This window comes from Bradyrhizobium sp. WSM4873 (genome assembly GCF_055811355.1).
Genome location: NZ_JBVVPS010000007.1, coordinates 1 through 55,946, shown reverse-complemented (window position 1 = coordinate 55,946; position 55,946 = coordinate 1). Strand labels below are relative to the sequence as shown.

Below are 55,946 nucleotides of genomic sequence, written 5' to 3'. Positions count from 1 at the left end.
TTCTCCCTGCGTTGCTGCTATCCCTTGTAGCCCATCAGCAGGCGGGGCAGCCACAGCGAGAAGGCGGGGACGTAGGTCACGAACATCAGAGCTGCGATCAGGGCGGCGTAGAACGGCAGGATGGTGCGCATCACCGCGCCCACCGAGATGCCGCCGATGGCGCAGCCTACGAACTGCGTGGTCCCGACCGGCGGGGTGTTCAGCCCGAGCGCGCAGTTGATCAGCATCAGCATCCCGAACTGCACCGGATCCATGCCCGCCTTCATCGCGATCGGCAGGAAGATGGGCGTGCAGATCAGAATGGTCGCCGCCATGTCCATGAACGTGCCCAGCACGAAAAGGATGACGTTGATGAGCAGGAAGATGACCCAGGGCTGCGTCGAGACCCTGCTCATCATCTCGCCGGCGAAGTCGGCCACCTCGTAAAGCCCCATCAGATACTGGAACATGGTGGAGACGCCGATCAGCAGCAGCACCACGCCCGTCGTCTTCACCGCCTTGGCAGCAGCGCGCAGGAAATTCGGCAAGGTCATGGTGCGATAGATGAAGAACGTCAGCAAGATCGTATAGGTGACCGCGACGGCCGCGGATTCGGTGGCCGTGAAGACGCCGGACAGGATGCCCGCCAGGATGATGCCGACGATCAGAAGGCCGGGCAGAGCGGCCGCGAACGAACGGAAAACCGCGGGCCAGCCCGGGAACTTGCCGGCCGGATAGCCGCGCTTCACCGCGACCGCGTAAGCGGCGACCAGCATGCACACCATCAGCACCAGCGCCGGCAGGAGGCCGGCGGCGATCAGCGCGCCGATCGAGACCTTGCCGCCGGCGGCGAGCGCATAGATGATCATGTTGTGACTGGTCGGCATCAGTGCTCCGACCAGCGAAGCATGGGTTGTGACGTTGACGGCGTAGTCGGTGTCGAACCCTTCTTTCTTCATCATGGGGATCATCACGGCCCCCATCGCCGACACGTCGGCCACGGGCGAGCCGGACACGCCGCCGAACAGCGTGCAGGCGACCACGTTCGACATACCGAGCCCCCCGCGGATGTGTCCGACGAGATTCTTGGCGAGCTGCACGATCTTGTCGGCGACGCCGCCATGCAGCATCAGCTCACCGCTGAAGACGAAGAACGGGATGGCGAGGAAGGAGAAGATGTTCATCCCCGACATCATCTGCTGGAAGATGACGGCGACCGGCAGGCCTTCGTAGAGGATGGTGCAAATCGCCGAGAGGCCGATCGCGAAGGCGACCGGTACGCCGAGGACCAGGAAGCCGAAAAAAGTGGCGCCGAGAATGATCAGTTCCATGAGGGGACGACCTCTTCGCCGCGCAGGAGAGCGATGATGTGCTCGATGGAAAAGGAGACGATCAGGACACCGGCGGCGATCAGCGGTACGTATCGGATGACTTCGGGCAGCCCGAGATTCGGGATCTTCACGGTTCCGACCGACGCTCCGAGGATCCAGCCGTTATAGGCCATCGCGACGCCGAACCCGGCGACCAGGACGTGGATGACAAGTTCTATTTTCTCTCGTGCGTGATCCGGCAGCATCACCAGCAAACTGTCCATGCCGATATGTCCGGCATCGCGCACGCCGACAGCCGCGCCGATCAGCGTGACATACAGGATCAGAACCAACGCAAGGTTCTCCGTCCAGGTGGGGCTGGAATTGAGCACGTAGCGTCCGAACACCTGGTAGAAGACGATCGTGACGATGACGAGCAGCCCGGTCACCGACAGATACATCCCTAGCCGAGCGACAGGAGCATTGATCCGGGACAGCAAGCCGGTGGACGGGCGTCCGGCTACGTCCAGTTCGTGGTCTGCGACGTGAGGATCTGTCATCCAAGTCTCCTTGCAAGTCTCCTTGCGCGCCTCCAACGCGTCGGTCCGGCGTCGCCAGTCGGTGCGCCGGACCGACGCTATGGTCTTACTTCGTGTCCTGGATACGCTTGACGAGGCTCTTCAGCTTCTCGTCACCCGCGAACTTGTCGTACACCGGCTTCATCGCGTCGACGAACTCCGCCTTGTTGGCGATCGTCACGACCTGAACGCCGGCCGCTTCGACGGTCTTGCGGGACGCCTGCTCGCGCTCGTCCCAGAGCTTGCGCATGACGGGCACCGATTCCTTGGCCGCCTTGCGGACCATCGCCTGGTCTTCCTTGCTCAGCGTGTCCCAGACCGTCTTCGACATCACGAGAACTTCGGGCGCCAGGGAGTGCTCGGTGACGTTGTAGAACTTGGCGGCCTCGAAGTGGCGCGAGGACTCGTAAGACGGCCAGTTGTTCTCGGCAGCGTCCACCAGACCGGTCTTGAGAGCGGTATAGACCTCGCCATACGGCATCGGCGTCGGATTGGCCCCGAGGCTCTGGATCATGCCGACCCACAGGTCGGATTGCTGGACGCGAATTTTCAGACCCTTGACGTCCGCGAGCGACTTGATCGGTGCCTTGACGGTGTAGATGGACCGGGCGCCGCTGTCGTAATAGGCGAGGCCGATCAGGCCTGCGGGCGCCATGGCCGCCAGGATCTCGTCGCCGATCGGCCCGTCAAGAACGGTGCGCATGTGCTGCGTGTCCCGGAAGATGAAGGGCAGGCACAACGCGATGGTTTCCGGCACGAAGTTGTTCAAGGGCGATGCGTTGATCCGCATCATGTCGAGTGCGCCGATCTTGAGCTGCTCGATGGTGTCCTTCTCGGAGCCCAGCGCACCATTGGGGAACACCTTGACGCCAAGCTTGCCGCCGCTCGCCGCTGCGAGCTGCTTACCCATGAACTTGACGGCCTCGACGGTCGGATAATCGGCGGGATGGATGTCGGCGGAACGGAAATCGCGTGCGGTCGCCAAGGGGGCTGAGACCGCCAGCAGAGCGGCTGCGATGACGCCGGTAAGTATCTTCATCTGAGCTTCCTCCTGAGTTGATTATGTCGTTGGGCAGATGCTGCGGGCCGCCTTGGGTCGCTCCACTTCCGGTGTGAAGTCAAGCGCCATTGTCGTCCCTAGGGCGCGCGGCATTCTCTGTCCAAGCTAAATCCGGCATCGATCAATGCTAGAGTTGCATCGATGGATCAAGCCGGCTTTGGGCAGACAACCGGCCCATCGTCCAGTTTTTCCGAAATCATCTGGTCGTCTGGCGCGCGAAGCGTTCATGGGCGTTGCTTGACGACGCCGGTGCGGCCCCCTCAAGATGCTGCGAAACAAAACGACCATCCCGAGGAATGCCCATGCCGCGGAAGCTGATCGACATCTCCGTGCCGCTCAGAAACGACGTGACGGCCGATCCGCCGGGCAATCACCCGGCGATCCAGTACATCGATCACCAGCAGGGTCTGCCGCGGATGCTGCAGTTCTTCGAGGGCCTCACGGCACAGGACCTGCCGGACGGCCAAGGCTGGGCCGTCGAGCAGGTCTCGCTGTCGACCCATAACGGCACGCATCTCGATGCGCCCTGGCACTTCCATCCGACCATGAATCGCGGCGAGCGGTCATGGACGATCGACGAGGTACCGCTGGAATGGTGCTTTCAGCCCGGCGTGAAGCTCGACTTCCGGCATCTCCCCGACGGTTACGTGGCGAGCGCCGACGACGTCGAGAAGGAGTTGAGCCGGATCGGGCATGCGCTGTCGCCGCTGGAGATCGTCGTCGTCAACACCGGCGCCGGCGCCAGGTTCGGCCAAGCCGATTATGTCAGCTCAGGCTGCGGCATGGGCTATGAGGCCACCATGTATCTGCTCGAACGCGGCGTGCGGCTGACCGGCACCGACGGCTGGAGCTGGGACGCGCCGTTCGTCCACACCGCGAAGAAATATGCCGAAACGAAAGATGCCGGCCTGATCTGGGAAGGCCACAAGGCGGGACGGCACATCGGCTATTGTCATCTCGAGAAGCTGCATAATCTCGACCAGCTGCCTTCGACCGGGTTCACGGTCTCGTGCTTTCCGGTGAAGATCGAGCGGGCCTCCGCGGGCTGGACCCGCGCCGTCGCGATCATCGACAGCTAGCTGTCGAGCCCGCTCTCGGCGAGTTCGCGCAAGGCATCCATGTCGAGCACGACGATGGCGCCGTGCTCGAGGCGAACCCAGTTGCGGCCCGCCCAGGCGCGCAATTGCTTGTTGATGCTCTCGCGCGTCATCCCCACCATCTCGCTGATCTCCTGCTGCGTGATGGCGAGCGTGCCGCTGCCGGAGTCGAACTTGCGCTCTTCGGTGAGGCCGAGCAGCGCGCTCGCGAGCCGGCCCGGCAGATTTTGCAGGATCACCTGCTCGACCTGCTGGCTGGTCCAGCGCAGGCGCGCGCAGAGCAGCTCGATGAACTTCATTGCGAGCGCCGGCTGGCTCTTCACGAACGGCAGGAAGTCCCGGCGATCGATGATGTAGAGCTCGCAATTGGTGTTGGCGGTCGCATCGGCCGACCTCGGGGCGCCGTCGAGCACCGCGATTTCGCCGAAGATCTCTCCGGGACCGATCAGATTGAGAATGGCGTTGCGGCCGTCGGGCGACGAAGAGGAAATCTTCACCGTCCCTGTGATCACCGCGAACAGATTGTTGCCGGGATCGCCCTTGGCAGCGATCGTCGCGCCGCGCTTCACCGTCGTGTGCTTGGCGTAACGGCAGAGCTGATCCAGCGCCTCCGGCTCCAGATCCGCAAAGATCGGGTGCTTGCGCAGGACCGATAATTTATTCCCCGCCGCTTGTCGGGGGTCGTCGCCGGTCTTGTCCTGAGGCACGCCACTGGGCTCCTAAGACTGCGAGGCACTGGGGTCCCTGCGTAGTCAGTGTAGCCCAGTTTTTCAACCGGAAAGCATGCTCTCGATTTGAGGCAAACGCGGCGAAAATGCCGCGGTCAGGTGCGAAGCCGGCAGCCGCAGGATGAGCCAATGCGTCCCGGTCGATGCAGAGTTGCAAGCGCCGCACGCCGCCTTGCGTTGAGGCGCTGCCAACCGTGCCAAGTTCGGACGGCATAGCCCGCGCCGCGGGCGCCGCAAAATGCGATCGTGATTCTCAGGAGCTAGGACGCTTGACGTCTGACTTGAGCCGGCCTGGACTGGTTTGCCGGTCTGCCCAGACCAGTGCCCCGGCGAATGTGACAAAGATTGCCACGACAAAGATGCTCATAAGCAACGCGTCAGCCGGCATGATGCCCTCCCCTGTGGTTTCAGGCATTATCTGAGGCACGCGGCCGAACGCATTGATCCCGATCAAAATCGAGCCGCGCTGCGTCGGAATCAGGCTGCGGCCAGGGCCTCGACCTTCGCCGCGTCCAGCAGGCTGATCCCGCCATGAATGATCTCGATCACGCCGTGGCGCTCCAGCTTGGTGAAGGTGCGGCTGACGGTCTCGATGGTCAGGCCGAGGTAGTCGGCGATGTCCTGGCGGCTCATTGGAAGCGGAACCGTGTCCGACGCCCCCTTCAGCGAGACCAGCCGCTCGCGCCAGCCGAGCAGAAAGGCCGCAACCTTTTCGTCCGCCGAACGGCGGCCGAGCAGGACCATGTGGTCCCGGGCCTGGTTCAGCTCGCGAATTGCCAGTTCATTGATCCGCCTGAGGAGGTGCAGCCGCTCTTCGATGAAACGGCCGAAGGGTGCCTTAGCGAACTGGCATACGGTCACCGCGCCGATCGCATCGGCCGAAAAATTGTGCCTGCCCGAAATATTCATCCCCAGGAAATCGCCGGGCAAGGCAAAGCCCACGATCTGGCGGCGGCCGTCGGTCAGCAGCTTGTACAGCCGCATGACGCCCTCAACGAGATTGTAGAACGAGGTCGTGATGTCCTCCTCGGAGAACACAGTCTCGCCTGAGGAAAAATGGACGCGCCGGCCGAGATGCTCGAATTCCCGAAGCTCGACCGCATCCAGCGACGAACAAACCGCCGATGCGCGGACAGCGCAATCGCTGCAGAGCTGCCAGTTCGGCTCAATCGTGACTACGGGCTTCATCGACCGCTCCAAGCGCCGGGTGCCCATCAGGCCCATTCCGTCGCGCGGCTGCATTTTACTGCACTGCGCCAAAGCCGGTTGACCCAGATCAATTTTGGAGGGAATCCCCGCCCTATTCTTCTCCCAGACTTAATCGGGGCCACTCTACATGCTGCAAGGAACGCTGCGTCACGGGTTGATCGGGTTGCTTCTGATGACGCCTGCCCTGGCTGCCCCGACCGCCGAACAACGCGGCAAGGCCTTTGCGCGAGCCAATTGCGCGCGCTGCCACGCGATCGACCGTGCGTCGAACAGTCCGCTCAAGATCGCACCGCCGCTGCGGGCCCTGCACCAGCGCTATCCCATCGAGAGCCTTGGGGAGGCGCTGGCCGAGGGCATCAACACCGGCCACGCCGACATGCCGGCCTTCGAGCTCAGTCCGGACCAGATCCACGATCTCCTGTCCTACCTCAAGACCCTGGAATAGCCGCCCTCACACCGCCTGCACGGTCCAGCCGATCAGCTCCTTCGCGATGCGCGTGAAGGCCGTATCGAAGGCCGCGACCGCCGCGGCCGGTTCGACCTTGTCGAGCTTTTCGCTGGTCTCGATGAGACGCGAGGCGACCACCTTGCCGTTCTTGTCGACGATCCGTGCCGACAGGCCGATCTCGACCCGTGTCTCTCCCTCGGTGGCGATGCGGAAGCGCCTGATGTCGATCAGCAGCTGATAGTCCGCCTGCCCGATATCGGCCGTGCGCAACGGCGCATGGGCAATGTCGTAGTTCTCGAAACTGTCGATCAGCCGCGCCTGCACCAGTTTGGGAATGCTGTCAGCCCAGAGGAAGTCCGCAAAGCCCGGATTATCGCCCCCAGGCGCGAACAGCATGCGCTGGGTCTGGAGCATGGCGACCGCTGTCGGCTCGGGAATGGCCAGCGACGCCGCGAGCGTCTTGGTCGCAGGACCGAGGTTCTGCGGCGTGCGCAGGTCATAGGTGACTTTCTGCGCCGGCGTTCCGCCGCCGGTCATCTTCTCCAGGCCCGCCAAAATGCCGTCGATCTTGCCGGTGTTGCGCGCCAGCCCATCCGAGAAGGTCTTGAGATTGGCAATGGTGTCCTTCAGCGGGCCCGAATTGTCCTCCAGCACCGTGTCGACCCGCCGCAGTGCATCCCGCGCGGCCTGCATCATGCTCTGGCCCGCACCGGCCTCGGCAATCAAGGTCGGGGGCTCGCCGGATTTGGCGACGATGATGCCCCCCTCCAACGTCACCACCGGCACGCCGGTCAGCCCCTGGAAATCGAGCCCGACCCTGCTGTCGGCGCGCACCGGCGTGGTCGAAGCAACCGATATCGTCGCATTGACGAAGCGTGGATTGTCCGGCGCAAGCCCGAGTTGGGTGACCTCGCCGACGCGGATGCCGTTGAACAGTACGCCGGCGCCGACCAGGAGACCGGGCACCGGGCCCTGGAATTGCACGTGATAGCTCGTGCGCGGCCCCATGCCGCCGGTGTTGTTCAGCCAGTAGACGAAGCCGAACACCGCAAGGACCGCGGCCAGGACGAAACTGCCGATCAGCACGTAGGGAGCGCGGGTTTCCATGTCTCATCTCATCTCGTGTTGCAGCATCTGCGAGCGCTTGCCATGGAAATAGGCGCGCACCCAGGGATGCTCGGATTGCAGCAGTTCGCGCATTGGACCGATCGCCACGATCTTGCCGTCGGCAAGAGCGGCGACCCGATCGCAGACCGTTGTCAGGCTCGCCAGATCATGGGTGACCATGAACACGGTGAAGCCGAGGGTCTTTTGCAGGGTCGCGATCAGCGCGTCGAAATCACCCGCCGCGATCGGATCGAGGCCCGAGGTCGGCTCGTCCAGGAACAGGATCGGCGGATCGAGCGCGAGCGCGCGCGCCAGCGCGACGCGCTTGGTCATGCCGCCGGATAGCTCCGCCGGATATTTATCGGCGTCCTGCGCCCGCAGCCCGACCATTTCGAGCTTGGCGATCGCGATCTCGTCCATCAGCTCCTGCGACAGGACGAGATTTTCACGGAGCGGAAACTGGATGTTCTGCCGGACCGTCAGCGAGGAGAAAAGTGCGCCCTGCTGGAACAGAATCCCCCATGTCGTGGCCGCGCCTTCGGTGCGGCCGCCGATTGGCCGTCCCGTAACCTCGATGGTCCCGCCTTGGCGCGGGATGAGGCCGATGATGGTTCGCATCAGCACCGACTTGCCGCCACCTGACGCCCCCACGAGCCCGAGGATCTCACCCCGGCGCACGTCGAGCGTCAGATGATCGAGCACGGTCTGACGGCCGAAGCCGACCACGAGGTCGCGGACGCGGATCGCGAACTGTTCTTGCGATTCGCCCATGATCACATCCCGATCGAGGCGAAGAAGATCGCGAACAGGCCGTCGAGCACGATCACCAGGAAGATCGACTTGACCACCGAAATCGTGGTCTGTCGTCCCAGCGACTCGGCGCTGCCCTTCACGCGCAAGCCCTCGCTGCAGGCGACTATTCCGATCACCAGCGCCATGAACGGCGCCTTCAGGATGCCCACCTCGAAATGGGCGACCGAGATCGCATCGTGCAGTCGCGCGACATAGATCGCCGGCGCCATGCCGCCGTAGAACTGCGCGACCAGGCCGCCGCCATAGAGTGCGGCGATCGATCCGATGAAGGCAAGGATCGGCAGCGCGATGACCAGGGCCGCAACCCGCGGCAGGATCAGGACGTGGACGGGATCGAGGCCCATGGTCGAAAGCGCGTCGATCTCCTCGCGCATCTTCATCGAGCCGAGCTCGGCGGTGTAGGCGCTTCCCGAGCGGCCGGCGACCATGATGGCGACGATCAGCACGCCCAGCTCGCGCAGCACCAGGATGCCGACCATGTCGACGGTGTAGGACTCCGCGCCGAACCTGCGGAAATGGAAAAATCCCTGCTGGGCGATGATGGCGCCGATCAGGAAGGTGATCAGCATGACGATGGGGATGGCCTGCCAGCCGATGCGGTAGAGCTGATAGATCAGCGATGTCAGTCGCAGCGAGCGCGGCCGGCGCAGCACGCCGATCAGGGCCATGAACAGCGCGCCCAGCATTTGAAGAAAGATCGTGATGTCTTCGCGCGCGCCGACCGTGGACTTGCCGAGATCGTTCAGCCTGAGCAGAACAGGGTTGGGTGCGGGCGCCGGCGCCGGGGTGTGGCGGTTGACCTGACGCACCTCGTCCATCAGGCCACTGAAATGGTCGGCGACACCGATAAACTCGGCCGATCGACCGGATGATGAAGCCCTGCGCGACAGCTTTTCCAGGACCCAGGCGCCGAGCGTGTCAAGCGCGCTGACGCCTGACATGTCCAGCGTCACGGCTCTGGATCGATCGACATCCGCCCCGACCGATCGGGACAATGTCTCCAGCATCGACACGTTCGCGGCAATCCACGGCCCTTCCGGGCACAATTTCAGCTCTTCGCCGGAGGGCGTTGCCAGCAACAGCGGTTCGGAATTCACGCTTCCACCTCATCGGGACAACCGGGTCCCCATTCAGCCGGTCATTCTAGGCCGGCATGTGGCAGCCGGTTTGACCTGTCTCAAGACCACGACGCGTCTGCCTCCTTGACGCAAATCAAGAGCGCTCGCGCCGGCGGGTCCTAGGTTTGATTCCATTAAAGGGGAAATCAGATCCATGTTCGACAGCGACAGGATGAGCGAAGAACTGCGCACGCTGAAGGTCGACGTCACACGCTTGCTGAGCACGGCCGGCGAGGAGATGTTCGACAGTTCGAAAGACCGTGCGGAGGCACTTGCCGATCAGATCAAGGCCGAGCTCGGCGAGACCGTCGATGAGGAGCAGGAGCAGCTTCAGGGCCTCATTGCGGACCGCCCGATCACATCACTTGCCTCGGCCTTCGCGCTCGGCGTGGTCGTCGGATTCATGCTGCGGAGGCACTAGGTGAACACGGAAAATGTCGTCAAACATCTGCGTGTGCTCTGGCGTACAGACAGGATCATCGCGGATATCAGGCTGCGCCACCTGCTGATCGGCCTCGGCCTGCGCGCCTTTGCGGCCCTGATCGCCGCGTTCGGCCTCCTGATGCTGGAGTTGTCCGCCTATTTCGCACTGGTGCAGATCTGGACTGCCATTGGCGCGGCCGCCATCCTCGGCGCCGTCAATTTTGCCATCGCAGCCATTCTCTTTGTGATTGCCGGCCGACCGCCTTCGGGCCGCGACATCGAACTCGCCAACGAGATTCACGGCGCATCCATCGAAGCTCTTCAGCTCGAGGCACGCACATTCCAGGCCCAGGTGTCGGGCGCCGTGCATCGTCCGCTCAGCACGATCTTGCCCGTGCTGGTGCCGCTGATTGCGGTCCTGGTCAAGACTTTGCGGAGAACGGCCAAGGACTCCGCCGCGGCCAATTCGGCCGAAGCGCGCTCCTGACGGTAGCGCTCAGAGTTTCAGCCTGACGTCGCAAATGTCCGGTTCAGTGGGATCCGGCTTCACCTCGAAGCCGAGCTGCCGGCACATTTCGAGCATGGTGGTGTTCTCCCTGAGAACATCACCTGAGATCGCTTTGAGCCCCTCGGCTCTCGCGTAATCGATGATCAGCTGCATCAGGGCCCATCCCAGACCCTTCCCCTTGAGATCGGACCGCAGCAGGATCGCATATTCGCCGCTCTCGTAGATCGAGTCCGAATGGAGGCGGACCACGCCGACCATCTCACCGGTCGCCTCGTCGAATGCGATAAATGCCATCGCCCGCGCATAGTCGAGCTGGGTCAGGCGCGCGATGAACTCGTGGGTGAACTCCTTCATCGGCGCGAAGAAGCGCAGACGAAGGTCGTGCGACGTGACATGACGCAGGAATGCGTGGATGGTCGGCTCGTCCTCCGGACGCAGGGGCCGCGCGAAGATCCGCCAGCCCTCCTTGAGCTTGAGGCGGCGCTCCCATTGCGACGGATAGGCCCGAACGGCGAAGTTGGCGGCGCCGGAGCCGGCAAACTTCCGTTGCGGCGGCCCGACCGCGACGCGAGCGTCGACCGCGGTCACGCCGGTTTCATCCGCCAGCAGCGGATTGATGTCGAATTCGCGGATCTCGGGAATGTCGGCGGCCATCTGCGCCAGCTTGACCAGGACCATGGCGACGGCGTCGGGCTTCACTGCCGGCACGTCCCGGTAAGCGCGAAGCAGCCGGGACACGCGCGTGCGGTCGATCAGGTCGCGGGCCAGTTGCAGATCGAGCGGCGGCAGCGCGAGCGCCTTGTCGTTGATGATCTCGACCGCGGTCCCGCCGCGGCCGAACACGACGACGGTGCCGAAGGTGGGATCGTCGGCGAGGCCCAGGATCAACTCGCGCGCCTTCGCCTTGACGATCATCGCCTGCACGATGACGCCCTCGATGCGGGCCTGCGGACGCAGCTTGCTTGCCCGGGCGAGAATGTCGATGGCGGCGGCGCGCACCGCGTCGGGCGTGGTCAGATTGAGCACGACGCCACCGACATCGGATTTATGGACGATGTCGCGGGACATGATTTTCAGCACGACCGTGGCGCCTTGCGCGAAGATTTCTTCCGCGTAGGCCACCGCCTGCTCGACATCGGCCGCAGCGTAAGTGGGCACCATCGCGATATCGTACGCTTCGAGCAGGTGCTTGATCTCGACGGGTTCGAGCCATTGGCGACCGTCTGCGAGGGCAGCAGCTACGATCTGCTTCGCAGCACGTGCGTCCGGCACGAAAGTCTCGGGCATTGCGGGTGGAACCTGGCTCAGCTCCTCCACGACTTCGCGATGCCTCACGAGGTACATGAAGCCGCGCACGGCGTCATCCTCGGTCGGATAGTTCGGGATGCCTGCGCCGGATAGTGTTTCGATGATGTTCTGGTCTGCCCCAATCCAGGCGGCAAGCACCGGCTTGGCCCAACTGCGGTGCTTTTCGCGATATGCCTTGACGCGTTCGGTCACCATCGTTGCGATATCGGCAGCCGAGGCGATCGCGGTCTGCACGTTGAGGACGAGGACCGCGTCGTTGTCAGTGTCGGCGAGCAGCACCTCCAGCGCCGCCGCATAGCGCGACGCATCGGCGTCGCCCACGATGTCGACGGGGTTTGCACCGGACCAGGTCGGCGGCAGCGCGTCATCGAGTTTCTTGCGGGCGTCCGCCGAGATGGTCGCCGGAATGCCGCCGAGCTCGACCAACCGGTCAATAGCGAGGACACCGATGCCGCCGCCATTGGTCAGGATGGCGAGGCGCTTTCCCGCCGGCGACTCGACGCGGCCGAGCGTCTCGGCGCAATCGAACAGCTCGCGCAGATCGGAGACCCGCAGGACGCCCGCGCGGCGGAACGCCGCGTCATAGACGGCGTCGGCGCCCGCGAGTGCCCCGGTATGGGTGGCAGCCGCCCTCGCGCCCTGCGCCATTCGGCCGGACTTCACCACGACAACGGGCTTCACACGCGCCGCGGCACGCGCGGCCGACATGAACTTGCGCGCGTCCTTGATGGCCTCGATATAAAGCAGGATCGCGCGGGTCTTGTGATCCATCGCGAAATAGTCGAGCAGATCGGCAATATCGACGTCGATTTGATCGCCGATCGAGACGATGCCGGAGAAGCCGACGCCGCGCTGCGCGGCCCAATCGACCATGCCGGCCGCGATCGCGCCCGATTGCGAGATCAGCGCGAGATTCCCCGGCCCCGGCATGTGTGCGGCAAAACTCGCATTGAGGCTCACGCCGGGCATCATGATGCCCAGGCAGTTCGGCCCGATCAGCCGCATGCCGTATTTGCGGGCCGCAGTGATGGCGGCCTCGTGGAGGGAGCCCGGTCCATGGCCGAGCCCGGCCGAGACGATCAGAGCGCCCGCCGAGCCGCGCCGCCCGGCTTGATCGACAATGCCGGGAACCGCGCGCGCCGGCGCGGTGATGACCACAAGCTCGGGCACGAACGGCAATTGATCGAGGTTGCCCACGGCCGCGACGCCGCCGATCTCGGCATGGCGCGGATTGACGAGGCCGAACTGTCCCGTGAATCCAGCCTTGCGGATGTTCTCCAGAACGGCGCGTCCAACGGAGACCGGGCGGGCGCTCGCACCGACGAGCGCGACCGAACGCGGCGACAGCAGGTTCTTCAGACGATAAGTTGACATGAAAGCAAATGCGCCCGGTCGGTGGCGGTTCCGATGGTTGACGATCAGGCCGATAAACTGGCCACCCGCCTAGTACGAGAGCATAACCCAGCACGGTGGCTCGCCAATGACGGTCTTTGTCACACCGCCCCAAACGATCTCGTTCAGGCGCGAATGATGGTAGGCGCCCATCACGATCGCATCGATGGCATGGGAAATCGCCGAGCTTCCGAGCACTTTGCCAATCGAACTGCCGTTGCCCATCGCGGTTTCGAACGAGGCGTAGACCCCGTGTTCCCTCAAGTGATCGACCAGAGCCGTCCCGGATTGCACGATCGCCTCGGACTTGTCGTCCGCCACGGTCACCACGCGGACTAGGGCTGCTGCCTGAAGGATAGGCAGCGCGTCGCCGACCGCACGCGCCGCACGCGCTGAGTGATCCCAGGCGATCATGACGTTCTCGAATTCCGGTCGCAGTTCGTTCACATGCTGCTCCGGGCAGAGCAGCACCGGACGCCCGGATTCGAACAGCAGCGTCTCGATGATGTGCTCGGTTCGGCTGTCGTGCGGCTTCACGGGGACTAGGGTGAGATCGCTGAAGCGCCCATGCTCGGCCAGGACTGACGCGATCTGGTCTGCCGGCACCTTGGCCGACCGGCTTTGAGCCCGGATGCCGGTGCGGGAGGTTGCACGGGTAAACGCATCCAGGAGGTGCTGACTGTCGCCCGCCGCAAGCGCCCCGTTTGCCTCGGCCGCATCGGGGAGCAGCACCTTCGGCCGCACGAAAACATCCTCTTCGAGTGCCAGCGCGGTGATCCTGGCGCCGAGGTCGGCGGCAACGGCCACGCATTTCTCGATTGCAGCAAGGGCCGGGCCGCGTGGCTGGCCAACGAGCGGCAGAAAGACGTCCTTGATCGGCATCGGGATTCTCCTTGGCCACCAGAATAGGTCGGCTTTGGTCGGGACGCTTGATCCTCGTCAAGCCCGGGAACTCCGATCGGTCGGAGGGAGACAGGCGTTGACCGAAGTCAAGGACTGGCCGCGATCTGCTTCTATGGATTACCCTGATCACGGGGGGAGCCGCCTCCGAACGCATCTGGACGTACCAGCTGGAATGACAGGCGATTCTGCGACCCAGGACCGGATCTTTGCGGCGCTCACCAATTCCGCTGGGCATCCGAACGTGAGGCGGATCGATACGCACGCAGCTTCGGTCTTCCTCGAAGGCAGACGCGCTTTGAAAATCAAGCGCGCCGTGAAATTTCCGTTCCTCGATTATTCGACGCTCGAGAAGCGCAGGACGGCGTGCGAGGAGGAGATCAGGATCAACCGGCCGCTGGCGCCGCAGATCTATCACCGCGTCGTCGCGATCACGGAAGAGGCCGATGGATCGGTGAAGGTCGACGGAAGCGGCCGGCCGATCGAGTATGCGGTCGAGATGTTGCGCTTCGACGAAAGCCGGACGCTCGATCATCTGGCCAAGGCCGGAGCGCTGGATGACACTTTTGCCTCGGCTGTCGCCGACGCGATCGCGGCTTCGCATGCGCAGGCTGTTCGCGCCGACGGATATGCATGGGTTTCCTCCATTCCCGGCCTGATCGATGGCAACAGCAATGGCCTGCGGACTGGCAATCATTTCGAAGGCGAAGAGATCGCGCAGCTCGGCAGGGACTCGCTCGCAATGTTCCTCCGCCTCCGGCCTTTGCTCGAAGAGCGCGGCCGTCAAGGCTTCGTGCGCCGCTGCCATGGCGACCTGCATCTTGCGAACATCGTGTCGATCGACGAGCAGCCGGTGCTGTTCGACGCCATCGAGTTCGACGCCCAAATCGCAACCACCGACGTGCTCTACGATCTCGCATTCACGTTGATGGACCTGTTGCACCACGATCAACCGCGCGCGGCCAATATCGTGCTGAACCGCTATCTCGCCGCGACTTCGGTCGAAAATCTCGACGCGCTCTCCGCACTACCGCTGTTCATGTCCATGCGGGCGGCAATCCGTGCCCAGGTCGCGCTGGCTCGGTTAAAGCCGCCGCATTCCGATGATTCCGGCATTCTCGACGGGGCACGGCGCTATTTTGGCCTCGCCCGTGCGCTGATCCAGCCGCCCGCGCCCCGGCTGATAGCAGCCGGCGGATTGTCAGGCACAGGAAAGACGATTTTGGCACGCGCGCTCGCGCCGGAGGTTGCGCCGCAGCCGGGCGCCGTCGTGCTGCGCAGCGACCTCGTCCGCAAGCAGATGTTCGGGGTCGAGGACACGTACCGGCTGCCGGCATCCGCATACACGCCGGAGGTCACGGCCCGGGTTTACGACATGTTGGCTCAGCACGCCGGGCGGGTGCTGGCGCAAGGCCATTCAGCGGTCATCGACGGCGTGTTCGCCCGCGAGAACGAACGAGACGCGGTCGCCGCACTGGCGCGCGAGCGCAACGTGCCGCTAAGCGGCCTATTTCTGGTTGCGGATCTCGCGACCCGGCAGGCGCGGATCGGAGGCCGCCGGGGCGACGCATCCGACGCCACGCAAGAGGTTGCCGCGCTGCAAGAGCACTATAATATCGGCCATGTCGATTGGGCGACCATCGATGCATCCGGGACGCAAGAGCAGACGCTCCAGAACTGCCGGGACGCGATCGCCGAGAGTAAGTAAGGCAATCTGCAAATGGCGCGACCCAGCACAAGTTCGACGGCCGCGCACGTCAGGCCTGCGGCCAGGCGCAATGTCTTGCCCGGCCGCCTCAGCCTTGGCATGGTCTGCGACACGGCCTTCCGGATCATTGCCCGCCGTCACCTCGACGCCGTTCTCGCCCAGCACGACGGCACCTGCCGCGGCGATCCCGAGGCGCTGCACCAGATCCGGATTGCACTGACGCATCTGCGCACCACCATCCGCTTCTTCTCGCCGATGGTCGATGACGCCGTTCGGCCGGAGGTCTGGAACGAACTTAAATGGCTGAACAGCCAGCTCGGCATGGTACGGGACCTCGACGTGGCGATCGAGCGGGTCATCGCCGAGAGCGGAGGCGAGTTGACCGTCATTGCCGAGCTCCAGCACTGGGACGAGAAGCGCGCCGAGAGCCATCGCCTGCTGGCGCGCGCGCTGCAATCCGCGCGATATCGCCGTCTCGTCGAGCAGACGTCAGCCTGGATCGAGAGAGGACCCTGGTCGACCCGGCGCAGCAAGGAAGCCATCAGGCTGCGCCGCCGCACGCTCGCCGACCACGCAACAGCGAAACTCACGGAATGGGAAACGACGCTGCTTAAGAAAGCGCGCAAGCTCCGCAAGCTCGATGTCGAGAAACGGCACAAGCTGCGGCTTCTCAACAAGCGGCTGACCTATTCGATCGAGTCGCTGGAGGACCTGTTCGCCGATGAGTCCCTGACGAAGCAGAAGTCGATCCTCAAGCAATTGCGCAAGGCGCAAAAGTCCCTCGGGCGATTGAACGACGATGCGCGAGGGCAAACTCTGGCAGCGTCATTGAACGCGGCCGTCCCCGAGGCGGGCATTCGCTTCCTCAACCGCAAGCGCGAAAAGAAACTGTTGCGGACCGCCTCGGACGCCTACCGGAAACTGGACAAGGCCAAGCCGTTCCGCTCCGCCGACCTTGCGCCGAATGCGGAGCCTGACGATTAGGTGTGGACGTAGTCTCCCGGCGCGTCGGGCAGGCTGTCGAGATCTGCGCCTCCGATCTGCGGCGGATCGCAGGGCGCCCCGGAGCGTGCGGCCAACCATTCGACCCATTCCGGCCACCACGACCCCTCGACCTGCGGTGCCAACTTCAGCCATTCGTCCGGGCCGACATAGCGCGCATCGGCGGCCTTGATCAGCACTTGATAGCTGTGGCCGGGCTCGTCCGGCGGCGCGACGACGCCGGCATTGTGGCCGCCGCTGGTCAACACAAAGGTCACGTCGGCATCGGCCTGATAGTGGATCTTGTAGACGGACCGCCACGGCGCCACGTGATCGGCGAGCGTGCCGACCACGAACATCGGTGCATGGATGTCGGAAAGCGAGACACTCTTGCCCTCGACACGATAGCGGCCCTCGGCCAGATCGTTACCCAGGAACAGCTTTCGCAGATACTCCGAGTGCATGCGATAGGGCAGCCGGGTGGCATCGGCGTTCCAGGCCATCAGGTCGCTCGGTGGCGCGCCCTCGCCCATCAGATAGTCATGCGACAGCCGTGACCAGATCAGTTCATTGGAGCGCAACAGCTGGAACGCGCCGGCCATCTGCGTCGTGTCCAGGTAGCCCCGCTGCCACATCAGATCTTCGAGAAAAGCGACCTGGCTCTCGTTGACGAAGAGCGTCAGCTCGCCGGCTTCGGTGAAGTCCGTCTGTGCGGCAAGCAGGGTGATCGTGCACAGCCGCTTGTCGCCATCGCGTGCCATCGCGGCCGCGGCAATCGATAGCAATGTGCCGCCCAGGCAGTAGCCGAGCGCGTGGGTGTTCCGGCCCGGCAGGATCCGGCCGATCATGTCCAACGCCGCCATGACACCCAGCTTGCGATAGTCGTCGAAGGCAACATCCCGGTCCTTGGCATCCGGATTTCGCCAGGAAATCGCGAATACGGTGAAGCCCTGACCGGTCAGATACTTCACCAGAGAATTCTGCGGCGACAGATCGAGGATGTAGTACTTCATGATCCAGGCCGGCACGATCAGGATCGGCTCGGGTCGCACTTGCGCCGTCGTCGGATGGTATTGGATCAGCTCGATCAACTCGTTGCGATAAACGACCTTGCCCGGCGAAGCCGCGACCGTCTTGCCGACGAGGAACTGTTCGTCACCCGGTGGCCTTGCGGCGGAGAGCAGGCGCATCAGGTCACTGCACCAGTTCTGCCAGCCGAACACGAAATTCTCTCCGCCGCTCCGGAACGCCTTCTCAAGCACTTGCGGATTGGTCGCCGCGAAATTCGACGGCGCCAGCATGTCGAGCATCTGACGCATCGAGAATTCGACGATGGCTTCATTTGCGTGCGACACGCCGCGTACGCCGGTCGTGGCATCGTGCCACCAGCGCTCTCCGAGCAGGAACGCTTGCGCAAGCAGATTGAACGGCGCGGCTTCCCACTGCGGACCCCTGAAGCGACGATCCCGTCCCTGTGGTGCAATCACGGACCACGGCTTTTGCGACGTCGCGTGCGCGGCGGCTTCCAGAAACTGGCCCATGTCGCGAAGGACGTTGCGCGACATCTCCACCTGACGCTGCGGCGCCGCAGCCAGATGAGAGCTCCAATCGAGCCAGGCGAGCGACAAGGCCAGCGGCGAAATTCCGCCCGTCGACCGCGCCAGCATCGCATGAAACGCGCGATCAAGGGGGTATGGCTGCGATTCAGGCTGGGGATCGGCGGCCGCGGGCCTTCCAGCCAGCGTTTCTGGGCTGGTCGTAGAGGCTTCGGGCTCAACGACAGGACCGGCGGAGAGAGCCTGTGCGGACGGCTCTTCGGCCCTTGGAAATATCTGCACGACGCTCATGGTTGAATGTTCCTGCCCGCTTCTGTCTGCGTGGCAGCAGGATATGGCGAGGCTTCGGATCCGCGTTGAGCTGCATCAAATCCGGGCATCGATCACGATTGCTCAACCGAAGAGCCCGATTCATCCCTTTGACCTGCGTCAAGCCGCAGCACGACGCGAGAGCTAGTTTTGCGCATCGACATTCGACGAGCCAGCGGAGTCTGCCATGCGCGCCCATCAGATCATGACCCGGTCGGTCATCTCGGTTACCCCCGAAACCAGCATCGTCGAGGCGGCGAACATCATGCTGAAGCGGCATGTCAGCGGTCTCACGGTCGTCGACAATGCCGGCAGGCTGGTCGGCGTGGTTTCGGAAGGCGACTTCATCCGCCGCAGCGAAATCGGCACCGGACGCAAGCGCGGGCGCTGGCTGCGGTTCATTCTCGGATCCGGCAAATCGGCCAGCGATTTCGTTCACGAGCACGGCCGCCAGGTCTCGGAGGTGATGACCCCCTCACCGGTGACCATCACCGAGGATACGGCGCTAGCCGAGATCGTCGATCTCATGGAACGAAACAACGTGAAGCGTCTGCCGGTGATCCGCGGCGACAAGATCGTCGGCATCGTATCGCGCGCGAATCTGCTCCAGGCGGTGGCGGACCTCGCCCGAGACGTACCCGACCCGACCGCCGACGACGATCACATTCGCAGCCGCATCATCGACAACATGGAGAAGAACGACTGGTGCCCGTTCGGGCTGAACGTCATCGTCCGCGACGGCATCGTTCATCTCAGCGGCGTCATCACCGAGGAGCGCGCGCGACAGGCCGCGGTCGTCGCAGCGGAGAACGTCAGCGGCGTGAAGAAGGTGCATGACCATCTTTGCTGGGTCGACACCATGTCAGGAATATACCTGAACTCGCCCGAGGACGATGACCTCGCCAAGGCAAGCTGACCAAGGCAAGCTGAGCGCGCGCCGATCGCAGTTCAGCGCGGAATGACGGCGGTGGCTTCGATTTCGACGCGCGCCGCCTTCTCGACGAGGCGGACGACCTGAACCAGCGCCATCGCCGGGTAGTGCGCACCGAAGATAGCGCGGTAGGCCTTGCCGAGCTCTTTCAGGTTCGTCAGGTACTCCTCCATGTCGACGACGTACCAGGTCAGGCGCACCAGATGCTCGGGCTGCGCACCGGCCTCCGCGAGGATCGCGGCGATGTTGCTCAGGGTCTGGCGCACTTGCGCGACAAAGCCGTCCGCGAGACGCTCCTCGGCATCCCAGCCGATCACGCCGCCGGTGACGACGATGCGTCCCTCGGCCGCCATGCCATTGGCATAGCCTTTCGGCACCGGCCAACCGGACGGCTGCAGCACCTGCGCCCTGGAGCGGGCTTCGTCCTCGGCTGCTGTCGGCAGCACCGCGAGGTGCGGGCCCTTCGGCGTCGTCACTGACAATTCTCTATCCTTCTCTCATTCCGCCGCGACGCCGGAGGACGCCACCGCGGTCAGCGCCAGTTGCCGCAGGGCAAAGCGCTTTAGTTTGCCGGTCTCGGTCTTCGGCAGCTGCGTCACGAACTCGATCGCGCGCGGATATTTGTATGGCGCGATTTCCCGTTTGACATGCTCCTGCAGCGCAGCCACGAGCTCGGCGTCCCGCGTTACGCCCGGCGCGGCAACGACATAGGCCTTCACGATCATGCCGCGCGCCTCGTCCGGCGCGCCGACGACCCCGCACTCGACGACGGCGGGATGCGTAAGCAGCGCCGCCTCGACGTCCGTGCCTGCAATGTTGTAGCCGGCCGACACGATCATGTCGTCCGAGCGCGACTGGTACCAGAAATAGCCCTCGCTATCCAACAGATAGGTGTCGCCCGTGATGTTCCAGCCGTTCTGGACGTATTTGCGCTGCCGCTCATCGGCGAGATAGCGGCAACCGGTCGGCCCGCGTACCGCGAGCCTTCCCATCGTGCCCGGCGGAACGTCATTGCCGGAATCGTCGACGATCTTCGCTTCATACCCCGGCACCGGCTTGCCCGTCGCACCAGGGCGGATCTCGTCCTCGGTCGCGCTGATGAAGATGTGCAGCAGCTCGGTCGAGCCGATGCCGTCCATCAGCTTGATGCCGGTCGCCTTCAGCCAGGCATCGAATGTCGGCTTGGGCAGCGTCTCGCCGGCGGACACGCATTTGCGAAGCGAGGAAATATCGCGGCCCGGAAGCTTGCCGATCATCGCCCGGTACGCGGTCGGCGCGGTGAAACAGACCGTGGTCTTGTATTGCTCGATCGCATTCAGAATGTCGTCGGGCGCCGTCTTCTCCAGAACGACGAAAGAGGCACCGATGTGCATCGGAAACAGCACGCCGCCGAAGCCAAACGTGAAGGCGAGCGGTGCCGAGCCGACGAAGCGATCCTTCTGCTCCGCGCGCAGGATATTGCGCGCATAGCCATCGCAGACCGCCAGCATGTCACGGTGGAAATGCATGGTGCCCTTGGGATCGCCGGTCGTGCCCGACGTGAACGCGATCAGGCAGACATCTTCCAAGGCGGTATCGACAGCTTTGAACTCCGGACTTGCATCCCTCATCAGCGCCTCAAGCGAGTCGCCGGCGCCGTTGCCCCAATAGACCACGCGCTTGAGGCCGGGGGCTGCGGCTTTCGCTTTCTCCATTTCGTCGGCGAGCTTGCCGTCGCAGAGCGCGAGCGTGATCTCCGCCTTCTGGATCGGATAGGACAGCTCCTTGGCACGCAACAGCGGCATCGTCGCGACGACGATACCACCGGCCTTGATCACCGCCAGATAGGTCGCGACCATCATCGGGTTGTTGGCCGAGCGTAGCAGCACGCGCCCGCCGGTGACGAGACCAAGCTTGCCGACCAGCACATTGGCGATGCGGTTCACGACCGTTTGCAGCTCACGATAGGTGTAGCTGACGGTGGGGCTGATCACGCAGGGAGCGTCGCCATGTCCCTGCTCGACCCAGCGGTCGAGAAAATAGCTGACGCAGTTGAGGCGGGGCGGATATTGCAGTTCCGGTCGGGTGAAGACGAATTCCGGCCAGAGTTCGGGTGGCGGAAGATGCTGCCGCGCGAATGTATCGACATGGGCTGTCGCGGCATTGTCGTCATGCGAGCCCGAGACTTGAACCTTGGCGGCGTTGGCCATCGCACGCTCCTTTCAGCATGGAAAGCACCCGGCAGCACTAACTCGGAAACATTTTAGGCTTAAAGCAATTTCGCGCAATAGTGGATTTTGGGCATCCCATGCTTTTTCCGGCGGCAGCCGCGGACCTAGGCCCGGCGGCGAGCGGCCGATTTCTGCGCCGATGCCTTGGTCTTGGCGAGCAGCCGCATCAATTCGCGCACATCCTTCGGCGTCAGATCGGCGAAGAGATCGGCGATCCAGGTTTCGTGTTCCGCGGCCATTCTGCGAAACTCGGCGCGACCGAGTTTAGTCAGCCGGATCACCTGGACGCGGCGGTCCGTCTCCGACGTGCGGCGGTCGAGATGACCGGATTCCACGAGGCGCTCGACGAGGCCGGTGACGTTGCCGTTCGAGACCATCATGCGCTTGGAGACGTCGGACAGCGTCATGCCGTCGGGTGCCTTGTCAAGCTGCGCCATCAGGTCGAAACGGGGCAATGTGACGTCGAAGCGCTGCCGCAACCGGCCACGGACCTCGCCCTCGATCAGGGTCGTGCAGGTCAAGAGGCGCAGCCATAGCCGAAGCTCTTCGGCGTGATCCTCCGGAGTTTCGACGGCCTTGGTCTCGGAATCGAGCATGTTGATGCAGTCACTCACGGCCGGCATTGGCGCCCGGCACGGATTCCCAACGTTTTGAGCTTCAAGTAAATCGAAGCCGCCTGCAAGCCTAAAGCCGCAACAATCGACCGCATGCCGATTTCTTTAGGCTTCAAATAATTGGCGCGCCGCTTGCATGCACCGCTGCCCGCAGGATGACGACTTGAGCTTAGCTTGCCGCGGCAGCAATCATCGGCATAAACTTGGATTGGAGTAGCGGCTTGCAACGCAAGTCCTGTTATCACGGGGGACAGATCATGAAGACGCAAATGACGTTGGCCGCAGCCGCCTTGCTGCTTGGCACCGCGGTGAGCCCTTCCCTCGCCCAGGAGAAAATCAAGCTGGGGGTGATCGTGACCCTCTCGGGACCCGCCGCCGCGCTCGGCCAACAGGTTCGCGACGGCTTTGCGCTCGGGGTCAAGGATCTCGGCGGCAAGATGGGCGGCCGCGATGTGGAAGTCGTCGTCGTCGACGACGAATTGAAGCCGGACGCAGCGGTCACCAAGGTCAAGGGCCTTCTGGAGCGCGACAAGGTCGACTTCGTGGTCGGCCCGATCTTCTCCAACATCCTCCAGGCGATCCACCGGCCAGTCACGGAATCGAAAACCTTCCTGATCAGCCCCAATGCCGGCCCGTCTACTTTTGCCGGCAAGGACTGCAACCCGTTCTTCTATGTGACCTCGTATCAGAACGATCAGGTGCACGAAATCCTCGGTAAGGTCGCGCAGGATCGCGGCTACAAGCGCATGTATCTGATGGTGCCGAATTATCAGGCCGGCAAGGACTCGGTGGCCGGCTTCAAGCTCGACTACAAGGGCGAGATCGTCGAAGAATCCTACATGCCGCTGAACACGCTGGACTTCCAGCCGGAGCTTTCCAAGATTTCATCGCAGAAGCCCGATGCGCTCTTCACGTTCATGCCCGGCGGCCTCGGCGTCAATCTCGTCAAGCAATACAAGCAGGCTGGCCTTGCCGACAGCATTCCGGTGCTTTCGGCTTTCACGGTGGATGAATCGACCTTGCCGGCGCAGCAGGACGCGGCGGTCGGCATGTTCGGCGGCGCGAACTGGGCGCCCAATCTCGACAATCCCCAGAACAAGAAGTTCGTCGCTGCCTACGAGGCCGCCTATAACATCGTGCCGGGCACCTACGCCTTCCAGGCGTATGATGCCGCGATGCTGATCGACAGCGCGGTCAAGGCCGTGAAGGGCGATCTTTCGAACAAGGATGCGGTCGCGGCCGGTCTGAAAAAGGCGGACTTCACCTCGCTGCGCGGCACCTTCAAGTTCAACACCAACGGCTATCCGATCCAGGATTTTTACCTGACCAAGGTCGCCAAGCGCGCGGACGGCAAGTTCCAGACCGAGATCGTTCAGAAGGTCTTTGAGAATTACGGCGACCGCTACGCCAAGGACTGCAAGGCGGCGAACTAAGCCGCACGTCGCGTCGAGGGAGGATCACAATGAAGAGCGAAATCACCGGCATCACACGGGCCAATGAGGGAATCCAGGGCATCTCCTGGAACATCCTCGGCCAAACCTATGTGCCGAAGAGCAACACGGAGCACAGCTTCTCCTGGCATGCGACGCTGCCGCCAGGCACGTTCGTGCCGCCGCATATTCATCCCGACCAGGATGAATATCTCTACATGCTGGAGGGCAAGCTCGATTTCATGCTCGGCAATTCCGAGTCGCAGGCGACCGCGGGCGACCTGATCCGGCTCGGCATGGGCGTGCCGCACGGCATCTTCAACAAATCTGAGCAGACCGCGAAAGTGCTGTTCTGGGTGTCACCGACGCGCAAGCTGTTCGACCTGTTCTGGGGCCTTCACAACATGAAGGAACAGAAGCCCGAGGACGTGGTGGCGATGGCGGCCGAGTTCAACATCCATTTCCTGCCGCCGCCTCCCGGCGGCTAGATTCAAGCCCGCACCGCCGCGAGTCCCGGCACTGCGGCGAAGCCGGCCTTGGTAGCATAGCCGCGCACGATCGCCTCGCGCTGGGAATAGCTCAGCACGTTGTCGACATTGTCAAAACCATCAGGCGCGAGCTGCTCGACGGCGTCGATGACGCCCTCGGGGCCGCCCCGCCGGTTGGAGCGGACGATGTCCGCGGTCATGGGCAGGCGCTTCTTCTCGTATTCAAGCAACGCCTGGCGCGGATGCTCGGCGCGCACCAGCGCGTCGGCGAGGCAGCGCGCATCAAGGATGGCTTGCGAGGCGCCGTTGGAGCCAACCGGATACATCGGATGCGCGGCATCGCCGAGCAGCGTAACTCGGCCGGACGACCAATAGGGCAATGGATCGCGGTCGCAGGTCGGATATTCGTAGAACTCGGGCGTGGCCGAGATCAGGCTCTTCACGTCGACGTAAGGCACCGAGAAGCGCGCGACATGCGGCATCAGCTCCTCGCGACGGCCTGGCCGCGACCAGTCTTCCTTGCGCGGCGGCGGGGCATTGCCCTCGCCGACCTTCACCAGCACCGCCCAGTTGGTGAGACGGCTTGCCGGGCTCGATCCTTCCGCGATCGGATAGATCACCACCTTGGCGTTGAGGCCGCCGGCGACGATCATCGATTTCCCGGTGAGGAATAGCGGCCAATCCCGCGCACCGCGCCACAGCATCAGGCCGTTCCAGCATGGCGGCCCCTCGCTCGGGAACAGCGTGTCCCGGACCCGCGAATGGATGCCGTCGGCACCAATCAGAATGTCGCCGCGCGCGGTGTGGATGTGCGCGCCTGAGCGATCGAAGAAGTAAGCGGTGACGCCGCCCTCGTCCTGGGTGAAGGCACCGAGTCGGCAGCCGGTGTGGATGGCCTCCGGCCCGAGCCGCTCCTCGACGGCCCGATGGATGACGCCCTGAAGGCGGCCGCGGTGGATCGAGAATTGCGGCACGTCGTGGCCGGCGTCGATGCCGCGGACCTCGCGCCAGACTTCCTGGCCGTGACGGTTGAGGTAATAGAGCTGGTCAGTGCGGATCGCGACATCGTCAAGCTGCTGGAGCAGACCGAGGCCTGCCAGCTCGCGCATGGCATGGGGCAGCGTGTTGATGCCGACCCCTAGCTCGCGGATGGTGTCGGACTGCTCGAAAATCTCGCAAGCGAGGCCCCGCGAGCGCAGCATCAATGCGGTGGTGAGACCACCGATACCGCCACCGACGATAATCGCCTTCATCGCCCTCACTCCACTCGGTACACACCAGGCAATGCAGTTAAATTCGCACGGGCGGTCACTCGGCCGCAAGCGGCTTTGTCGCCTCCGCCTTGAGCTCGGCCCGGGTCTTGGGCTTAGCCTTAATTCTCAGCTCCTCGAGATCCTGCCGGTCGCGCACGCTGTTGCGGAAAATCTGATCTTTTCCGGGAAGATATTGCGGCGGGCAGAACGCGTCGTCCGCCCCGTACCAGGCCGCCGCCCTCATGGTGAAGAACGGATCGACCAGATGGGGCCGCCCGAGCGCAACGAGGTCCGCCCGGCCGGCAGCCAGGATGGTGTTGGCCTGGTCCGCCGTCGTGATGTTGCCGACGCACATCGTCGCCACGCGCGCCTCGTTGCGAACCTGATCGGAGAACGGCGTCTGGAACATGCGGCCATAGATCGGCTGCGCATCGCGCACGGTCTGCCCGGTCGAGACGTCGACGAGGTCGACGCCGGCTTCGGCAAAAGCGCGCGCGATCGCCACCGCATCGTCGCCGCCGATGCCACCCTCGGCCCAGTCGGTTGCGGAAATGCGCACCGACATCGGCTTGTGCGACGGCCATACGGCCCGCAGCGCCTCGAAGATTTCGAGCGGGAAGCGCAGGCGATTTTCAAGCGAGCCGCCATACTCATCCGTGCGGGTGTTCGTCAGCGGCGAGATGAAGCTCGCAAGCAGATAGCCGTGGGCGCAGTGCAGTTCGAGCATGTCGAAGCCGCAGCGTTCGCCGCGCTCGGCCGCCGCGACGAAAGCGTCCCTCACTGCGTTCATGCCGGCGCGATCAAGCTCGCGCGGAACCTGGCTGTCGGGGAAATAGGGCAGCGGCGACGCCGAACACACCTCCCAGCCGCCTTCGTCCAGCGGACGGTCCATGCCGTCCCACATCAGCTTGGTCGCCCCCTTACGCCCGGCATGCCCCAGTTGCAGGCAGATTTTCGCGGCTGAATTGGCATGGACGAAATCAACGATGCGCAACCAGGACGCCTCCTGCTCGTCATTCCACAGTCCTGTGCAGCCGGGCGTGATGCGGGCGTCGCGGGCAACGCAGGTCATCTCCGTGAAGATCAGGCCAGCGCCGCCGATCGCGCGCGAGCCGTAATGCACCAGGTGGAAATCGGTCGGCACGCCCTCCTTCGCCGAGTACATGCACATCGGCGACACCACGGCGCGATTGGCGATCTCCATCTCGCGTAGCCGGAAGGGCTGGAACAGCGGCACCATCGGCTTCTTGGTGTCGACGTCGAAACCGCTGTTGCGAACCTGCCTGGCAAACGACTTATCGACTTCAGCCACGAAGTCGGGGGCGCGGAGTTTCAGATTGTCATAGGTGATCGCCTTCGAGCGCGTCATCACGCCGAAGGCGAACTGCACGGGATCGAAATCCCAGAAGCGGTCGACATGCTCGAACCAGACCAGCGAGACGTCGGCGGCGTGCTGCGTCTTCTCGACCTCTTCGCGGCGGCCGTGCTCATAGACGTCCAGCGCCGCCTTGATGTTGGGCGCCTTCTCCATCGCCTCGGCCAGCGCGATCGCGTCTTCCATCGCGAGCTTGGTGCCCGAGCCGATCGAGAAATGCGCGCTCGCCTTGGCGTCGCCGAGCAGAACCATGTTGTCCTTGACCCAGCGCTTGCTGCGGATCATCGGGAAGTTGCGCCACGTCGAGCGATTGGTGAGCAATTGGTGCCCATCGAGGAACCAGCCGAAGATCTCGGCCATCCGCGTAGCCGACTGGGTCTCGTTCAGCCCTGTCAGTCCGGCGCGTTCGAACGTCTCCGGATCGGTCTCGAAAATCCAGGTCGAGTGCCCGGCTTCATATTGATAGGCATGGGCGATGAACGGCCCCCACTCCGTCTCCTGGAAGATGAAGGTGAAGGCATCCAGCGGCCTGGTCGAGCCCATCCAGGCGAACTTGTTGGTACGGAGGTCGACTTCCGGCGCGAAATGATCGACGTATTTGTCGCGGAAGCGGCTGTTGATGCCGTCCGCGACCAGGATGAGATCGGCGTCGGCGAAGCGGGATTCGTCCTCGACGTCCGCTTCGAAATTCAGGACGACGCCCAGTTCGCGCGCGCGCGCCTGCAGGATCAGGAGCAGTTTCTGCCGCGAGCAGCCACAAAAGCCGTTGCCGCCGACCCGATGGACCGTTCCGCGGAAGTGCACGGCGATGTCATCCCAGTAGGCGAATTCCTGGGTGATGCGGCGATAGCTCGGAAGATCGTGCTTCTCGAAATTATCGAGCGTGGCGTCCGAGAACACCACGCCGAAGCCGAAGGTGTCGTCGGCGCGGTTGCGCTCGTACACCGCGATCTCAGCGCTCGGCCGCTGCTTCTTCAGCAGGATTGCAGCGTAGAGACCCGCAGGTCCGCCACCGATGATCGCGACTTTCATGGGAGCCTCGCCAATTCAACCCGGCGAAACTATTTTAAGCCTAAAATAATTTCGCGCAAGTCCCCATTGCGGCAGGCGGCCGGTAAAGCCCGACTTAGTCGCCCCTGAAGACCGGCCTGACCTTGTTGGCAAAGGCCTCGAAGGCCCGTTCGAAATCGGCGGTCGTCATGCACAGCGCTTGAGCAATAGCTTCCGCCTCGATCGCCTCCTCCACCGACATCGCCCATTCCATGGCCAGCATCCGCTTGGTCATGGTGTTGGCAAACGTCGGTCCCTCCGCGATTTGCTTGGCGAGCACTTGTGCCTGGGGCAGCACTTGCTCCGGGGTGACGAGGCGGCTGAAGAAGCCCCAGCGCTCGCCCTCCTCCGCGGTCATGAACCGGCCGGTGTAGAGCAACTCGGAAGCGCGAGACTGTCCGATGATCCGCGGCAGGATCGCGCAGGCGCCCATGTCACAACCGGCAAGGCCAACCTTGTTGAAGAGGAATGCGACCTTGGCCCCGCTCGCAGCAAGCCGCATGTCCGACGCCATGGCGATGATCGCGCCAGCGCCTGCGCAGATGCCTTCAACCGCGGCAACGATCGGCTGGGGGCAGGCCCGCATCGCCTTGACGAGGTCGCCGGTCATCCGCGTAAACGCCGTCAGTCCCTTGGTGTCCATCTTCACCAGCGGACCGATGATCTCGAACACATCGCCACCGGACGAGAAATTGGCACCAGCGCCGGTCACGACGATGCACTTGACCGCATCGTCGAACGCGCAGGCGCGAAAAAAATCGGTGAGTTCGCGATAGCTCTCGAAGGTCAACGGATTCTTCCGTTCCGGACGATTGAGCGTCACGGTCGCAACACCATCGACCACGGCCAGCAGGAAGTTCTGAGGCGAATAGTCCGCAAGCGGCAAGGTCACGGGATTGGCTGGTCTGCTCATGCGATCTCCTTAGCTTCCTTGTTCCGCGCCCGCGTCATGCGCGCTAAATTTCACCACCGGCAACAGCGATCGCCTGCCCGGTGATTGCGCCGGCGCCCTCGCCGCACAGCCACACCACGGCATCCGCGACCTGCTGAGGAGAGATCAACCGCCCCTGCGGATTATGCTTCGCGAGCTCGGCAACCGCCTGCTCGCGGCTACGGCCCGTCTTTTTCATGATGTTCTCGATGCTGCCGGCGACGAGATCCGTGTCGGTGAAACCGGGGCACACCGCGTTTACGGTCACATTGCTGCCAGCCATCTCGATAGCAAGGGAACGCACGAGACCGACCACCGCATGCTTGGCCGCAGTGTACGCGCTGACATAGGCATAGCCCTTGAGCCCCGCAGTCGACGCGATCGCGACGATACGGCCATAGGGACGATCCTTCATCCCGGGCAGCACAGCGCTGACAGCATGGACCACGCCCATGAAATTGACGTCCATCATGCGCGCAAACAGGGCGCTGTCGGATTTGGCGAACGGCGCGGACTCGGCGCTTCCCGCATTGGCGATCAGGATATCGATCGGCTGCCGCGCACTCGCTTGAGCGATGGCGACTTTCAATGAGGTTTCGTCCGAAACGTCGGCGACGGCCGCAAAATGCGCTGCCCCTACGCTAACAGCCTCTTCAAGCGTCGCAGCGTTCCGCCCAAGGACGGTCACTGTGGCACCGGCCTCGACGAGCGCTGCTGCGATTGCGCGACCAATGCCGCGACCGCCACCGGTCACCAGCGCGTGCGGCGAATGCGGTAATCCGGACATGCGCTGGCTTCCTTGCATTCTGCTGATCGCCCTCTCGATATATTTTAACCTTCAAACTTTTGCAAACAAAGCTCGGGTCGGCCCGCGAACGGCCACACGCAGAAGACGGCCTGAAAATTGCTTTAAGTATAAAATTATCGCTTTCCATCCCTCACAGGCCTGTTAGCATCGACGGGCCGAGCAAAAGGATGTCGCGTGTCGCACCCTGCGCCAATGATAACAAAAGACGGCCGCTTCGCCTATGAAGCCGCCGGCGATCCGGGCGGGACGCCTCTGATTTTCCTGCATGGAATCGGCGGTGCGGCACGGGCCTGGCGCCAGCAGCTTGCCACATTCGGCGACCGCTTCCACGCGATTGCATGGGATATGCCCGGCTATGGTGGGTCGGCACCGCTCGCCAGCGTCAGCATCGCTGCCCTGGCGGATGCGCTTCAGCGATTCATCGAGCAGCTTGGGGCGAGCAAGCCAATTCTGGTCGGCCATTCCATCGGCGGCATGATCATCCAGAAGTGGCTGGTGCAATCCCCAAACCTGGCGCGCGCCGTCGTGCTGGCGCAGACCAGCCCGGCCTTCGGCAAAGCCGACGGCGATTGGCAGAAATCGTTTATCGCCGCACGGCTCGGGCCGCTCGATCGCGGCGAAACGATGAAGTCGCTGGCGCCCTCTCTGGTGAAGGAACTGGTGGGCGACGATCCTGATCCCACGGGAATGGAGCTTGCACGGGAGTGCATGGCGAGCGTGCCCGAGGCGAGCTATCGCGCCATGATGCTGGCCTTGATTGGCTTCGACCAACGCAGCACCCTCAAGGACATTTCGATCCCGACGCTGCTGCTGTCCGGCTCCAAGGACAACAACGCGCCAGCGCCGATGATGGCGAAGACGGCGACCTACATTCCCTCCGCGGAATATGTCGAACTCGGCGCTGTCGGCCATCTTGCAAATCTTGAGCGCCCCGATGCCTTTGACGAGGCCCTCGGCCGGTTCCTGAATTCCGTCGCGACCAAAACGTAGGATGGCTGCGCAATGACCATGCAAGTCAGCAAGACCATCGGCGCGACTGACAAGGTCGCGCTGGATGCACCGATCTTCGATCCCGTCGCATTCCGACTGAGCGACGAGCAGGCCGGCGTCATCGCGCGGGCGCGCGAGATCGGCCAGAGCGTGTTCGCCGGCCGCGCCGCGACTTACGATCGCGAGGCGATCTTCCCGTCTGAGAATTATCGCGACCTGCATCGCGTCGGCCTGCTCGGTATTGCCGTGCCCAAGAAGCACGGCGGGCTCGGAGCGAACTACCAGACCTACGCACTGGCGGCAGCCGAAATCGGCCGGTATTGCGGCGCGACTGCGCTCACCTGGAACATGCATGTCTGCTCGACGCTGTGGTCCGGTCCGCTCGCCGACGATCTCGACATGGATGCTGAAACCCGCGCCGAACACGAGCGGAGGCGTGCAGTCCACTACAAGCGCATCGTCGAGGATGGCGCGATCTATTCGCAGCCCTTCTCGGAGGGCGGTGCGGCAGCGGCAGGCGGCGTCGCTTTCGGCACGGAAGCAAGGCCGGTCGAGGGTGGCTGGATCGTCAACGGCAAGAAGATCTTCGCATCACTCTCCGGCCATGCCGACTATTACGGCGTTCTCTGCACCGAGATCGAGGAAGGCGAGAAGGCTTCGCGCCGCAATACGCTTTACCTCGCCATCCCCTCAAAATCGGAAGGCGTTTCGGTCGTCGGCGACTGGGATCCGCTCGGCATGCGCGGAACGGTCTCGCGCACGCTGCTGTTCAAGGACGTGTTCGTGCCGGCAGATTCGGCGCTGATGCCGCGCGGCGTCTATTTCCAGGCCGCGATGCGCTGGCCGCACATGTTCCTGACGCTGTCGCCAACCTATATGGGCCTTGCTCAAGCCGCCTATGACTTCACCGTGCGATATCTGCGCGGCGAAGTACCGGGCATGCCGCCGGTCAAGCGCAGGATGTATCCGACCAAGCAAATTGCGGTCGCGCAGATGCAGATCAAGCTCGAGCAGATCAAGGCGATCTGGTTCCAGGCGGTCACCGAGGCGCGCGCCAATCCGAGTAAGGAGCAGGTGCTGCGCGCCTATGCCGCGCAATATTCGGTGATGGAGGGCGCCAATGAGCTCGCCGCGCTCGCGATCCGCACCTGCGGCGGTCAGGCCATGCTCCGCTCGCTACCCCTCGAGCGCATCTATCGCGACAGTCGCTGCGGCTCGCTGATGTTGCCCTGGACAGCCGAGCTCTGCCTCGACCGGATCGGGCGCGAGGCGCTGTACGAGGCCGGCGAAACGGACGACTGACGGTGGACCTCTGCAGTCTGATCGATCGCAACGCGGCGTTCGCGCCAAACAAAACGGCCATTGCCTTCGAAGGCGAACGGTTGAGCTATGCGGCGTTCGCTGCGCGCATCGAACGGACCGCCGCGACATTGAAGCAGGAGCTCGGCGTAGGCCGGGGCGACCGCGTTGCGATCCTCAGTCTGAACCGGCCGGACTATCTGGTTCTGCTCTATGCCTGCGCGCGGCTCGGCGCGATGCTGGTGCCCCTGAACTGGCGGCTGGCCATCGCCGAGCAGCTTTTCATTCTCACCGATGCCGGCGCCAAGGTTTTGGTACTCGAGCAGGCATTCGAGGGGGTTCTTGCCGAGCTTCAGGGGACTGCTGTTGTCGGGCTCGATTTCGAGCCGCCCCGCGGCATGACGCTCGAAAGTCTGCTGGCCCGCAGCGAGGGCACCGGCCGCAACCCGCACACTGATCTCTCCTGTCCGCTCCTCATTGTCTACACGTCAGGAACGACCGGACGGCCCAAAGGCGCGGTGCTGCGCCAGGAGGCGCTGTTCTGGAACGGCGTCATGAGCCAGCACATGCACAACATGACGTCCGACGACCATGTGCTGACGCTGCTGCCGTTCTTCCACGTCGGTGGCCTCAACATCCAGACCACGGCGGCGCTCCAGCTCGGCGCCACGGTCACGGTTCACGCACGCTTCACGCCGGACACAGCGCTTGCAACCATCGAACGGGATCGGCCGACCCTGACCGTGATGGTGCCAGCTATCATCCAGGCCGTAAGCGACCATCCCGCCTGGGCTACGACAGACCTTTCGTCACTCAAAGCCGTCGCGACCGGCTCGACCATCGTGCCGCCGCATCTGATCGACCGCTTCGTCGCGCGCGGCGTCCCGGTGCTTCAGGTCTACGGCTCGACGGAGACTTGCCCGATTGCGGTCTACACCCGGCTTGGTGGCGATCTTTCTCGCGCGGGATCGACCGGACTTGCCGGCCTGTGCTGCGAGGCGAAAGTGATTGATCCCGCCGGCAACGAGGTGCCGGCGGGCGCGCCCGGCGAGATCGCGGTGCGCGGCGCCAACGTGTTCTTCGAATATTGGGGTAATGCGGACGCCACCCGCGATGCGCTGCACGACGGCTGGTATCGTACCGGCGATATCGGCCTGTGCGACGGGGACGGCTATTTCTGGGTGCGCGACCGCAAGAAGAACATGATCATTTCCGGCGGCGAGAACATCTATCCGGCGGAGGTCGAACGCGTCCTGCTCGAACATCCCGATGTCAGCGAATGCGCCGTGATCGGCCGGCCCGATCCACGCTGGGACGAGGTGCCCATCGCCTATGTGATCCCGCGATCCAACCGTCGACTGGAAGCAGACGCGTTGAAAGTACATCTTCAGGCACAACTCGCGCGCTACAAGATTCCGCGCGAGATCGTTTTCGTCACCGATCTGCCGCGCACCGCGCTCGGCAAGGTCCAGCATTTCCTGCTGAAGCAGCTTGATGCGCAATCGCGCGCGCGAGGAGAAGCATCTTGAAGATTGCGGTTCTGGGGGGAGGAAACGGCTCTTTCGCAGCCGCGGGCGATTTTGCGCTGTCGGAACATGAGGTCCGGCTCTGGCGCCGCGACGCAGATCAGGTCGCAGCCCATCGCGCCGCCGGCTCGCGCATCCTGGTGAAGGATCATAACGGCCGTCACGATGCGAAACTGGCGCTGGTGACGACTGACATCGCCGAGGCCGTCAACGAGGCAGAGCTGATCCTGTGCCCCGCCCCCGCCTTCGCGCAGCCTGATATTGCGCGCCTGCTTGCTCCACATCTGCGGGACGGACAGGTCCTGTTTCTGCCGCCGGCCACGTTCGGCTCGATGATCTTCGCCCACGCCGCGCGGGATGCCGGCAACCACGCCAAGGCGAGCTTTGCCGAAACCGGGACCTTGCCCTGGCTGACCCGCAAGCACGGGCCGTTCGAGGTCGCGATCACCATCCGCGCCAAGCGCCTGCCGGTCGGCGTTTTCCCGCTCCATCAGGCGCCGCGTGCACTCGAGGTGATTGGACAGGCTTTCCCCGGCGCAATCGAGCCGTGCGGAGATGCTCTCTCCGGTGCGCTGATGAACGCAGGCCCGATTATCCATCCGCCGCTGATCGTGATGAATGCAGGCCCGATCGAGCATTTCGAGAGGTGGGACATTCACAAGGAAGGAACGCAAGCCGCGATCCGCCGAGTCACCGACGCGCTCGACGGCGAACGGATTGCCGTGCGTGAGGCGCTCGGATATGGCGCACCGCATTTTCCGCTCGCTCATCACTACGCCAGGGAGGGCGAGATCTGGATGTACGGCCGCGGCTCGCATGACCGGCTGACCGATTCCGGCGACTGGCGCGAGCGGATCGTGCTGACGGAGCACCGCTATATGAGAGAAGATTTGCGGCTTGGGCTATCGCTGCTGGTCTCCGTCGCCGGCCTGGCAGGCGTGGCTACGCCGCTGGCCAAGGCGTTCCTGGCCATTGGCGGCGCAATCTGCGGCGAGGATTTTGCGCAGGGCGGCCGAACGCTCGAGACGCTGGGACTCGGCCATCTCGACAAAGCCGCTTTGCAGGCGCTTCTTCGCAGGGGATTTTGAGCGATGACCAGCCGAGCCACCATCGCATGTCTCGGGGCCGGCCGCATGGGGCGCGGCATCGCCGTCGCGTTTGCCTACGCGGGGCATAGGGTCACGATGATCGACATCAAGGCCCGTTCAGCCGAAGATTTCGCCCGGCTGGAGGCAGATGCGCTCGGCGAAGTCAGGAAGACCTTTGCCAGCCTGGCGAAGCTGGGGCTACTGACCGAGGCCGATGTCGACCCGCTCATCGCACGGGTCTCGGTGGTGCCGGCCAGCGAGAGCGAGGCGGCACTGTCCGATGCGGGAATTGTTTTTGAAGGAGTTCCCGAAGTCGTCGAGCTCAAGCGGGATGTGCTGGGGGCGGCCTCAAAACAAGTCGGCCCCGATACGATCATCGCATCGACGACGTCGACCATTCTCGTTGACGACCTCTCAGGCGCGATCGTGAATCCCCGCCGTTTCCTCAATGTGCACTGGCTAAATCCGGCTTATCTGATCCCGCTTGTCGAGGTTTCGCCCGGCAAGGCCACCGATCACGCAATCATCGACGAGGTCAAGGTGCTGCTCGAAGGCATCGGCAAGGTGCCGGTGGTCTGCGCGGCGACACCCGGCTTCATCGTTCCGCGCATCCAGGCGCTGGCGATGAACGAGGCCGCGCGCATGGTCGAGGAAGGCGTCGCCAGCGCAGAGGAGATCGACAAGGCGATCCGCTACGGCTTTGGCTTCCGCTATGCCGTGCTTGGTCTGCTCGAATTCATCGACTGGGGAGGCGGCGACATCCTCTACTACGCCAGTCGCTACCTCGAAGGCGCACTCGGCAGCGACCGCTATCGCGCGCCGGACGTGATTTCAAGGAACATGCACGAGGGCCGGATCGGCCTGCGCACAGGTGCAGGCTTTCTCGACTATTCAGGCATGGATATTGACGCCTATCGGGCAAAACGGCTTCAGGCCATGGTCGACCTGCTCCGTCACTTCGACCTGGCTCGCCCGCCTGTGCTCGATCGCAACTAGCCGAAGACGTCCTGCAGCACCCCTTCACGCACCACCGCGACGCCATCGAGCTCGATCGTCGTCCCCATCATCGGCAGATCGAAATGCCCCGCCGTGTAGCGGCCGGCGAATTCGTTGGCACCGGTCGAGAACAGGAAGTTGCCGGACACGGCGCGAATTTCCGTGCCGTTGGTGTCGCGCTGGTCGTACATCGACAGCGCTTCGTAGCGCGCGGCCGGATTCATGCCGAAGCCGACATGCGATACCGCATAGGCTTCCCGATCGCCCCAGGCGGCAAGATAGGCACGCATCATTGCGGCATCGGTGCCCTCGCCTTCCAGCTCGACGACATAATCGTCCTTCAGCGTCATCTTCACCGGCGAGGTCAGGTAACGCTTGAAGGTCAGGTTGATGTCGCCGGGTGCCATCACCAGCGTGCCATTGATCGTTCCGCTCTTGGGGAAGCTGACGACGATGCCCCCGGGCCAATGCGCCAGCGTACCGGGCTTGTCCGTCCATCCCCAGACGCCGACCGTGGACGCGCCGACCATATCGACGTCGAGCGCCGTGCCGGCTTTTGACGTCACCCGCATCCGCTTGGTCCCGCGCAGCATCTTCGCCGCCGCGCGAACGCGCTTCTCGAGCGCGGAATCCGGCACCATCCGCTCCAGCGCTTCGGGATGCTCGTTAGAGATCACCAGGATGCGCGCGCCGGCTTTGAGGATCTCGGGTGTCTCCACCGCATGCATCAGGCCCTCGATGGTGCAATCCACCACAAAGCCGGCCTGTTGAAGCGCGGTGATGACCGGGCCGAGCCGCTGGATCGCCTCGCTTGCCCCTGTCGAGCGAACCGGAACGATATTGCGGTTACGCGGGGTCGGCATGACCACGTGAAACGGTCGCGCGCCCATCCGCAGCAGCGCGAGCTCCGCCAGATGAACGTTCAACGCACGTGACTGCGTTTCCGAGAGGATCGCCGCGGTATCGCCGGCCTTGACGGCGCATCGCTCAAAAATCTCGCAAAATGCGTCGATCCATTTTGCCTCGATGCGATCAGCCAGCATGGTCTACTCCCGGTTTTCTGGTTTCTTCTTCGTCAGTTCATGCTTCGGGGAAACCCCGCAGCAGGTACGAGCGCACGGCGCCCAGCAGGCCATTGAGGATCAGGCCCAGCAACGAGATCGTGATCAGCGGTACGAACATATCGACCGCCTGAAAGGTCCGAGCCGCCGTGACGAGGACATGTCCGAGCCCGTCGCTCGACGTGATCATCTCCGCCAGAAACACCACGATGCAGGAAATGACAAGACCGATCCGGCAGCCGGTCAGGATCGACGGCATCGCGGCCGGCAGTACCACCTTGAACAGGATCTGATAGCGCGGCGTTCCCGCCGCCATGGCCGACCAGATCAGCTTCTGCTCCACCGTCGACGCGCCGTAATAGGTAGACAAGAGAATGGGAAAGAGGGCATCCGCCGCCACCAGCGTGATCTTCGATCCGTGGCCGAAACCGAGTAGCAGCAGCAATGCTGGATAGAGCGCAACCTTCGGCAAGGGCGCGAGCACGCGAACGATCGGCCGGACCACGGCGTTGATAGCCGGACTGGCGGCGGCGGCGATGCCGATGCTGACACCGAGCACGACCGCAATGGCGAAGCCGGCAAACAGCCGGAACAGTGTCGCCGCGATCTCCTGCTGGAACGTCCATGTCACGAGCTGCTGCAGCAACCTGCTGAAGACGTATCCCGGCGGCGGCAGCAAGACCGCAGGCGCAAAGCCAAATGATACAAGGCCTTGCCACAGCGCGATCACCAGCACGATCGGCGCGAGCCCGAGGATGATGCTGGTGGAGCGAAGCTGCGGCATCATGAGAAGCTCAGCGGCATGTCGAACTGAGGCTCAGACCAGCGCACCAGCCTTGCGCGGACCCGCTCGAAGATCGCATCGAGGCAGATTCCCATCGCCCCCACGATGATGATCATCGCAAAGACGGTGTCGTATTGGCCCATGTCGAGGGCATTGAACAGGATATTGCCGGCGCCGGACTGACGCGCGATCATCTCGCTGGTGATCATCGTGATCAGCGCCAGCACGAGTCCAGTGCGGCAACCGGTCAAGATCTCCGGCAACGCCGCCGGCAGTACGATTCGAACTAGGCGTTGCGCAGGCGAAAGCCCCATGGCGGCGCCCGACCACAGCATCTTCTCTTCCACCGCCTTGGCGCCCTCGAAGCTGTGATAGATCACGGGCAGGCTGACGCCGAGGAAGATCACCAGCGTCTTCGTGATGTCACCGACGCCGAGCCACAGCATGATGATCGGCATCAAGGCGGCCTTCGGCACCGGGTAGATCACCATCAGGAGCGGATTGAAGAAGGCCGCGACGGCCCGGCTGCGGCCCATCAACAGGCCGAGTGGGATCGAGACCGATACCGCTATGCCAAACCCGACCGCCATGCGGCGGAGCGAGGCCAGGATGTTGATCAGCGCTTCCTTGTCGCCGAGGATGTCCGGGATTACACGGATTGCCTCGATCGCCGTCGGGAAGCTGTCGTTCTTCAGCGCGAGTGACGCAACTTGCCATGCCGCAAGAAGCCCGATGCAGGCAAACACCGGCGCGGCACGCTTGGCCAGGGCCGTCAGCGATGTCATGACGCCGATCCCGTATCTTCGACCTCGTCGAACATGCGCTCGATGTCGACGACATATTTCTGGTACCGTGGATCGAGCAGCAGCTCGCTGCGGCGGCGCGGCCGGGGCAGATCAATGTCGATGACCTCGCGGATGCGGCCGGGAGACTTCGACATCATCACGACCTTGTCGGATAGAAAAACCGCTTCGTCGACCGAATGAGTGACGAACAGCACCGTCTTGCGATCACGCTCCCAGATATTCAACAGATCGTTCTGCAGCCGCGTTCGCGTGTGAGCATCGAGCGCGCCGAACGGCTCGTCCATCAACAGAACCTCAGGATGGTAAGCCAACGTTCGAGCCAATGCCACGCGCTGCTTCATGCCGCCGGACAGCTCCTTTGGATAGAAATTCTCGTAGCCCTTGAGCCCGACCATCTCGATCAAGGCCCGGCTCTGTGCTTCCGCCTCGGTGGTGCGCACGCCCTGCTGGCGAGGGCCATACATCACATTGCCCAGCACGGTCTTCCACGGAAACAACGCGAATTCCTGGAATACCGGACCGCGATCCGGCCCTGGTCCCGTGATCGTCCGTCCCCTGATCTTCGCTGAGCCGCTGGTCGGGCTGACGAAGCCGCCGACGACGTAAAGCAATGTCGACTTGCCGCAGCCGGACGGGCCAAGAATGGAGACGAAGGCTCCCTCCTCGATCGCCAGGGAGATGTCCGATAGCGCCACATGGTCCTTGCGCGCCGAGGTCTGAAATACCTGCGAGACGCTCTCGATCTCGATGATTGCAGAAGCCGGTTTTTGCGGCGTCACCGGTCTCACCCATTCGCTCGATCTCGAAGGCACTACCTTCATCCCGTCTCACTTCATTCGCGCGAACCCTGCGCAACAGGCTTGCTGAACATCCTTCGTCAGCGACGCGAGCTTAGCAAGAAACTTGCCAGGCCATTGGCTGTTTCGGGCAAGTGCGCCGCGTCATCCGAACCAGGGCCATTCCGCGGGCCCCTCATGCGTCACGGCCCCGCCCGGTGCCTGGCCAACCAATCGCGCATATTTGGCGAGGGCGCCGGCACGGTGACGAGGCGGACGCGGCTTCCAATCGTGCCGGCGAGCCGTGAGTTCTTCCTCGTCGACCAGCATATCCATCCGCCGGTTCGCAGCATCGATCCGGATCCTGTCGCCATCGCGTACCAGCGCCAGCGGACCGCCAACGAAGGCCTCGGGAGACACATAGCCGATGCACATTCCGCGGGTGGCGCCGGAGAACCGTCCATCCGTGATAAGGGCCACCTTCTCGCCCATGCCCTGTCCGTAGATCAGCGCGGTGACGCCGAGCATCTCGCGCATGCCCGGGCCGCCCACCGGCCCTTCGTTGCGGATCACGAGAACCTCGCCCGCTCGATAGGTGCGATCACGAACCGCAGCGACGCAGGCCTCCTCGTCTTCGAAAACGCGCGCCACGCCTTCAAAGAACTGGCTCTTCAGGCCCGCGACCTTGATAACCGCGCCGTCCGGACAGAGGTTTCCCTTCAGCACCGCGACGCCGCCATCCGGCATGATCGGCGCGCCAGCCGTGTAAACGATCTCTCCGTCAGGTGCGTTGGCGGTGCCATATTCTTCGGCGATTGTGCGGCCTGTGACAGACAAGCAGCTGCCATCAATATGCCCGCTCTGGATCAGCTCTCGAATCACCACGGCGGCGCCGCCGATATCGTAGACGTCCTTCGCCGTATATTTGCCTCCCGGCCGCAGGTTTCCGATCAGCGGCGTCCTGGCAAAGACCTCGCCGACATCATCGATCGTGAATGCGATGCCGGCCTCGTTCGCGATGGCTGGCAGATGCAGCGCAGCATTGGTCGAACCACCCGTGGCAGCCACAATTGCCGCTCCGTTTTCCAGGGATTTCCGGGTCACGATGTCGCGCGGCAAAGGCCCGCCGCGCTCCAGCATCTCCATGATGAGGCGCCCGGCCCGCCTGGATATCTGCGCACGCTCGGCATAGACACCCGGCACCATCGACACGTTGGGAATGGTGAGGCCCATCGCTTCAGACACCATCCCCATGGTGTTGGCAGTGAATTGGCCGGCGCACGCGCCGATGGTCGGCAGGCAGGCCCGCTCGATCCGCTCGAGCGTCGCGCCATCGATCTCTCCCGTCATGAAGCTGCCGACCGCCTCATAGGAGTCGAGCACGGTCAGGGTTCGCCCGTCCACGCGGCCCGGCAGCGCGCTGCCGCCATAGATGAAAATGGCCGGCACGTTGCACCGGACCATGCCCATCATCACGCCGGGAAGCGTCTTGTCGCATCCGCCGTAACCGATCAGTGCGTCGTAGGCGAGCCCATGCACGACGGCTTCGATCGAGTCGGCAATCAGCTCCCGCGAAAACAGCGAGAACTTCATCCCCTCGTGATTCATGCTGATACCGTCGGAAACCGATACGGTCGAAAACTCGCGCGGCGTGCCGCCGGCCTCCTCGATTCCGGTCTTGGCCGCGGCGACCTGAAAGTCGTGCGTCATGTTGCAGGGCGTCTGTTCGCCCTTCATGCTGACGACGCCCACCATCGGCTTCGCAATCGCAGCGTCGTCGAGCCCCATGGCGCGCATGAACGCGCGGTGCGGGGCCCGGTCGAGACCATCCGTCGTGATCCGAGATCGAAGCTTCTTCATACGTGCATCTTCTTCATGCAACGTCCCGGATCATCCTGGACGCCGCATCCTTCCCGCTCGGTCCATTCGCCCGATCGCCTATTGCAGCGGAGCGACGATCGTCGAATGCTTGAATTGCGCGACATCCAATCTTGGCAGCATCCCGGTCTCCGCATAGATGTCCAGCATCTTCTGGATCGCGGGGAAATTCGGTGCCGCACCAGGATCGCGACCGAAATCATTGTCCTTGAGCAGATAGGTCTCGAGAACCGGAATAGGTGCCTTCAGGACTTCGTTGACGACCTTCAACGTCTCTTCGCGGTTCGCCAGCGCTTTCTTCATGCCGGAGGTAATGTCACGCACGTACGCCTTGACCAACTCCGGGTTCTTGTCGACGAAATCGGCACGGCAGGCTTCCAGGATGTGCACGATGTTCGGCATCGCCTGCGACAGCGAGAACAGTTTGCGCGTGCCGCCCTTTGCCTCCGCGCGTGCGGCGAACGGCTGGTTCATGTTGACTGCATCGACGCGGCCCTGCCGCAACGCATCTTCGGAGACGGCAAAGCCCACCTCGACCAGCTTGATGTCCTTGGCCGGATCGATGCCATTCTGCTTCAGCAACAGGTTGAACGGGCCCTGGGTGCCGCCGCCGATCACGGAGATCCCGACCGTCTTGCCTTTGAGATCGGCGATCGTCTTGATCGGGGAGTCGTCCATGACAGCCCAGTAGACCGAGAAACCACCGGCCTTCTCGAAGACATGCTGCGCCACGATGTAGGCTTTGAGGTTGCCGCCAACCACGCCGTTGGCGAGCGACAGCGGCGCCTGGGTCGCGCAATCCAGCACACCCGCCGCCAACGCCTGCGTCATCGGAGCGGTGCCCTGAAACTGGGTCCATTCGATGTTGTAGGCCTTGCCGATGTTGGGAAACTCAGCCGGGCGGCGCATCATCCAGTATTTGGATTCCTCGGCCGGGATCGTCCAGCCGACGCGAATCGTCTGCTGCGCCCATGACGAGCCTGCGCTCGCGCTCACGGCCGCTGCCGCCCCCAAAGCCAGGATCCACTTCGAAACGGTTCGCATCATGCCCACTCCGCTGCCAGGCGCCGACCGGCGCCATCCAACCCGACCGCGGCAAATGTTTCATGGTTCAAACAATCAAGCAAGCCATGCAGGCCGAGCGGTTTCGTGGTGGGATACGCCCTATATGGTAGTGCAGCGTCGCGCAGCAGCAGATGGAGGCAACCTATGGCTGAGACAAGCAAGACAAACCCGCAAGGCGTCGAGCGGCTCGGCTATCTCGGCCTTGGATTGATGGGGACACCGATGAGCCGGCGGCTGCTCAAGGCCGGCCATCAGGTCACTGTCTGGAACCGTTCGGAAGGGAAGATGGCCGCACTCGTGGAGGACGGTGCCAGGCGCGCAGACACCCCCCGTACCTTGATGGAGAGCTCGGACATCGTCTTCATGTGCGTGACGGATGCGGCCGCCGTGGAAGAGGTGATCTTCGGACCCGCGAGCATCTCAACTGCGCCCGGCGCGGGCAAGCTCGTGGTCGACTTCTCGTCGATCCATCCTGATGCCGCACGGGACCTTGCAACGCGATTGTTAGCTGCGAACGGCGCGGGCTGGATCGATGCGCCGGTCTCCGGTGGTACCAAGGGCGCCGAGGAAGGCACGCTTGCCATCATGGCCGGCGGAAAAGCCAGCGATATCGAGCGGGTCCACCCCTACGTGCTGGCTATGGCACGAAGGTTCACCCACATGGGCCCGACCGGCGCCGGCCAGACCACGAAGCTATGCAATCAGGTGATCGTCGGATGCGCGATGGCTGTTCTCGCGGAAGCAACTCGCCTCGCCGTGAACGCCGGAATTGACGCCGACCGGTTGCCCGAAGCACTCGCCGGCGGCTTCGCGGACTCCATTCCGTTGCAGCTGTTCGTGCCGCGAATGGTCCAGGGCATTCACTCACCGCCGCTTGGTCACATCGCTACAATGCTCAAGGACCTCGATACGGTCGCCGACGTCGCTCAGACCACGTCGACGCCGGTCCCCATGGCCTCGCTCGCAGGACAACTTTTCAGGCTCGCCAAGGCCGCGCGAGGCGCGGACGCGGATGCGCTCGAAATCTACAAGCTTTCGGCAGGGTGCGCTGAACCCTCGACCGCGAGCTGAAGCACGCCTGGAGTGACTACTTGCGCTCGTCGTCGGCGAGAAATCGGCCAAACGCACCCCGCGCGAAGAGCAGCGGCTCCTTCGCATTGTAAGTATAGGCCTCGACCGCTCCTAGAAAGATCACGTGGTCGCCGCCGTAATAGCGATTGACCGAGCGGCATTGAAAATTGGCGACGCTCTCGGCGAGCACCGGCGCGTTGCCGAGGCCGGGCGTCCAGTCGACGCCGGTGAACTTGTCCTCAGACGATTTAGCGAATTTGCTCGCAAGCGCCTGTTGCGAAACGCCAAGAACGTTGACGGTAAAATGACTGGCGTTCTGGAAGATGGTCAAGCTGGAGGAATAGACGACAAGGCTCCAAAGAACCAACGGAGGATTCAGCGAGACCGAGGCAAACGAATTGCAGGTCAGGCCATAGGGCTTGCCGTCAGGCGCCGCGGCTGTGATGATCGTCACTCCCGTGGCGTAGGTGCCAAGCGCGCTGCGAAAATCGCGGGGATTGATCGGCGAGCTGTCGCTCGCGAGTTCGTTTGCCGGATCGGGAACGGCCGGCTGCTTCGGCAGATCATTCATCGGCCGGCCTCACAGCGTGAGATTCTCGGACGGCAGGCCCAGCGCCACGCGTCCATAATTGGTTCCGGCCGCATCGAAATTGAATGCTAGATGCGAATTGATCGCGTGCGCATCGCGGAATTGCCGCTGCAAGGCGCCCGTCGTGAACAGGCCTCGCGCTCCGCTCGCGGCAAACAGCATCGACACCGCATCCGTGCAGAAGTTTACTGAAAAAGCACCGTCGCGCCGATATCTGGTCTTGGTCGCCATATCGGGGATACGACCCCGCCGTGCATCCTCCATGGCATTAAGACAGGCCGAGCGCATGATCAGGCGTGCAGCGTCGATCTTCGCCGAGGCCTCGGCGATCTTGATTTGGGTGCTTTGAAAGTCGCTCAGCTTGGCGTGGTTGTAGGTGGAAATGCGATGACGGACGACCTCCGCATAATCGTCGAGACACGCCTGCGCGTTCCCCAGCGCGACGCCGGAGAGGACGTAGGGAAACAGCGAGAACACCGGAAGCGCATACAGCGGGTTGGGATTGCGCTTGCTTCCCGGCGTCGGGCCGCCGTCGAGATCGCCGACCGCGACCGTCATATCGTCGGGCACGAAAGCGTCCCTGACCTCCACGTCGCAAGACCCTGTCCCCCGCAGTCCCGCGACATTCCAGGTGTCGAGGACGTTGTAGTTGGCTTTCGGCAGCAGAAATATCCGATACTCGATGCCGTCTGCCTCGTCGTCGGAGTAGACGACGCTTGCAAGCATGTTCCATGCGCAAGAGGCAACGCCCGAGGAGAACGGCCAGCTGCCATGGAGCCGGTATCCGCCCGCGACTCTCGTGGCACGCCCGGCCGGAAAAATGAACGAGGACGCGATCAGCGCGTCCGGGTCACGGCCCCAGACCAGATCCTGCGCCGTCGGCTCGAACATGCCGAGCATCCAATGATGGCTCGCCAGATTGGCCAGATTCCATGCCACCGAGGCATCTGCTTGTCCGAGCAGGTCCGCGCAATCGATCAAGGCGACATAGTCGAGTTCTGCGCCGCCAATGCGCCTGGGCTGAAGCATCCGGAACAGGCCCGCGTCGTGCAGATCCTTCTCCGTTTCGGGCGGCAGATGCCGCAACTCCTCCGTCCGCGCCGCCCGCTCTCGCAGCCGTGGGACGAGCGCACGGGCCTTCGCGACCATTGCCGCATGGGCAGTTTCATCGGATTGCGCCGCCGCGGACCGGCCCACGCTCGGCTCTTGACTAGGCGCCATTCGTATCCCTCGCTTCACGCATTTATGCGGCTGGAACATCGCCAAATCAAGCCAAGGCCGCGCTGGCCGGGTATGGTCGCCCTGAACCCGGCTGCCAGGAAGGATGCGATGTCGCGAAGGCGCCGACATCGCCAAGCCGTGATCCGCAAGCCGCGCGAGGCCTGGCCTGTACGATCAACGCTCAGGCTCAGCCCGACGTCGCGGGTTTGCCCGAGCCAAAGACACCCTTTTGGGCGAACTGCGATATCCGACGTTCGTCGTAACCGAGCGTATCACGCAACACCTGCTCCGTGTGCTCGCCCAGCAACGGAGCAGCCACAGGATCAACCGGGCCGGTCAAGCTCATGGCAATCGGCGGCTCGATGTTCGGGACCCACTCTGCCGTACGATGTGGAATCCGGTTCAAGCGATGGCGCGCTCGCGCCTCCGGTGCATTGAACCCCTCCTCGACCGTCCGGAGATAGCCGACCGGGATATTGGCCAGCTTCATCTTGGTCATCCAGTTCTCGAGAGTATCGCTCGCAAAGACCTCCGCGATGGCTGCCCGCAGAAGCTCCTTGTGCTCGGAACGCGCCTTGCGCGAGGCAAACTGCGGATCGGTGATCAGATCCGGCCGGTTCAGCACTTCAACGACCAGCCGGCGATAGAGCCGGTCATTCGCGCAGGCCATGTAAAGCGGTCCATCGGAGGCCTCGTACACGCCGACGGTAGGAGAGCCACTCGGCGAATTACCAAACCGGCCGGGATTTTCGCCGTTGATCAGATAGGCCATGCCATAGAAGCCGGTCATACCCATCGCGACGTCGAACAGGGCGACCTCGACATGCTGGCCGCGACCGAGCCGATCCCGCGCCAACAGCGCCATCAGGATGGCGTTGCAGGCAGACATCCCCGTCGCCATGTCCACGATGGGCGGGCCGGTGCGAACCGCAGGGCCATCAGCAAATCCGTTGAGCGACATGAAGCCGCTTTCCGCCTGCGTGATCGGATCAAAGCCGGGACGCGAGGCAAACGGTCCGGTGCGGCCGTAGGCGGAGATCGAGCAATAGACCAACCGCGGATTGAGCGGCGCAACCGTTTCATAGTCGAGGCCAAATTTCTTCATGACCCCGCTGGAAAAGTTCTCGACGACCACGTCGGCCTTGCGAATCAAATCCAGCGCAATCTCACGAGCCTCCGGCACGGTAAGGTCGAGCGTGATGCCGCGCTTGTTGCGATTGAGGCTCAGATAGGCAGCACTCTCTCCACCGATCTCGGCGTGCTCATACGCACGCGTGTCGTCGCCCCCGTCTGGATTCTCGATCTTGATGACGTGCGCGCCGAAATCAGCAAGCGTCTGCGTACAGGCTGGGCCAGCAACCACACGCGTGAAATCGACGACCAGCAGACCGTCGAGCGCGGTAGGCGCCCCCGTCGCGCGCGACGAACGTTCCGGCAATTGAGGCTTGGTGGGCATCGACGGCGCTCCCTTACATCGGCTTATGGTTGCCGAATTTCCTGCAGGAGCAAACTTAAAGCCCGGCACCGCTGACTTCGCAAGTCCTTCGCCCGCATCGCTTCAATACGCAAAAAGGGCCCGGCAGCTGTCAGGCTGCCGGGCCCTTGAACGTCCGTGTTGCGCTTCATCTCGTGCGAACCATTCTTACGTTGCGTGAATCACGTTCCGCACCACGGGAAACTTCGCTCCATTCGCTCAGCAAAGCGCCTTTCGCCAGTAAAGCGTATGCGACCAAGCCCAGGGCACATGAGGTTCAAAGAGCCGATAGCCCGCCCGGATGAAATTATTGGCAGACACCGGATTGTCCGTCGTATCCGAGACGATGCTGTCCCATCCAATACGCCGTGCCCTTGCCTCGATCACCCGCATCAGCCTGCACTGGAGGTCACGTCCCCGGTGCCGCTGCAACACACCGACCCTGGAGAAATAACCGCCATTTCGAATGTGCGTTGACGGCACGACACCGGCGAAGGCTACTGGCTCATCGCCGTGATAGGCAAGCCACCACGTCCCTAACTCAAATTGTGGCAAGGGAGCCGCATCGAAGAACGTCGACTGATGCAGGTCGGCCAATGTATCGACGATGTCGTCATCGGATGCATCGACGATGCGAATTCTGTACATGGGACGGTCCATTGGAGACGAAATGAACGTGAGTGGAAGTGCAGAATGTCGTGCCGATTGAGGCTCACTTGCCCAGCACGACCTTGACACCTAGCCAAACCGCGCCCATCAGCCCGGTGGCGATCACCGTAATGACGGCTTTGAAGGTGTAGCTCTGCGCCTGCTCCACGCTCGTTCGCCATCGGCGCAGGTGCTGAAAATCAGCCCTCAGCTCCTTTCGGTCGTCATCCTCGATTCCGAAAGACGCCAGCACCGACGCCACCGTCCTCAATACGATCGCATCGATATTCGCTTGCTGAAGCCTGTGTTGCTCAGCCAGCGTCTCGGCAACGATCGCCCTGATCTCGTCATCTGGCATCTTCACCGCTTGATGATCCTCGCAACATTCTCGAAGCCGCGCTTGGCGAAGTAGAAGGAGACAACCAGATTGGCCTGAAGCCCGCGAAAGATGATCAACCCGTCGCCAGGCGTTCGATTTTGTCGCTGAACAACTGGAAGCCCTGGCCGAGACCAAGACTTGCGATCTTGCCCTCGATCAGCCGCTTGGATGACTGCGCCAGCGTCCGCTGCGCCTCGCGGATGCAGACCGCCAGCGTGCCGCGCTCGGCCTGGCAGGTCTCGACGAGAAGCTCGCCGAAAAAATGCGATTTGCCCGAGCCGCGCCCGCCGTAGACGCCCTTGTAGCGGGCGGGCTTGAGCAGCGGCTCGAAGATCTTGGCCGTCGGAATTTTCAGGATGGACAATGGATGCGCTCGCTCACCCTTTCACAGCCGCTGGCTCAGGCGTCGCGCCCAGCGGTGCCGCCAGCCGCACTCCCCGGATACACGATGATCCGCTCGATCCGGTGAATCAATTCCAGCACGCCATCCTCGCCGTTCTCGATCGGCTGCGCCGCCTTGCCCCAGCCGCGATCGAGGATTGCATTGGCGGCCGAGACACGGGCGGCCGGTGTCGCGTCGTCGCTGCGCATGATGCCGACCAGCACCCTGAGCGCGGTCCTGGTGTGGCTCCGCGCCAGCGAGCGGATTTCGGTCAGGGTGCGCGCGCTGGACGTCTTCCGTCGCGCAGGCGCGCGGACCGGCTCGCTCACGAGGGCAATTTCCATGTCCTCGCTCAAGACAACGTCTCCCACAGCGCGATTGCAACCAGGCCCGCGAGCGCGAGCGATATCAGATAGGCGGTCATCGTCTCTCCTTGAAAAGAAATGCGCGGCAGATCGCGAATGAGGCGCGATCGTTTCGGGCGCGAACCCTATCTCCGCATCCGGAGACCGCAGCGGCGCGAGCACATTGCTCGCGCCGCGGGCCGGCACGTTCGCGCGTGCACGGCCAGCAATGGTACGGACGGCGGCACGCCGATCGGCGCTCCCTCAACGCGTTTCAAGCGAGTGCGTGGCCGTGATGCGTGGGCCGCCGTCCGATTCCGAAAATGGGATACGAAAAAACCCGCGGCGGATGTTGTCCCGCGCGGGCGTTGCGAACTTTTCGATGATGCCACTATGCCAGTGTTTTGCCCGACGGGTCAAGCTCTATTTCGATTTTTGCGAATTAAAGCAGACGGAGACCTTCGGGAAACCATTTCCAATCAGGCTGCCGGCGTCCCCCGACGTATCAACGAACGAACCGTCCCTGCCCGCGTTAAGCCGGTCAGGAGGATCGACCAATGACACTGAACATGATTCCGAAAACATCGCGAGACTTGCCCCGCCAGAAGCCGCATATCGACAAGGAGCGCGACACACAAGAGGCCATCGTTGAAGACGCCGGCGAGACCGAGGACAACAACCGCGATCTCGTGCATGGCGAGGGCGGTACCATCGACCTTCCCACCAGGCCCGGCGATCTGTCGAAGGACGATTAGGCCGCTCCGCGAGCGGCGCGACGTGTAAAACATCGCTCATTCGACCACGCCGTGCCGGAACTTACGCCAAGGCGGCCGCGTTTATTCCTTCAGGAAGGAACGTTGTGCGATGAGCCATACCGTACTGGTTGTTGACGACGATCCCGGCGTGCTCGACGTCATCGTCGACATGCTGGAAGATCTCGGCTGCGACGTCATCAGCGCCAATAGCGGCCCGGATGCGCTCGACCGACTCGCGCAGAACCAGGATATCTCCATCCTCATCACCGACATCAACATGCCCGGCATGGACGGTCATGAACTCGCCGAGCTGGCCAGACGCCGCCGCCCGGAACTGAAGATCCTGCAATTGTCGGGGCGTGAGCCCCGGCGCGACGGTCTCCCCATGATCAGGAAGCCGTTCTCGTTCGAGGAACTCGCCAGCACCATGCAGCGGACCACCGGCATCTGCTGAAGGTCGCAGGCCCCCGCAAAAAAAACGCCGGAAAGCGCAAAACCCAAAACAAAACCCGCGTCGGATCGCCTCCGCGCGGGTGAACCAAACTCTTTTCGATGATGGCATTATGCCGGTGTTTTGCCCGACGTGTCAACGCGGCGAACGCGGACAAAAGGTTCTCTCTCTCCCCACTCAGATATGTGGTGTGCGACGGGCTTGCTTCAAGCCCCCGCCCCTGCCGTAGAACCCTCGACCCGAACACCATCCCGAGGGGTCTCACATGCCTGTACTGTTTCCGACGTCCCGAACGCGCGACCACGCCAGAACGGCCGGCGCTCGCCACGAAGACCACGCCGTGGTGATCGCCGGCGCTGGCCCGACCGGCTTGATGCTGGCCGCCGAGCTCGCGCTGGCGAATGTCGACGTCGCCGTGGTCGAACGGCGCGCCGATCAGGAACTGGTCGGCACGCGCGCCGGCGGCTTGCACGCGCGCAGCATCGAGATCCTCGACCAGCGCGGCGTCGCGGATCGTTTCCTGCGCGAAGGGCAAATCACGCAGCTCGCGGGCTTCGCCTGGACCAGGCTCGATATCAGCGACCTCCCCACCCGGCACGCCTACGGGCTCACGCTGCGGCAGAGCCACATCGAGCGCATCCTGGCCGACTGGGTCAGCGAGCTCGCGGTGCCTATCTATCGAAACCGCGAGGTGACGGGTTTTGCGCAGGACGAGACCGGCATCGACGTGACGCTCTCCGGCGGCGAGACCTTCCGCGCAAACTATCTGGTCGGCTGTGACGGCGGTCGCAGCCTGGTGCGCAAGGCCGCCGGCATCGACTTCGCAGGCTCCGAGCCGACGCTGAGCAACCTCATGGCCGAAGTCGAGATGCGCGACGAGCCCGCATGGGGCCTGCGCCACGACGCGCTCGGCTTTCACGGCCTCAGCAAGACCGAGAGCGGACGCGTGCTGGTGGTCGTGACGGAAGCGACGCTCGATCGCACCGGCGCGCCCGGCCCACGCGATCTCAGCGACGCCCTCGTCGCCGTCTACGGCACCGATTTCGGGCTCCACAACCCGTCCTGGATCTCCCGCTTCACCGACGCGGCACGGCAGGCGGTGTCCTATCGCAAGCGTCGCGTGCTGCTCGCGGGCGATGCCGCGCATATCCATCACTCCGTCGGCGGGCAAGGCCTCAACATTGGCGTGCAGGACGCCGTCAATCTCGGCTGGAAGCTCGCGCAAGTGGTCAAGGGCCTGTCGCCCGAAAACCTGCTCGACAGCTACCACACTGAGCGCCATCCTGTCGCCGCGCGGACCTTGCGCAACACCATGGCGCAAATCGCCCTGCTCCGCCGCGGCGAGGACGGCCTCAAGGCCGCGCGCGACATCGTCGCCGAACTGCTCGCGATGGACGCGCCGCGCCAGCGTTTTGGCGCGATGATGAGCGGGCTCGATTTGCACTATGATCTCGGCAAAGGCCACGCGCTGCTCGGGCGCCGCATGCCCGATCTCGATCTGACGGTCGAAGGGCGTCCGCTGCGGCTGTTCACGCTGCTGCACGGCGCGCGCGGCTTGCTGCTCGATTTCGGCAAGAAGAACAGTTTCGATACCGCACCATGGGCGGATCGGATCAAAACAGTGGATGCCGAATACGACGGCGCTTGGGAGCTTCCGGCCATTGGACTGGTCGCCGCGCCCAAAACCGTGCTGGTACGGCCTGACGGGCATGTGGCCTGGGTGGGAGATGAGAACCGACGCGGACTCGCGGAGGCGATGACGAGGTGGTTCGGACCGGCTTCAGCTTGAGGCATGAACGTCCGACGCTCCGTCGAAACAAAGAAACTCGCGGAATTCCGCGGGCTTTAACTAGACACCTTTTTCGATGATGCCATTCTGCCAGTGTTTTGCCCGACGTGTCAAACGACAGATCTCGAACAACATTCGCACGTCTCTATAGACCGCATTTTACTCGGGCCCACGCAACGGCCGTATCCAGCGCGCGTACCACTGCTCAGCGTCATTGTGCGAACTGCCTCCGCCATCCACTCCAAAGATCGGTGGCGGGATGAAATAACTCTGGTCATTCGCAAATGGGCCGATCGTCCTGCTCGGCTCCGGCTGTCGGCTGTCAGCGGTCGGCACGGTCCAGTTGCCAAACCGATCGTTGAATTCCGTGGAAGGCAGATAGGGGACTGGCGCACTTCCCGACGTGAAAACGCTGCCCGCATTCGACTCATTGACACGGGCGAGACGGCGGACCTCTTCGGGCGCGATAGCCCCAGCACCAGGGGCAACTGGCGCTTCAATTCCGCTCGAAGACTGAGCGGGTGTGGCACCGTCTGCCGCTTCGGTCCATTGAGCGAAACGATCGGTAAAGGTGCTCGCCCGCGCGGAATTTTGGTCGAGCGAGTTGTCCGATGGTTGCTGCGCACCAGAGTGTGATGCCGATACGGCAGATACTCCGCTCTCTTTTCCGCTGGCGGGCTCGGCGCCAGCGGCAGAACTCGCCGCCCCCGTCAGCCCAAGAGCCCCCGCGATAGGCAGCCAAGCCGGTAAGAGCGGCAACAATTCGGGTGCGACCATCGCGCCCCCGAAAATCGCGAGTCCGCGCAAAACAGCCGGGCGGTCGGCAGGATCGTAGGGGAGATTATGCGGGTCAGGTCCCATCAATAGCGATCCGTCCGAACGCCTCAGCAGATCGCCAGTCTCCGGATTGAATTGCAGAACTTGCGGAGGCGGCGGCATCGCCGTGCTGGGAGGCAGTTTGCCGAGCCGCTGCTCATCTGGGCTAGGCAGCGGAAATGCCGGTACTCCGCCTGCGAAGCGTGGATCGCTCCGCGCAAACCCTTCCGTTGCGTTCAGACCAGCAAGGGAAGGCGAACTGTAGCCTGGCAGCGGTGGAAACTCGCTCGGGTTGACTGATGTCGAGCCGGGTATACGAAAGATGCTTGAGGAGGGATCGGTAGGCGCGAACTTAGACCGCAACCACGTCCCGTCCAGATCCTGATTGTTCGCAGTTATGTTGACGCCAGGATTTCTGGCTATCACCTCATCTAACTGTTTCTGTCTCTCCGGGTTGCTCAAGAAGAGCAACCATTTAATCAGATGGTCCAAACCGGCATCCGCACCTCTTTGCTCAAGCTCTCTGATTCTCTTGAGCTGTTCTGGGTATTGACTGAGATAGGCCTTGTCGTCTGTCAAGACCTTCGCGACACCGCGATCAACCTCCTCTTGCGTTTTACCAATCGGCACATTTGTGTGGAGATCACCGTTCATAAACCCAACGCGCATTGCATCGATGAGCCTGTTGCGCGTCTTCGTTCTCCGCAACGTCAGTTGCCAGCTCCGGATGTCGCGCGCGAAGGGCCTTGGCAACCGCCGACATGTCCGGCGTTGCCGGCGTGTCCAACAGGACCAAAGCGAACAGTGAATTGCTCATCGGCTACCCCACAGAAATTTTGGGAGCGAGACCAGATGCACTCGCTCTTCGCCCAAAGGTTGAATTTTTAATTTCTAGAACAAAACACGAACAACGTCAACTCATCCTCTCGCCCGCATCGGTTGGCGGGCCACGCGCACGTTGTTCTTAGCGCGATCCCCCGCGCGTGATCATCATCGGCTTTACTGCGCTGAGCTCGGCAACGCTCGAGCCGGCGCAGAGATCTCACATCCCGTGCTGATCATCCGGCGCGTCCCTGCCCGCGCGAACTCAGCTCGCTTCTGTCCAAAAGTGAACATTGCAATCGCAAGCACTCAAGTTGAGCAAGTCCCTCAACTGGCTCAACCCGCTCTCGCAATTTAATCCGCCGACATATCATATGATGTGTCTCTCCCGCAGACGAGGGAGTTAAGATTTATCCATCACCGCAAGGCGATTGGCATCGACCGGTGATGCGACCGCCGAAATTGCTCCCGCCCCACACGAACGAGGGAGACGTGCATGCCGACACGACGACGTTTCAAGCAGACCACGACACTCACCGAACGCCTCGCCGAGGAGGCCGCGCGGCTTCGCGCGGAGGCGCGCACGCTGGCGCCCGGGCAGCACCGCGAGATGCTGCTGCGCCGCGCGCGGCAGGACGAGACCGCCATGCACATCGACGCCTGGCTGCAGTCGCCCGGGCTGAGGGCCCCGACATGACCCTGCAATATCGCGCTTATCTCGTCGGCGACAACGGCGTGTTCCGCTCCGCCGAAGCGTTCGAGGCCGCCTCCGATGCGAACGCCCTCACCTTCGCGCAGCAGTTCACGCGGCACGGCAAGGTCGAGGTCTGGCAGCTCGGCCGCAAGATCGCCGTGCTCGAGCCCGAGTCCTCCGCGCCGGAATTTCTCACGCGTCAATGATCGCGTGATGCGGAGGGTGTCCTGAAGGTCTCGAACGCGAACGAGAACTTGACCTGCATCACGGGACCTTCGGCATCGCGAACGTCGATCGCCATGGTCTGCCTGCCGCCCGCGGCAGGCGTGGACAGGATGGCATCGCGCGCCATGTCCGCGACCGATTTGGCGGCCTCCGCCTGAACGGCGCGCAAGCTGGCCAGCTCCAGCCCTTCCTCGTCGAGCGCTACACCGGTGTCGTCGCGCAGGTCGAAATAATATCGGGGCATTGCAGCATCCTTTGCCCGTAACAGGTCCGAAACGGCCAAAGGGTTTCCGGCGGCGGCGAAAAAATCTGGTGGAATCAACAGGTTCCGGGAACTCCGACCTCCCTCCGCGAGCGCGACGCGGAAGTACCTGGTGTCGCGTGCCTGCCCGGTCTCTTGAGGAGATGGAAGCGAGAGGGGCGAACGACATTCGGCCCTTCACTCCTCGGCAAGCTTCCCGACGATATAGGCATCCACCGTTTCGGCGAACGAGCGCTGCACACCAACCGCAGTCCCATGCTGGTCGAGCGCGTCGCGCTGGAGCACGCGCAGGCCGCGGCCGCGCATGCAGGCCGGCGCCGTGTTCAGATATTGATCGATGGCGCCTGTCGCGAGCGGGATGGCCTTCGGGTCGCCCCTTGCGATCAGAAGCCGCAAGAGGCTCTGGCATTCGGCCAAACCTGGCATGGGATCAGCGCCTCACGCGCGCGATTTCGCCGGCCGCTTGACCGGCTGGGTGTGGGTGCCGAACAGCGCCAGCAAGAACGCGACTTCTTCCTTCGAACCAACCTGGATACCGACCTGGATCATGATGATCTCCTTCTCGCCAGGTTGGTCGGGCACAGTGGGCGGGGCGTTCGAGACAATCTGGTTTCAGCACTGTTTCAGGCGTGTTTCATCGCAGCGCGCCATGGCGGGCCAGCAAATTAGGAACTGCTTTTGGGATCAAGAAGTTATTCGGGCGTCGGTCCGGATGCACGACCGGCTACCCCCCACGGCCTCAGCTCGCCCCCCGGGCTGGGGCCGTTTCTTCCCCGCGCAAATTCAACGCGAGCGGGCCAGGTTCTGGTCTCGCCTGGGCTTCTCCCAGGACAGCTTGTTGCAGCCGGAGCACCGGAAGATGGCAATCGCCCCCTCGGGTGAACTCACCGCGTCGATGAATGTCATGGGTTGGTTGCACGCGGCACATATCGGCCGCTGCCTGCTGTCTCGGTTCGCCATGCGCGCAAACGCGGGACAGAGCAGGAGGTTGCTATCGTTCTGGAGGTTCAGGGTGCCAGATCTTCGGAACCTGTTGCTGAAGCAGTGAGATCGATGCCGCTATCTGCTCCCGCGAACGACGCAGCAATTGTCGTGTCGCCTGGCTTGCATCGAGCTGGTGCATTTTCTGCCGGTCGAGATCCGTCTCGAATTCCTCGCTGGTGAGCATGACAAGCTCCCGTGTTCCTGCTCCATTCGCAGCGTACGCCGGGAGGCGATCGAGGACCGTTCAAAAGTGAACGCAGAGCGCGAAGCTCGCCTGCGGGGTTTCGACCCAGCCGGCCTTCAGGGTCCGCGCTTCTGGGTGACGAGGCGCAGCGCGATGCCGTGCTGCCAGGCGCGCACCCTCACGGCGGCTTCGCTGCGACCAAGCTCGCCGGCGATCTCGTCCGGCCGCCAGCCGGCTTCGGCCAGCGCCTTCAGCCGCGCGTGCTCTTCCGCTGTCCACTTCTTCAACAACGGGTAGCGTGATTGCATGGTCGGAAGCTGTCTCGTGCCTTGCGTGGTCGATGCAGGCGACAAGCGAGCGAAACGGGCGAAGTTCCTATCCGACATTGCCATGCGATGTGGTGCGCGCCATCCCGCAAGTCGGCTGACGCCGAGGACAAGGCCGCGCTCAGATCCAGACGTCCTCGCGGCACGACTCGCAGCGATAGATCAGGACCGAGCAGTCGCGGCTCACGTCGAAGATCGACGTCAGGAAGCGCGTGCCCCTCTCGCATTTGGGACAGGCCGGCCCTGGCTTGAAATGCTGATCCGGCCTCGTTGCCGGGCTTGGCTGTTCGCGGCTCATCTCATCCCTCATTGGACGACTGAGTTCCTAAGTGCCAAAGTGGACATTCGTTCCAACGGCGCGGGCGGCGCTTCTGATAGAGCGGGGGCCTAGCCGCCCCACGATGGCGTGCGCTTCTCGTCGGCTTTGTCCTGAACCATCAAGCGGGTTTGTCCTGAACGATCAAGCCGGCTTGCTGTTGGCGGGTCCCCCCCCCCCCGGGGGGGGGGGGGGGGGGGGGGGGGGGGGGGGGGGGGGGGGGGGGGGGGGGGGGGGGGGGTTTTTTGGGGGGGGGGGGGGGGGGGGGGGGGGGGGGGGGGGGGGGGGGGGGGGGGGGGGGGGGGGGGGGGGGGGGGGGGGGG

Annotated in this window: 56 protein-coding genes and 1 pseudogene; 20 read left to right on the top strand and 37 right to left on the bottom strand. The window is 63.4% G+C overall.

The window, feature by feature from the left end:
* Window positions 1-17: 17 nt before the first annotated feature.
* The 3 genes from AC0L21_RS12610 to AC0L21_RS12600 all read right to left on the bottom strand — a co-directional run bounded on the left by AC0L21_RS12610 (window position 18) and on the right by AC0L21_RS12600 (window position 2,906).
* A complete protein-coding gene (locus AC0L21_RS12610; RefSeq protein WP_085349490.1) occupies window positions 18-1,310 on the bottom strand; it encodes a TRAP transporter large permease in 1,293 nt (430 codons plus the stop codon).
* Complete coding sequence (locus AC0L21_RS12605; protein WP_473261760.1) at window positions 1,301-1,849, bottom strand: TRAP transporter small permease; 549 nt, start codon at window positions 1,847-1,849, stop codon at window positions 1,301-1,303. The genes AC0L21_RS12610 and AC0L21_RS12605 overlap by 10 nt, the downstream gene beginning before the upstream one ends.
* An 85-nt stretch (window positions 1,850-1,934) precedes the next feature.
* Window positions 1,935-2,906 carry a TRAP transporter substrate-binding protein gene (locus AC0L21_RS12600; protein WP_085349491.1) on the bottom strand — a complete coding sequence of 324 codons (972 nt, stop codon included), beginning with the start codon at window positions 2,904-2,906 and terminating at the stop codon, window positions 1,935-1,937.
* Between the two features lie 323 nt (window positions 2,907-3,229).
* Between AC0L21_RS12600 and AC0L21_RS12595 the strand changes: the two genes are divergently transcribed.
* Window positions 3,230-4,006: a cyclase family protein gene (locus tag AC0L21_RS12595; protein ID WP_473261757.1), complete on the top strand. Its 777-nt coding sequence runs from the start codon at window positions 3,230-3,232 to the stop codon at window positions 4,004-4,006.
* Here AC0L21_RS12595 and AC0L21_RS12590 read toward each other — a convergent pair.
* On the bottom strand, window positions 4,003-4,731 hold the full coding sequence (locus AC0L21_RS12590) for a Crp/Fnr family transcriptional regulator (protein ID WP_007601607.1): 729 nt from the start codon (window positions 4,729-4,731) through the stop codon (window positions 4,003-4,005). The two genes, AC0L21_RS12595 and AC0L21_RS12590, sit on opposite strands and share 4 nt — an antisense overlap.
* Before the next feature lie 498 nt (window positions 4,732-5,229).
* Window positions 5,230-5,940 carry a helix-turn-helix domain-containing protein gene (locus AC0L21_RS12585; protein ID WP_473261755.1) on the bottom strand — a complete coding sequence of 237 codons (711 nt, stop codon included), beginning with the start codon at window positions 5,938-5,940 and terminating at the stop codon, window positions 5,230-5,232.
* 148 nt (window positions 5,941-6,088) lie between these two features.
* Here AC0L21_RS12585 and AC0L21_RS12580 point away from each other — a divergent pair, with 148 nt between their 5' ends.
* Window positions 6,089-6,406, top strand: coding sequence for a c-type cytochrome (locus tag AC0L21_RS12580; RefSeq protein ID WP_473249519.1), 318 nt, complete (start codon window positions 6,089-6,091; stop codon window positions 6,404-6,406).
* Between the two features lie 6 nt (window positions 6,407-6,412).
* Here the strand turns inward: AC0L21_RS12580 and AC0L21_RS12575 are convergent, their stop codons facing one another.
* From AC0L21_RS12575 to AC0L21_RS12565, 3 genes are read right to left on the bottom strand one after another with little or no spacing between them, the layout of a single operon-like run.
* On the bottom strand, window positions 6,413-7,516 hold the full coding sequence (locus tag AC0L21_RS12575; RefSeq protein ID WP_473261753.1) for an ABC-type transport auxiliary lipoprotein family protein: 1,104 nt from the start codon (window positions 7,514-7,516) through the stop codon (window positions 6,413-6,415).
* 3 nt (window positions 7,517-7,519) lie between these two features.
* Window positions 7,520-8,287, bottom strand: coding sequence for an ABC transporter ATP-binding protein (locus AC0L21_RS12570; protein WP_473261751.1), 768 nt, complete (start codon window positions 8,285-8,287; stop codon window positions 7,520-7,522).
* A 2-nt stretch (window positions 8,288-8,289) separates the two neighbouring features.
* Complete coding sequence (locus AC0L21_RS12565; protein WP_473261749.1) at window positions 8,290-9,426, bottom strand: MlaE family ABC transporter permease; 1,137 nt, start codon at window positions 9,424-9,426, stop codon at window positions 8,290-8,292.
* 175 nt (window positions 9,427-9,601) lie between these two features.
* Between AC0L21_RS12565 and AC0L21_RS12560 the strand changes: the two genes are divergently transcribed.
* A complete protein-coding gene (locus AC0L21_RS12560) occupies window positions 9,602-9,868 on the top strand; it encodes a hypothetical protein (RefSeq protein WP_473261747.1) in 267 nt (88 codons plus the stop codon).
* Window positions 9,869-10,357, top strand: a complete 489-nt coding sequence (locus tag AC0L21_RS12555) for a phage holin family protein (RefSeq protein ID WP_473261745.1) — start codon at window positions 9,869-9,871, stop codon at window positions 10,355-10,357.
* A 9-nt stretch (window positions 10,358-10,366) separates the two neighbouring features.
* Here the strand turns inward: AC0L21_RS12555 and AC0L21_RS12550 are convergent, their stop codons facing one another.
* Window positions 10,367-13,060 (bottom strand): bifunctional acetate--CoA ligase family protein/GNAT family N-acetyltransferase, encoded by a 2,694-nt coding sequence (locus tag AC0L21_RS12550; RefSeq protein WP_473261743.1) that lies wholly within the window; start codon window positions 13,058-13,060, stop codon window positions 10,367-10,369.
* Window positions 13,061-13,129: 69 nt separating this feature from the next.
* On the bottom strand, window positions 13,130-13,960 hold the full coding sequence (locus AC0L21_RS12545) for a universal stress protein (protein ID WP_473261741.1): 831 nt from the start codon (window positions 13,958-13,960) through the stop codon (window positions 13,130-13,132).
* Between the two features lie 193 nt (window positions 13,961-14,153).
* Between AC0L21_RS12545 and AC0L21_RS12540 the strand changes: the two genes are divergently transcribed.
* Window positions 14,154-15,686: a bifunctional aminoglycoside phosphotransferase/ATP-binding protein gene (locus tag AC0L21_RS12540; protein WP_473261739.1), complete on the top strand. Its 1,533-nt coding sequence runs from the start codon at window positions 14,154-14,156 to the stop codon at window positions 15,684-15,686.
* A 12-nt stretch (window positions 15,687-15,698) separates the two neighbouring features.
* Window positions 15,699-16,670, top strand: a complete 972-nt coding sequence (locus AC0L21_RS12535; RefSeq protein ID WP_473261737.1) for a CHAD domain-containing protein — start codon at window positions 15,699-15,701, stop codon at window positions 16,668-16,670.
* On the opposite strand, the gene AC0L21_RS12530 is transcribed toward AC0L21_RS12535, so the two are convergent.
* Window positions 16,667-18,514 carry a PHA/PHB synthase family protein gene (locus AC0L21_RS12530; RefSeq protein ID WP_473261734.1) on the bottom strand — a complete coding sequence of 616 codons (1,848 nt, stop codon included), beginning with the start codon at window positions 18,512-18,514 and terminating at the stop codon, window positions 16,667-16,669. The two genes, AC0L21_RS12535 and AC0L21_RS12530, sit on opposite strands and share 4 nt — an antisense overlap.
* A 205-nt stretch (window positions 18,515-18,719) precedes the next feature.
* On the opposite strand from AC0L21_RS12530, the gene AC0L21_RS12525 reads away from it, so the two are divergent.
* On the top strand, window positions 18,720-19,448 hold the full coding sequence (locus AC0L21_RS12525) for a CBS domain-containing protein (RefSeq protein WP_473261732.1): 729 nt from the start codon (window positions 18,720-18,722) through the stop codon (window positions 19,446-19,448).
* Between the two features lie 32 nt (window positions 19,449-19,480).
* On the opposite strand, the gene AC0L21_RS12520 is transcribed toward AC0L21_RS12525, so the two are convergent.
* The 3 genes from AC0L21_RS12520 to AC0L21_RS12510 form a co-directional block, all read right to left on the bottom strand.
* The gene (locus AC0L21_RS12520) at window positions 19,481-19,939 is read right to left on the bottom strand and encodes a RidA family protein (RefSeq protein ID WP_473262128.1); all 459 of its coding nucleotides are present in this window, start codon (window positions 19,937-19,939) and stop codon (window positions 19,481-19,483) included.
* Between the two features lie 21 nt (window positions 19,940-19,960).
* The gene (locus AC0L21_RS12515) at window positions 19,961-21,652 is read right to left on the bottom strand and encodes a benzoate-CoA ligase family protein (RefSeq protein ID WP_473261728.1); all 1,692 of its coding nucleotides are present in this window, start codon (window positions 21,650-21,652) and stop codon (window positions 19,961-19,963) included.
* 125 nt (window positions 21,653-21,777) lie between these two features.
* On the bottom strand, window positions 21,778-22,296 hold the full coding sequence (locus tag AC0L21_RS12510) for a MarR family winged helix-turn-helix transcriptional regulator (protein WP_204511875.1): 519 nt from the start codon (window positions 22,294-22,296) through the stop codon (window positions 21,778-21,780).
* Window positions 22,297-22,544: 248 nt separating this feature from the next.
* Between AC0L21_RS12510 and AC0L21_RS12505 the strand changes: the two genes are divergently transcribed.
* Window positions 22,545-23,720, top strand: a complete 1,176-nt coding sequence (locus tag AC0L21_RS12505; protein ID WP_473261726.1) for an ABC transporter substrate-binding protein — start codon at window positions 22,545-22,547, stop codon at window positions 23,718-23,720.
* A gap of 29 nt (window positions 23,721-23,749) precedes the next feature.
* The gene (locus tag AC0L21_RS12500; protein WP_007601580.1) at window positions 23,750-24,205 is read left to right on the top strand and encodes a cupin domain-containing protein; all 456 of its coding nucleotides are present in this window, start codon (window positions 23,750-23,752) and stop codon (window positions 24,203-24,205) included.
* Between the two features lie 2 nt (window positions 24,206-24,207).
* Here AC0L21_RS12500 and AC0L21_RS12495 read toward each other — a convergent pair whose 3' ends face one another.
* The 4 genes from AC0L21_RS12495 to AC0L21_RS12480 form a co-directional block, all read right to left on the bottom strand.
* Window positions 24,208-25,458 (bottom strand): flavin-dependent oxidoreductase, encoded by a 1,251-nt coding sequence (locus tag AC0L21_RS12495; RefSeq protein WP_473261724.1) that lies wholly within the window; start codon window positions 25,456-25,458, stop codon window positions 24,208-24,210.
* Between the two features lie 55 nt (window positions 25,459-25,513).
* Window positions 25,514-27,865: a bifunctional salicylyl-CoA 5-hydroxylase/oxidoreductase gene (locus AC0L21_RS12490; RefSeq protein WP_473261721.1), complete on the bottom strand. Its 2,352-nt coding sequence runs from the start codon at window positions 27,863-27,865 to the stop codon at window positions 25,514-25,516.
* Between the two features lie 94 nt (window positions 27,866-27,959).
* On the bottom strand, window positions 27,960-28,796 hold the full coding sequence (locus AC0L21_RS12485; protein WP_473261719.1) for an enoyl-CoA hydratase family protein: 837 nt from the start codon (window positions 28,794-28,796) through the stop codon (window positions 27,960-27,962).
* A 43-nt stretch (window positions 28,797-28,839) separates the two neighbouring features.
* Complete coding sequence (locus AC0L21_RS12480; protein WP_473261716.1) at window positions 28,840-29,601, bottom strand: SDR family NAD(P)-dependent oxidoreductase; 762 nt, start codon at window positions 29,599-29,601, stop codon at window positions 28,840-28,842.
* A 213-nt stretch (window positions 29,602-29,814) separates the two neighbouring features.
* Here AC0L21_RS12480 and AC0L21_RS12475 point away from each other — a divergent pair, with 213 nt between their 5' ends.
* From AC0L21_RS12475 to AC0L21_RS12455, 5 genes are read left to right on the top strand one after another with little or no spacing between them, the layout of a single operon-like run.
* On the top strand, window positions 29,815-30,612 hold the full coding sequence (locus AC0L21_RS12475; protein WP_473261714.1) for an alpha/beta fold hydrolase: 798 nt from the start codon (window positions 29,815-29,817) through the stop codon (window positions 30,610-30,612).
* Between the two features lie 12 nt (window positions 30,613-30,624).
* Window positions 30,625-31,914 (top strand): acyl-CoA dehydrogenase family protein, encoded by a 1,290-nt coding sequence (locus AC0L21_RS12470; RefSeq protein ID WP_473261711.1) that lies wholly within the window; start codon window positions 30,625-30,627, stop codon window positions 31,912-31,914.
* Window positions 31,915-31,916: 2 nt separating this feature from the next.
* Window positions 31,917-33,440 carry a class I adenylate-forming enzyme family protein gene (locus AC0L21_RS12465; protein WP_473261709.1) on the top strand — a complete coding sequence of 508 codons (1,524 nt, stop codon included), beginning with the start codon at window positions 31,917-31,919 and terminating at the stop codon, window positions 33,438-33,440.
* Complete coding sequence (locus AC0L21_RS12460) at window positions 33,437-34,525, top strand: NAD/NADP octopine/nopaline dehydrogenase family protein (RefSeq protein WP_473261707.1); 1,089 nt, start codon at window positions 33,437-33,439, stop codon at window positions 34,523-34,525. The genes AC0L21_RS12465 and AC0L21_RS12460 overlap by 4 nt, the downstream gene beginning before the upstream one ends.
* Before the next feature lie 3 nt (window positions 34,526-34,528).
* Window positions 34,529-35,521, top strand: coding sequence for a 3-hydroxybutyryl-CoA dehydrogenase (locus AC0L21_RS12455; protein ID WP_473261705.1), 993 nt, complete (start codon window positions 34,529-34,531; stop codon window positions 35,519-35,521).
* On the opposite strand, the gene AC0L21_RS12450 is transcribed toward AC0L21_RS12455, so the two are convergent.
* From AC0L21_RS12450 to AC0L21_RS12425, 6 genes are all read right to left on the bottom strand, one after another.
* A complete protein-coding gene (locus AC0L21_RS12450; RefSeq protein WP_473261703.1) occupies window positions 35,518-36,564 on the bottom strand; it encodes a 2,5-dihydroxypyridine 5,6-dioxygenase NicX family protein in 1,047 nt (348 codons plus the stop codon). The two genes, AC0L21_RS12455 and AC0L21_RS12450, sit on opposite strands and share 4 nt — an antisense overlap.
* 37 nt (window positions 36,565-36,601) lie before the next feature.
* Window positions 36,602-37,369 carry an ABC transporter permease gene (locus tag AC0L21_RS12445; RefSeq protein WP_473261701.1) on the bottom strand — a complete coding sequence of 256 codons (768 nt, stop codon included), beginning with the start codon at window positions 37,367-37,369 and terminating at the stop codon, window positions 36,602-36,604.
* Window positions 37,366-38,151 (bottom strand): ABC transporter permease, encoded by a 786-nt coding sequence (locus AC0L21_RS12440; RefSeq protein WP_473261699.1) that lies wholly within the window; start codon window positions 38,149-38,151, stop codon window positions 37,366-37,368. Before AC0L21_RS12440 ends, AC0L21_RS12445 begins: the two co-directional genes overlap by 4 nt.
* The gene (locus AC0L21_RS12435; protein WP_473261697.1) at window positions 38,148-38,993 is read right to left on the bottom strand and encodes an ABC transporter ATP-binding protein; all 846 of its coding nucleotides are present in this window, start codon (window positions 38,991-38,993) and stop codon (window positions 38,148-38,150) included. The genes AC0L21_RS12440 and AC0L21_RS12435 overlap by 4 nt, the downstream gene beginning before the upstream one ends.
* A 120-nt stretch (window positions 38,994-39,113) precedes the next feature.
* Entirely contained in the window at window positions 39,114-40,808 is a 1,695-nt protein-coding gene (gene ilvD / locus AC0L21_RS12430) for a dihydroxy-acid dehydratase (RefSeq protein WP_473261695.1), read from the bottom strand.
* Window positions 40,809-40,886: 78 nt separating this feature from the next.
* Window positions 40,887-41,870, bottom strand: coding sequence for an ABC transporter substrate-binding protein (locus tag AC0L21_RS12425; protein ID WP_473262124.1), 984 nt, complete (start codon window positions 41,868-41,870; stop codon window positions 40,887-40,889).
* Window positions 41,871-41,978: 108 nt separating this feature from the next.
* Between AC0L21_RS12425 and AC0L21_RS12420 the strand changes: the two genes are divergently transcribed.
* Window positions 41,979-42,962 carry an NAD(P)-dependent oxidoreductase gene (locus tag AC0L21_RS12420; RefSeq protein ID WP_473262122.1) on the top strand — a complete coding sequence of 328 codons (984 nt, stop codon included), beginning with the start codon at window positions 41,979-41,981 and terminating at the stop codon, window positions 42,960-42,962.
* A 16-nt stretch (window positions 42,963-42,978) separates the two neighbouring features.
* On the opposite strand, the gene AC0L21_RS12415 is transcribed toward AC0L21_RS12420, so the two are convergent.
* The 7 genes and pseudogenes from AC0L21_RS12415 to AC0L21_RS12385 all read right to left on the bottom strand — a co-directional run bounded on the left by AC0L21_RS12415 (window position 42,979) and on the right by AC0L21_RS12385 (window position 47,999).
* A complete protein-coding gene (locus AC0L21_RS12415; protein ID WP_473261693.1) occupies window positions 42,979-43,533 on the bottom strand; it encodes a flavin reductase family protein in 555 nt (184 codons plus the stop codon).
* A 9-nt stretch (window positions 43,534-43,542) separates the two neighbouring features.
* Window positions 43,543-44,772, bottom strand: a complete 1,230-nt coding sequence (locus tag AC0L21_RS12410; protein ID WP_473261691.1) for an acyl-CoA dehydrogenase family protein — start codon at window positions 44,770-44,772, stop codon at window positions 43,543-43,545.
* Window positions 44,773-44,959: 187 nt separating this feature from the next.
* Window positions 44,960-46,228, bottom strand: a complete 1,269-nt coding sequence (locus AC0L21_RS12405) for a CaiB/BaiF CoA transferase family protein (protein WP_473261689.1) — start codon at window positions 46,226-46,228, stop codon at window positions 44,960-44,962.
* 237 nt (window positions 46,229-46,465) lie between these two features.
* Entirely contained in the window at window positions 46,466-46,894 is a 429-nt protein-coding gene (locus tag AC0L21_RS12400; protein WP_473261687.1) for a GNAT family N-acetyltransferase, read from the bottom strand.
* 64 nt (window positions 46,895-46,958) lie between these two features.
* On the bottom strand, window positions 46,959-47,258 hold the full coding sequence (locus tag AC0L21_RS12395) for a hypothetical protein (RefSeq protein WP_247443815.1): 300 nt from the start codon (window positions 47,256-47,258) through the stop codon (window positions 46,959-46,961).
* Window positions 47,259-47,326: 68 nt separating this feature from the next.
* A pseudogene (locus AC0L21_RS12390) lies at window positions 47,327-47,637 on the bottom strand (phage terminase large subunit); the annotation flags it as partial.
* A gap of 35 nt (window positions 47,638-47,672) precedes the next feature.
* Window positions 47,673-47,999 carry a hypothetical protein gene (locus AC0L21_RS12385; protein ID WP_473262120.1) on the bottom strand — a complete coding sequence of 109 codons (327 nt, stop codon included), beginning with the start codon at window positions 47,997-47,999 and terminating at the stop codon, window positions 47,673-47,675.
* A 557-nt stretch (window positions 48,000-48,556) separates the two neighbouring features.
* Between AC0L21_RS12385 and AC0L21_RS12380 the strand changes: the two genes are divergently transcribed.
* The 3 genes from AC0L21_RS12380 (at window position 48,557) to AC0L21_RS12370 (ending at window position 50,994) form a co-directional block, all read left to right on the top strand.
* Window positions 48,557-48,754 (top strand): hypothetical protein, encoded by a 198-nt coding sequence (locus AC0L21_RS12380; protein WP_473261685.1) that lies wholly within the window; start codon window positions 48,557-48,559, stop codon window positions 48,752-48,754.
* A gap of 109 nt (window positions 48,755-48,863) precedes the next feature.
* Window positions 48,864-49,208, top strand: coding sequence for a response regulator (locus tag AC0L21_RS12375; protein ID WP_473261683.1), 345 nt, complete (start codon window positions 48,864-48,866; stop codon window positions 49,206-49,208).
* Between the two features lie 262 nt (window positions 49,209-49,470).
* Window positions 49,471-50,994 carry an FAD-dependent monooxygenase gene (locus tag AC0L21_RS12370; protein WP_473261681.1) on the top strand — a complete coding sequence of 508 codons (1,524 nt, stop codon included), beginning with the start codon at window positions 49,471-49,473 and terminating at the stop codon, window positions 50,992-50,994.
* A 159-nt stretch (window positions 50,995-51,153) separates the two neighbouring features.
* On the opposite strand, the gene AC0L21_RS12365 is transcribed toward AC0L21_RS12370, so the two are convergent.
* Window positions 51,154-52,518 (bottom strand): hypothetical protein, encoded by a 1,365-nt coding sequence (locus tag AC0L21_RS12365; protein WP_473261679.1) that lies wholly within the window; start codon window positions 52,516-52,518, stop codon window positions 51,154-51,156.
* A 610-nt stretch (window positions 52,519-53,128) separates the two neighbouring features.
* On the opposite strand from AC0L21_RS12365, the gene AC0L21_RS12360 reads away from it, so the two are divergent.
* Entirely contained in the window at window positions 53,129-53,329 is a 201-nt protein-coding gene (locus tag AC0L21_RS12360) for a hypothetical protein (RefSeq protein ID WP_473261676.1), read from the top strand.
* Complete coding sequence (locus AC0L21_RS12355; RefSeq protein ID WP_473261674.1) at window positions 53,326-53,532, top strand: hypothetical protein; 207 nt, start codon at window positions 53,326-53,328, stop codon at window positions 53,530-53,532. The genes AC0L21_RS12360 and AC0L21_RS12355 overlap by 4 nt, the downstream gene beginning before the upstream one ends.
* On the opposite strand, the gene AC0L21_RS12350 is transcribed toward AC0L21_RS12355, so the two are convergent.
* The 5 genes from AC0L21_RS12350 to AC0L21_RS12330 all read right to left on the bottom strand — a co-directional run bounded on the left by AC0L21_RS12350 (window position 53,526) and on the right by AC0L21_RS12330 (window position 55,605).
* Entirely contained in the window at window positions 53,526-53,795 is a 270-nt protein-coding gene (locus AC0L21_RS12350; protein WP_473261672.1) for a DUF6894 family protein, read from the bottom strand. The genes AC0L21_RS12355 and AC0L21_RS12350 overlap by 7 nt on opposite strands.
* A 195-nt stretch (window positions 53,796-53,990) precedes the next feature.
* Entirely contained in the window at window positions 53,991-54,239 is a 249-nt protein-coding gene (locus AC0L21_RS12345; protein ID WP_106946526.1) for a hypothetical protein, read from the bottom strand.
* A gap of 565 nt (window positions 54,240-54,804) precedes the next feature.
* Window positions 54,805-54,981 carry a hypothetical protein gene (locus tag AC0L21_RS12340; protein WP_473261669.1) on the bottom strand — a complete coding sequence of 59 codons (177 nt, stop codon included), beginning with the start codon at window positions 54,979-54,981 and terminating at the stop codon, window positions 54,805-54,807.
* 116 nt (window positions 54,982-55,097) lie between these two features.
* Window positions 55,098-55,289, bottom strand: a complete 192-nt coding sequence (locus tag AC0L21_RS12335) for a hypothetical protein (protein ID WP_473261667.1) — start codon at window positions 55,287-55,289, stop codon at window positions 55,098-55,100.
* Window positions 55,290-55,428: 139 nt separating this feature from the next.
* Entirely contained in the window at window positions 55,429-55,605 is a 177-nt protein-coding gene (locus AC0L21_RS12330; protein WP_473261665.1) for a hypothetical protein, read from the bottom strand.
* Window positions 55,606-55,946 lie beyond the last annotated feature (341 nt).

Coding starts and splice junctions, on each gene's coding strand:
- AC0L21_RS12610 (WP_085349490.1), bottom strand. CDS start 1,310: ATGGAACTGATCATTCTCGGCGCCACTTTTTTCGGCTTCCTGGTCCTC.
- AC0L21_RS12605 (WP_473261760.1), bottom strand. CDS start 1,849: ATGACAGATCCTCACGTCGCAGACCACGAACTGGACGTAGCCGGACGC.
- AC0L21_RS12600 (WP_085349491.1), bottom strand. CDS start 2,906: ATGAAGATACTTACCGGCGTCATCGCAGCCGCTCTGCTGGCGGTCTCA.
- AC0L21_RS12595 (WP_473261757.1), top strand. CDS start 3,230: ATGCCGCGGAAGCTGATCGACATCTCCGTGCCGCTCAGAAACGACGTG.
- AC0L21_RS12585 (WP_473261755.1), bottom strand. CDS start 5,940: ATGAAGCCCGTAGTCACGATTGAGCCGAACTGGCAGCTCTGCAGCGAT.
- AC0L21_RS12580 (WP_473249519.1), top strand. CDS start 6,089: ATGCTGCAAGGAACGCTGCGTCACGGGTTGATCGGGTTGCTTCTGATG.
- AC0L21_RS12575 (WP_473261753.1), bottom strand. CDS start 7,516: ATGGAAACCCGCGCTCCCTACGTGCTGATCGGCAGTTTCGTCCTGGCC.
- AC0L21_RS12570 (WP_473261751.1), bottom strand. CDS start 8,287: ATGGGCGAATCGCAAGAACAGTTCGCGATCCGCGTCCGCGACCTCGTG.
- AC0L21_RS12560 (WP_473261747.1), top strand. CDS start 9,602: ATGTTCGACAGCGACAGGATGAGCGAAGAACTGCGCACGCTGAAGGTC.
- AC0L21_RS12550 (WP_473261743.1), bottom strand. CDS start 13,060: ATGTCAACTTATCGTCTGAAGAACCTGCTGTCGCCGCGTTCGGTCGCG.
- AC0L21_RS12545 (WP_473261741.1), bottom strand. CDS start 13,960: ATGCCGATCAAGGACGTCTTTCTGCCGCTCGTTGGCCAGCCACGCGGC.
- AC0L21_RS12540 (WP_473261739.1), top strand. CDS start 14,154: ATGACAGGCGATTCTGCGACCCAGGACCGGATCTTTGCGGCGCTCACC.
- AC0L21_RS12535 (WP_473261737.1), top strand. CDS start 15,699: ATGGCGCGACCCAGCACAAGTTCGACGGCCGCGCACGTCAGGCCTGCG.
- AC0L21_RS12530 (WP_473261734.1), bottom strand. CDS start 18,514: ATGAGCGTCGTGCAGATATTTCCAAGGGCCGAAGAGCCGTCCGCACAG.
- AC0L21_RS12525 (WP_473261732.1), top strand. CDS start 18,720: ATGCGCGCCCATCAGATCATGACCCGGTCGGTCATCTCGGTTACCCCC.
- AC0L21_RS12515 (WP_473261728.1), bottom strand. CDS start 21,652: ATGGCCAACGCCGCCAAGGTTCAAGTCTCGGGCTCGCATGACGACAAT.
- AC0L21_RS12510 (WP_204511875.1), bottom strand. CDS start 22,296: ATGCCGGCCGTGAGTGACTGCATCAACATGCTCGATTCCGAGACCAAG.
- AC0L21_RS12505 (WP_473261726.1), top strand. CDS start 22,545: ATGAAGACGCAAATGACGTTGGCCGCAGCCGCCTTGCTGCTTGGCACC.
- AC0L21_RS12500 (WP_007601580.1), top strand. CDS start 23,750: ATGAAGAGCGAAATCACCGGCATCACACGGGCCAATGAGGGAATCCAG.
- AC0L21_RS12495 (WP_473261724.1), bottom strand. CDS start 25,458: ATGAAGGCGATTATCGTCGGTGGCGGTATCGGTGGTCTCACCACCGCA.
- AC0L21_RS12490 (WP_473261721.1), bottom strand. CDS start 27,865: ATGAAAGTCGCGATCATCGGTGGCGGACCTGCGGGTCTCTACGCTGCA.
- AC0L21_RS12485 (WP_473261719.1), bottom strand. CDS start 28,796: ATGAGCAGACCAGCCAATCCCGTGACCTTGCCGCTTGCGGACTATTCG.
- AC0L21_RS12480 (WP_473261716.1), bottom strand. CDS start 29,601: ATGTCCGGATTACCGCATTCGCCGCACGCGCTGGTGACCGGTGGCGGT.
- AC0L21_RS12475 (WP_473261714.1), top strand. CDS start 29,815: ATGATAACAAAAGACGGCCGCTTCGCCTATGAAGCCGCCGGCGATCCG.
- AC0L21_RS12470 (WP_473261711.1), top strand. CDS start 30,625: ATGACCATGCAAGTCAGCAAGACCATCGGCGCGACTGACAAGGTCGCG.
- AC0L21_RS12455 (WP_473261705.1), top strand. CDS start 34,529: ATGACCAGCCGAGCCACCATCGCATGTCTCGGGGCCGGCCGCATGGGG.
- AC0L21_RS12450 (WP_473261703.1), bottom strand. CDS start 36,564: ATGCTGGCTGATCGCATCGAGGCAAAATGGATCGACGCATTTTGCGAG.
- AC0L21_RS12445 (WP_473261701.1), bottom strand. CDS start 37,369: ATGATGCCGCAGCTTCGCTCCACCAGCATCATCCTCGGGCTCGCGCCG.
- AC0L21_RS12440 (WP_473261699.1), bottom strand. CDS start 38,151: ATGACATCGCTGACGGCCCTGGCCAAGCGTGCCGCGCCGGTGTTTGCC.
- AC0L21_RS12435 (WP_473261697.1), bottom strand. CDS start 38,993: ATGAAGGTAGTGCCTTCGAGATCGAGCGAATGGGTGAGACCGGTGACG.
- ilvD (WP_473261695.1), bottom strand. CDS start 40,808: ATGAAGAAGCTTCGATCTCGGATCACGACGGATGGTCTCGACCGGGCC.
- AC0L21_RS12425 (WP_473262124.1), bottom strand. CDS start 41,870: ATGCGAACCGTTTCGAAGTGGATCCTGGCTTTGGGGGCGGCAGCGGCC.
- AC0L21_RS12415 (WP_473261693.1), bottom strand. CDS start 43,533: ATGAATGATCTGCCGAAGCAGCCGGCCGTTCCCGATCCGGCAAACGAA.
- AC0L21_RS12410 (WP_473261691.1), bottom strand. CDS start 44,772: ATGGCGCCTAGTCAAGAGCCGAGCGTGGGCCGGTCCGCGGCGGCGCAA.
- AC0L21_RS12405 (WP_473261689.1), bottom strand. CDS start 46,228: ATGCCCACCAAGCCTCAATTGCCGGAACGTTCGTCGCGCGCGACGGGG.
- AC0L21_RS12400 (WP_473261687.1), bottom strand. CDS start 46,894: ATGTACAGAATTCGCATCGTCGATGCATCCGATGACGACATCGTCGAT.
- AC0L21_RS12385 (WP_473262120.1), bottom strand. CDS start 47,999: ATGGAAATTGCCCTCGTGAGCGAGCCGGTCCGCGCGCCTGCGCGACGG.
- AC0L21_RS12380 (WP_473261685.1), top strand. CDS start 48,557: ATGACACTGAACATGATTCCGAAAACATCGCGAGACTTGCCCCGCCAG.
- AC0L21_RS12375 (WP_473261683.1), top strand. CDS start 48,864: ATGAGCCATACCGTACTGGTTGTTGACGACGATCCCGGCGTGCTCGAC.
- AC0L21_RS12370 (WP_473261681.1), top strand. CDS start 49,471: ATGCCTGTACTGTTTCCGACGTCCCGAACGCGCGACCACGCCAGAACG.
- AC0L21_RS12360 (WP_473261676.1), top strand. CDS start 53,129: ATGCCGACACGACGACGTTTCAAGCAGACCACGACACTCACCGAACGC.
- AC0L21_RS12355 (WP_473261674.1), top strand. CDS start 53,326: ATGACCCTGCAATATCGCGCTTATCTCGTCGGCGACAACGGCGTGTTC.
- AC0L21_RS12350 (WP_473261672.1), bottom strand. CDS start 53,795: ATGCCCCGATATTATTTCGACCTGCGCGACGACACCGGTGTAGCGCTC.
- AC0L21_RS12345 (WP_106946526.1), bottom strand. CDS start 54,239: ATGCCAGGTTTGGCCGAATGCCAGAGCCTCTTGCGGCTTCTGATCGCA.
- AC0L21_RS12340 (WP_473261669.1), bottom strand. CDS start 54,981: ATGCTCACCAGCGAGGAATTCGAGACGGATCTCGACCGGCAGAAAATG.
- AC0L21_RS12335 (WP_473261667.1), bottom strand. CDS start 55,289: ATGCAATCACGCTACCCGTTGTTGAAGAAGTGGACAGCGGAAGAGCAC.
- AC0L21_RS12330 (WP_473261665.1), bottom strand. CDS start 55,605: ATGAGCCGCGAACAGCCAAGCCCGGCAACGAGGCCGGATCAGCATTTC.